At 68.6% G+C, this 55,342-nt stretch carries 52 protein-coding genes and 2 tRNA genes; 22 read left to right on the top strand and 32 right to left on the bottom strand.

Annotated features, from left to right (window positions below; translation table 11 throughout):
- Window positions 1-242: 242 nt before the first annotated feature.
- The 23 genes from murA to argS form a co-directional block, all read right to left on the bottom strand.
- On the bottom strand, window positions 243-1,523 hold the full coding sequence (murA, locus tag ACFVAV_RS33200) for a UDP-N-acetylglucosamine 1-carboxyvinyltransferase (RefSeq protein ID WP_379039568.1): 1,281 nt from the start codon (window positions 1,521-1,523) through the stop codon (window positions 243-245).
- Window positions 1,524-1,602: 79 nt separating this feature from the next.
- Complete coding sequence (locus ACFVAV_RS33195) at window positions 1,603-2,268, bottom strand: cob(I)yrinic acid a,c-diamide adenosyltransferase (RefSeq protein ID WP_379039566.1); 666 nt, start codon at window positions 2,266-2,268, stop codon at window positions 1,603-1,605.
- A gap of 41 nt (window positions 2,269-2,309) precedes the next feature.
- Window positions 2,310-2,732: a DUF2550 domain-containing protein gene (locus ACFVAV_RS33190; protein WP_379039564.1), complete on the bottom strand. Its 423-nt coding sequence runs from the start codon at window positions 2,730-2,732 to the stop codon at window positions 2,310-2,312.
- A gap of 172 nt (window positions 2,733-2,904) precedes the next feature.
- Window positions 2,905-3,282, bottom strand: a complete 378-nt coding sequence (locus ACFVAV_RS33185; protein WP_379039563.1) for a F0F1 ATP synthase subunit epsilon — start codon at window positions 3,280-3,282, stop codon at window positions 2,905-2,907.
- Between the two features lie 6 nt (window positions 3,283-3,288).
- Window positions 3,289-4,737, bottom strand: a complete 1,449-nt coding sequence (gene atpD / locus ACFVAV_RS33180; protein ID WP_379039562.1) for a F0F1 ATP synthase subunit beta — start codon at window positions 4,735-4,737, stop codon at window positions 3,289-3,291.
- 24 nt (window positions 4,738-4,761) lie between these two features.
- Window positions 4,762-5,733, bottom strand: coding sequence for a F0F1 ATP synthase subunit gamma (locus tag ACFVAV_RS33175; RefSeq protein ID WP_379039561.1), 972 nt, complete (start codon window positions 5,731-5,733; stop codon window positions 4,762-4,764).
- Between the two features lie 62 nt (window positions 5,734-5,795).
- On the bottom strand, window positions 5,796-7,436 hold the full coding sequence (atpA, locus tag ACFVAV_RS33170; protein ID WP_379039560.1) for a F0F1 ATP synthase subunit alpha: 1,641 nt from the start codon (window positions 7,434-7,436) through the stop codon (window positions 5,796-5,798).
- Between the two features lie 56 nt (window positions 7,437-7,492).
- Window positions 7,493-8,305 (bottom strand): F0F1 ATP synthase subunit delta, encoded by an 813-nt coding sequence (locus tag ACFVAV_RS33165; protein ID WP_379039559.1) that lies wholly within the window; start codon window positions 8,303-8,305, stop codon window positions 7,493-7,495.
- Between the two features lie 19 nt (window positions 8,306-8,324).
- On the bottom strand, window positions 8,325-8,882 hold the full coding sequence (locus ACFVAV_RS33160) for a F0F1 ATP synthase subunit B (protein WP_379039558.1): 558 nt from the start codon (window positions 8,880-8,882) through the stop codon (window positions 8,325-8,327).
- A 5-nt stretch (window positions 8,883-8,887) separates the two neighbouring features.
- Window positions 8,888-9,136, bottom strand: coding sequence for an ATP synthase F0 subunit C (locus tag ACFVAV_RS33155; RefSeq protein WP_379039557.1), 249 nt, complete (start codon window positions 9,134-9,136; stop codon window positions 8,888-8,890).
- Between the two features lie 79 nt (window positions 9,137-9,215).
- On the bottom strand, window positions 9,216-10,070 hold the full coding sequence (gene atpB / locus ACFVAV_RS33150) for a F0F1 ATP synthase subunit A (RefSeq protein ID WP_379039556.1): 855 nt from the start codon (window positions 10,068-10,070) through the stop codon (window positions 9,216-9,218).
- Between the two features lie 286 nt (window positions 10,071-10,356).
- Complete coding sequence (locus tag ACFVAV_RS33145) at window positions 10,357-10,824, bottom strand: hypothetical protein (RefSeq protein ID WP_379039555.1); 468 nt, start codon at window positions 10,822-10,824, stop codon at window positions 10,357-10,359.
- A 19-nt stretch (window positions 10,825-10,843) separates the two neighbouring features.
- The gene (locus ACFVAV_RS33140; protein ID WP_189031120.1) at window positions 10,844-11,974 is read right to left on the bottom strand and encodes an MraY family glycosyltransferase; all 1,131 of its coding nucleotides are present in this window, start codon (window positions 11,972-11,974) and stop codon (window positions 10,844-10,846) included.
- Between the two features lie 13 nt (window positions 11,975-11,987).
- On the bottom strand, window positions 11,988-12,653 hold the full coding sequence (locus ACFVAV_RS33135; protein WP_379039554.1) for an L-threonylcarbamoyladenylate synthase: 666 nt from the start codon (window positions 12,651-12,653) through the stop codon (window positions 11,988-11,990).
- A gap of 211 nt (window positions 12,654-12,864) precedes the next feature.
- On the bottom strand, window positions 12,865-13,761 hold the full coding sequence (prmC, locus tag ACFVAV_RS33130) for a peptide chain release factor N(5)-glutamine methyltransferase (protein WP_379039553.1): 897 nt from the start codon (window positions 13,759-13,761) through the stop codon (window positions 12,865-12,867).
- A 60-nt stretch (window positions 13,762-13,821) separates the two neighbouring features.
- Entirely contained in the window at window positions 13,822-14,892 is a 1,071-nt protein-coding gene (gene prfA / locus ACFVAV_RS33125; protein WP_379039552.1) for a peptide chain release factor 1, read from the bottom strand.
- Between the two features lie 92 nt (window positions 14,893-14,984).
- Window positions 14,985-15,215: a 50S ribosomal protein L31 gene (gene rpmE, locus ACFVAV_RS33120; RefSeq protein ID WP_022567395.1), complete on the bottom strand. Its 231-nt coding sequence runs from the start codon at window positions 15,213-15,215 to the stop codon at window positions 14,985-14,987.
- Between the two features lie 222 nt (window positions 15,216-15,437).
- Window positions 15,438-17,528 carry a transcription termination factor Rho gene (gene rho / locus ACFVAV_RS33115; RefSeq protein WP_379039551.1) on the bottom strand — a complete coding sequence of 697 codons (2,091 nt, stop codon included), beginning with the start codon at window positions 17,526-17,528 and terminating at the stop codon, window positions 15,438-15,440.
- Between the two features lie 340 nt (window positions 17,529-17,868).
- Window positions 17,869-18,795 carry a homoserine kinase gene (gene thrB / locus ACFVAV_RS33110; protein WP_379039550.1) on the bottom strand — a complete coding sequence of 309 codons (927 nt, stop codon included), beginning with the start codon at window positions 18,793-18,795 and terminating at the stop codon, window positions 17,869-17,871.
- A 25-nt stretch (window positions 18,796-18,820) separates the two neighbouring features.
- Window positions 18,821-19,915: a threonine synthase gene (thrC, locus tag ACFVAV_RS33105; protein ID WP_379039549.1), complete on the bottom strand. Its 1,095-nt coding sequence runs from the start codon at window positions 19,913-19,915 to the stop codon at window positions 18,821-18,823.
- Entirely contained in the window at window positions 19,912-21,273 is a 1,362-nt protein-coding gene (locus ACFVAV_RS33100) for a homoserine dehydrogenase (protein ID WP_379039548.1), read from the bottom strand. The genes thrC and ACFVAV_RS33100 overlap by 4 nt, the downstream gene beginning before the upstream one ends.
- Complete coding sequence (lysA, locus tag ACFVAV_RS33095) at window positions 21,270-22,691, bottom strand: diaminopimelate decarboxylase (RefSeq protein WP_379039546.1); 1,422 nt, start codon at window positions 22,689-22,691, stop codon at window positions 21,270-21,272. Before lysA ends, ACFVAV_RS33100 begins: the two co-directional genes overlap by 4 nt.
- A 33-nt stretch (window positions 22,692-22,724) precedes the next feature.
- On the bottom strand, window positions 22,725-24,386 hold the full coding sequence (argS, locus tag ACFVAV_RS33090; RefSeq protein ID WP_379039544.1) for an arginine--tRNA ligase: 1,662 nt from the start codon (window positions 24,384-24,386) through the stop codon (window positions 22,725-22,727).
- A gap of 89 nt (window positions 24,387-24,475) precedes the next feature.
- On the opposite strand from argS, the gene ACFVAV_RS33085 reads away from it, so the two are divergent.
- The 7 genes from ACFVAV_RS33085 to ACFVAV_RS33055 all read left to right on the top strand — a co-directional run bounded on the left by ACFVAV_RS33085 (window position 24,476) and on the right by ACFVAV_RS33055 (window position 30,948).
- A complete protein-coding gene (locus ACFVAV_RS33085) occupies window positions 24,476-25,384 on the top strand; it encodes a DUF3105 domain-containing protein (protein WP_379039543.1) in 909 nt (302 codons plus the stop codon).
- A complete protein-coding gene (locus tag ACFVAV_RS33080; protein WP_379039542.1) occupies window positions 25,384-26,124 on the top strand; it encodes a DUF305 domain-containing protein in 741 nt (246 codons plus the stop codon). Before ACFVAV_RS33085 ends, ACFVAV_RS33080 begins: the two co-directional genes overlap by 1 nt.
- Window positions 26,125-26,236: 112 nt before the next feature.
- Window positions 26,237-26,309, top strand: a tRNA-Arg gene (locus ACFVAV_RS33075).
- Between the two features lie 110 nt (window positions 26,310-26,419).
- Window positions 26,420-27,028 (top strand): hypothetical protein, encoded by a 609-nt coding sequence (locus ACFVAV_RS33070; protein ID WP_379039540.1) that lies wholly within the window; start codon window positions 26,420-26,422, stop codon window positions 27,026-27,028.
- A 261-nt stretch (window positions 27,029-27,289) separates the two neighbouring features.
- Complete coding sequence (locus tag ACFVAV_RS33065; RefSeq protein WP_379039538.1) at window positions 27,290-28,312, top strand: iron ABC transporter substrate-binding protein; 1,023 nt, start codon at window positions 27,290-27,292, stop codon at window positions 28,310-28,312.
- Window positions 28,313-29,884 carry an ABC transporter permease gene (locus ACFVAV_RS33060; RefSeq protein WP_379039537.1) on the top strand — a complete coding sequence of 524 codons (1,572 nt, stop codon included), beginning with the start codon at window positions 28,313-28,315 and terminating at the stop codon, window positions 29,882-29,884. It begins immediately after the preceding gene.
- Window positions 29,881-30,948 carry an ABC transporter ATP-binding protein gene (locus ACFVAV_RS33055; protein ID WP_379039536.1) on the top strand — a complete coding sequence of 356 codons (1,068 nt, stop codon included), beginning with the start codon at window positions 29,881-29,883 and terminating at the stop codon, window positions 30,946-30,948. Before ACFVAV_RS33060 ends, ACFVAV_RS33055 begins: the two co-directional genes overlap by 4 nt.
- Window positions 30,949-30,993: 45 nt before the next feature.
- Here ACFVAV_RS33055 and ACFVAV_RS33050 read toward each other — a convergent pair.
- Window positions 30,994-31,065: transfer RNA gene (locus ACFVAV_RS33050), tRNA-Cys, on the bottom strand.
- Window positions 31,066-31,205: 140 nt separating this feature from the next.
- Here ACFVAV_RS33050 and ACFVAV_RS33045 point away from each other — a divergent pair.
- Window positions 31,206-31,751: a MarR family winged helix-turn-helix transcriptional regulator gene (locus ACFVAV_RS33045; protein WP_379039534.1), complete on the top strand. Its 546-nt coding sequence runs from the start codon at window positions 31,206-31,208 to the stop codon at window positions 31,749-31,751.
- Window positions 31,752-31,818: 67 nt separating this feature from the next.
- A complete protein-coding gene (locus ACFVAV_RS33040) occupies window positions 31,819-32,877 on the top strand; it encodes a hypothetical protein (protein WP_379039533.1) in 1,059 nt (352 codons plus the stop codon).
- Here ACFVAV_RS33040 and ACFVAV_RS33035 read toward each other — a convergent pair.
- Together ACFVAV_RS33035 and ACFVAV_RS33030 are read right to left on the bottom strand one after the other, a co-directional pair.
- Entirely contained in the window at window positions 32,874-33,668 is a 795-nt protein-coding gene (locus ACFVAV_RS33035) for an enoyl-CoA hydratase (protein WP_379039532.1), read from the bottom strand. The genes ACFVAV_RS33040 and ACFVAV_RS33035 overlap by 4 nt on opposite strands.
- Window positions 33,669-33,736: 68 nt before the next feature.
- Window positions 33,737-34,810 carry an enoyl-CoA hydratase/isomerase family protein gene (locus tag ACFVAV_RS33030; RefSeq protein WP_379039530.1) on the bottom strand — a complete coding sequence of 358 codons (1,074 nt, stop codon included), beginning with the start codon at window positions 34,808-34,810 and terminating at the stop codon, window positions 33,737-33,739.
- A 95-nt stretch (window positions 34,811-34,905) separates the two neighbouring features.
- Between ACFVAV_RS33030 and ACFVAV_RS33025 the strand changes: the two genes are divergently transcribed.
- The gene (locus tag ACFVAV_RS33025; RefSeq protein WP_379039529.1) at window positions 34,906-35,457 is read left to right on the top strand and encodes a hypothetical protein; all 552 of its coding nucleotides are present in this window, start codon (window positions 34,906-34,908) and stop codon (window positions 35,455-35,457) included.
- A 1-nt stretch (window position 35,458) separates the two neighbouring features.
- Here the strand turns inward: ACFVAV_RS33025 and ACFVAV_RS33020 are convergent, their stop codons facing one another.
- The gene (locus ACFVAV_RS33020) at window positions 35,459-36,427 is read right to left on the bottom strand and encodes a DUF2157 domain-containing protein (RefSeq protein WP_379039528.1); all 969 of its coding nucleotides are present in this window, start codon (window positions 36,425-36,427) and stop codon (window positions 35,459-35,461) included.
- Window positions 36,428-36,561: 134 nt separating this feature from the next.
- Here ACFVAV_RS33020 and icmF point away from each other — a divergent pair, with 134 nt between their 5' ends.
- From icmF to ACFVAV_RS33005, 3 genes are all read left to right on the top strand, one after another.
- The gene (icmF, locus tag ACFVAV_RS33015; protein ID WP_379039527.1) at window positions 36,562-39,783 is read left to right on the top strand and encodes a fused isobutyryl-CoA mutase/GTPase IcmF; all 3,222 of its coding nucleotides are present in this window, start codon (window positions 36,562-36,564) and stop codon (window positions 39,781-39,783) included.
- A 94-nt stretch (window positions 39,784-39,877) separates the two neighbouring features.
- A complete protein-coding gene (locus ACFVAV_RS33010; RefSeq protein ID WP_379039526.1) occupies window positions 39,878-40,945 on the top strand; it encodes an amidohydrolase family protein in 1,068 nt (355 codons plus the stop codon).
- A 49-nt stretch (window positions 40,946-40,994) separates the two neighbouring features.
- On the top strand, window positions 40,995-41,402 hold the full coding sequence (locus tag ACFVAV_RS33005) for a DUF3224 domain-containing protein (RefSeq protein ID WP_379039525.1): 408 nt from the start codon (window positions 40,995-40,997) through the stop codon (window positions 41,400-41,402).
- 2 nt (window positions 41,403-41,404) lie between these two features.
- Here the strand turns inward: ACFVAV_RS33005 and ACFVAV_RS33000 are convergent, their stop codons facing one another.
- Window positions 41,405-42,154, bottom strand: coding sequence for an SWIM zinc finger family protein (locus ACFVAV_RS33000; protein ID WP_379039524.1), 750 nt, complete (start codon window positions 42,152-42,154; stop codon window positions 41,405-41,407).
- Window positions 42,154-45,039 (bottom strand): DEAD/DEAH box helicase, encoded by a 2,886-nt coding sequence (locus ACFVAV_RS32995; RefSeq protein WP_379039523.1) that lies wholly within the window; start codon window positions 45,037-45,039, stop codon window positions 42,154-42,156. The genes ACFVAV_RS33000 and ACFVAV_RS32995 overlap by 1 nt, the downstream gene beginning before the upstream one ends.
- A gap of 199 nt (window positions 45,040-45,238) precedes the next feature.
- On the opposite strand from ACFVAV_RS32995, the gene ACFVAV_RS32990 reads away from it, so the two are divergent.
- Both ACFVAV_RS32990 and ACFVAV_RS32985 read left to right on the top strand, forming a co-directional pair.
- Window positions 45,239-45,601 carry a hypothetical protein gene (locus tag ACFVAV_RS32990; protein ID WP_379039522.1) on the top strand — a complete coding sequence of 121 codons (363 nt, stop codon included), beginning with the start codon at window positions 45,239-45,241 and terminating at the stop codon, window positions 45,599-45,601.
- A gap of 44 nt (window positions 45,602-45,645) precedes the next feature.
- Window positions 45,646-46,332 carry an HNH endonuclease family protein gene (locus ACFVAV_RS32985; RefSeq protein ID WP_379039520.1) on the top strand — a complete coding sequence of 229 codons (687 nt, stop codon included), beginning with the start codon at window positions 45,646-45,648 and terminating at the stop codon, window positions 46,330-46,332.
- Between the two features lie 175 nt (window positions 46,333-46,507).
- Here ACFVAV_RS32985 and ACFVAV_RS32980 read toward each other — a convergent pair whose 3' ends face one another.
- Complete coding sequence (locus ACFVAV_RS32980) at window positions 46,508-47,326, bottom strand: sulfurtransferase (protein ID WP_379039519.1); 819 nt, start codon at window positions 47,324-47,326, stop codon at window positions 46,508-46,510.
- 336 nt (window positions 47,327-47,662) lie between these two features.
- On the opposite strand from ACFVAV_RS32980, the gene ACFVAV_RS32975 reads away from it, so the two are divergent.
- The 3 genes from ACFVAV_RS32975 (at window position 47,663) to ACFVAV_RS32965 (ending at window position 49,591) form a co-directional block, all read left to right on the top strand.
- Window positions 47,663-48,868, top strand: coding sequence for a benzoate/H(+) symporter BenE family transporter (locus tag ACFVAV_RS32975; protein WP_379039518.1), 1,206 nt, complete (start codon window positions 47,663-47,665; stop codon window positions 48,866-48,868).
- Window positions 48,869-48,938: 70 nt separating this feature from the next.
- Complete coding sequence (locus ACFVAV_RS32970) at window positions 48,939-49,280, top strand: type II toxin-antitoxin system RelE/ParE family toxin (RefSeq protein ID WP_378856634.1); 342 nt, start codon at window positions 48,939-48,941, stop codon at window positions 49,278-49,280.
- Window positions 49,280-49,591, top strand: coding sequence for a helix-turn-helix domain-containing protein (locus ACFVAV_RS32965; protein ID WP_379039516.1), 312 nt, complete (start codon window positions 49,280-49,282; stop codon window positions 49,589-49,591). Before ACFVAV_RS32970 ends, ACFVAV_RS32965 begins: the two co-directional genes overlap by 1 nt.
- Window positions 49,592-49,622: 31 nt before the next feature.
- Here the strand turns inward: ACFVAV_RS32965 and ACFVAV_RS32960 are convergent, their stop codons facing one another.
- Both ACFVAV_RS32960 and ACFVAV_RS32955 read right to left on the bottom strand, forming a co-directional pair.
- Complete coding sequence (locus ACFVAV_RS32960) at window positions 49,623-50,150, bottom strand: hypothetical protein (protein WP_379039515.1); 528 nt, start codon at window positions 50,148-50,150, stop codon at window positions 49,623-49,625.
- A gap of 127 nt (window positions 50,151-50,277) precedes the next feature.
- Window positions 50,278-50,772 carry an Lrp/AsnC family transcriptional regulator gene (locus tag ACFVAV_RS32955; protein WP_189031043.1) on the bottom strand — a complete coding sequence of 165 codons (495 nt, stop codon included), beginning with the start codon at window positions 50,770-50,772 and terminating at the stop codon, window positions 50,278-50,280.
- Window positions 50,773-50,943: 171 nt separating this feature from the next.
- On the opposite strand from ACFVAV_RS32955, the gene pdhA reads away from it, so the two are divergent.
- The 4 genes from pdhA (at window position 50,944) to ACFVAV_RS32935 (ending at window position 55,272) form a co-directional block, all read left to right on the top strand.
- Window positions 50,944-52,026 (top strand): pyruvate dehydrogenase (acetyl-transferring) E1 component subunit alpha, encoded by a 1,083-nt coding sequence (gene pdhA, locus ACFVAV_RS32950; RefSeq protein WP_379039514.1) that lies wholly within the window; start codon window positions 50,944-50,946, stop codon window positions 52,024-52,026.
- Window positions 52,023-52,997: an alpha-ketoacid dehydrogenase subunit beta gene (locus ACFVAV_RS32945; protein ID WP_379039512.1), complete on the top strand. Its 975-nt coding sequence runs from the start codon at window positions 52,023-52,025 to the stop codon at window positions 52,995-52,997. The genes pdhA and ACFVAV_RS32945 overlap by 4 nt, the downstream gene beginning before the upstream one ends.
- Before the next feature lie 14 nt (window positions 52,998-53,011).
- Window positions 53,012-54,346 (top strand): dihydrolipoamide acetyltransferase family protein, encoded by a 1,335-nt coding sequence (locus ACFVAV_RS32940; protein WP_379039511.1) that lies wholly within the window; start codon window positions 53,012-53,014, stop codon window positions 54,344-54,346.
- A 122-nt stretch (window positions 54,347-54,468) separates the two neighbouring features.
- Window positions 54,469-55,272 (top strand): SDR family oxidoreductase, encoded by an 804-nt coding sequence (locus ACFVAV_RS32935; protein WP_379039509.1) that lies wholly within the window; start codon window positions 54,469-54,471, stop codon window positions 55,270-55,272.
- The last annotated feature ends 70 nt before the right edge of the window (window positions 55,273-55,342 follow it).

Genomic DNA, 55,342 nt, shown 5'->3' with positions numbered 1-55,342 from the left:
CACACTATTGAGTTCTCAAAGAACACACGCACAAGCTTCTACCCACAACATTTCGCAGGGGCTTCAGCAGGGCAACTGTTCCAACCTAGCGCAGGTAACCCAACCGAAGCAAATTCGGAAGAAGTGAGTCTGGCTAGATGATCTGTCAGGCGCTCATCGCTACCCCGTGGGGGTCCGTGTCGCTCTGACTCGAATAAAGTTACGTGGCGACCAACACGAAGTCAAATCGCCTGGTCAGGAGCTTATTTCGGCGTACCTACGCGTTCGACCTGCCCGCCCAGCGCCTGCATCTGCTCGACGAAGTTGGGGTAGCCACGGTCGATGTGGAAGACATCGTGCACTTCGGTGACTCCATCGGCGACCAGACCGGCCAGCACCAGGCCCGCGCCGGCGCGGATGTCGGACGACCAGACCGGCGCGCTGGACAGGCGCGGGATACCGCGGACCACCGCGTGGTGACCATCGGTGCGGGCGTCGGCGCCGAGCCGGATCATCTCCTCGACGAAGCGGAAACGCGCCTCGAAGACGTTCTCGGTGATCATCGACGTGCCGTCGGCGATGGCGGCCAGGCCGATCGCCATCGGCTGCAGGTCGGTCGGGAAACCGGGGAACGGCAGCGTCGCGAAGTTCACCGCACGCGGGCGCTCCGGCTGGACGACGCGGAAACCATTGGGCTCGTAGGAGATTCGCGCACCTGCCGACCGCAGCTTGTCCAGCACCAGCGCCAGGTGCTTGGGGTTGACCCCGGTCACCCGGACATCGCCGGTGGTCATCGCGGCGGCGATGCCCCAGGTGGCGGCGACGATCCGGTCACCGATCACCCGGTGGGTGGTCGGCGAGAGGCTCTTCACGCCCTGCACGGTCAGCACCGAGGAACCGGCCCCATCGATCCGCGCACCCATCTGCACGAGCATGGTGCACAGATCGACGATGTCGGGCTCGCGGGCCGCGTTGTCGATGACCGTCTCCCCCTCGGCCAGCACCGCGGCCATCAGGATGTTCTCGGTCGCGCCGACGGACGGGAAGTCGAGGCGGATCCGCGCGCCCTGCAGCTCGTCGGCGCGGGCGACCACGCAGCCGTGCTCGATCTCGCTGGTCGCGCCGAGCAGGCGCAGGCCCGCCTGGTGCATGTCCAGCGGACGCGAACCGATCGCGTCACCACCGGGCAGCGCGACGACCGCGCGCTTACAGCGCGCCATCAGCGGACCGAGCACGCACACCGAGGCGCGGAACTGGGTCACCGCGGGGAAGTCCGCGTGGTATTTCGGCTCCGGCGGCGTCACGATCGTGACGACCGACCGGTCGCCGCTCTCGTCGTCGGAGATCGTCACGTCGCAGCCGAGACCACGCAGCACCTCGGCCATCAGCGGGACATCGAGGATGTCCGGGCAGTTGGTGATGGTGGTCGTACCCTCGGCCAGCAAAGCGGCGGCCATCAGCTTCAGCACGCTGTTCTTCGCGCCGCCGACCGCGACCTCGCCGACGAGCTGATTACCGCCGGAGACCAGAAACCGTTCGCTCACCCCGCCAGCTTATCGACCGTTGCCCGGCGACACGCCCCCCGACGCCAAACCGACCGATCCTGGCGCCACCGAGTCGCTTTCAGCGCTCGGCTCCGCCACCCGGCTGCCACAGCACATCGCCCTCGGGATTGGTCACACGGCTCAGGATGAACAGCAGGTCCGACAGGCGATTGAGGTATTTGGCCGGCAGCACGCTGGTGTCGTCGGGGTAGGCATCGACCGCCGACCACGCCGAGCGTTCGGCGCGCCGGACCACCGTGCGTGCCGTGTGCAACAGTGCGGCAATCGGCGTGCCGCCCGGCAGGATGAACGAATTCAGTGGTGCGAGACCGGCGTTGAACTCGTCGCACCACTTCTCCAGCCGATCGATGTAGGGCTGGGTGACGCGCAACGGCGGGTACTTCGGCTCCGCCACCACCGGGGTGGACAGGTCGGCGCCCGCGTCGAACAGGTCGTTCTGGATCTGGCGCAGCACGGCGAGCACGGCGGGCTCCGGCGCGCCGAGCGCCACCGCGACACCGAGCGCCGCGTTGGCCTCGTCACAGTCGGCGTAGGCGATCAGCCTCGCGTCGGTCTTGGATACCCGTGAGAAGTCGCTCAGGCCGGTGGTGCCGTCGTCACCCGTCCTGGTGTAGATCCGGGTCAAATGGACGCTGGACCGCCGCTCCGGTCGTGCGGGCTCGGCAGCTGGTTCGTCGGGCTGCCGGTATGCATCCGTCTCGGGCGTACCCGACGAGTTACCCATGTTCTTGCCTCGCTCAGCTGTCGCGTTTCCTGTGCGCTCGCTCAGAGCTGGCCCTTGCGGTGGGCACGGTCTGACGGGCGCGATTCCACCCAGGACAGAAAAGCCGCCCTCGATCCGCGGTCGAGGGCCAGCTCGAAGCTGCCCTGCGGATCGGTGACGGCTACCACCACAATGTCGTCGCTCATGATGTCGAACTCATCGCCCTGCGGGTGCCTGCGTTCGACGATCTCGAGGCCCTGCCGGTGCACGGTGCTGTCCGGACCGAACTTGAGGCTGGTCAATTTGAAGAAGACGAGACGGTCCTCCTCATAGCGGATGAGACCGTGGCGCCAGCCTTGGCCGCCGCGCGCGGGCAATACCCGCAGCAGCGCGGCCGTGCCGCCCCGGCGCAGCATCACCAGGCGGTAGGTCGATGCACCTGCTACGAACACGAGCGTCAGCACCAGAATGATCAGGAGAACCATCCCGGTTTGCAATGCCGCACGCCCTTTCGCTCAGCTGGTGTCGAAGACACCCCCGTCGCCATTCAATCACGCCCGGTCCGCGCGACTCCGCCGGGACCGGTAAACCCCCGAAAACGACACTGTCGGCGACGAACCGGAGTTCGTCGCCGACAGATGTCTGGTCTTCTCGAGATCAGTGCTTCGAGGCAGCCTCGACGGCACGCACCTGGGCCTGTGCCACGCGCAGAGCCACTTCGGAAGCGCTCGTGTCGGCCAGCACCTTGCGTGCCGCGTCGACATCGACCTCACCCGACAGGTCCGCGGACTCGGCCAGCACGCGCACGGTATCGGCGGTCACCGAGAAGAAACCGCCGTGCACCGCAGCGACGATCCGCTCGCCCTCGGTCGACACGATGGACACCGTGCCGCCCTCGACGAGCTGACCGAGCAGCGGCTCGTGGCCGGCCATGATGCCGATCTGACCTTCGGTGGTCTGCGCGCTGACGAACGAAGCCTGGCCGGACCAGAGCTTGCGTTCGACCGCTACGAGATCAACTGTCATCTCCGCCATGGTGGACTACTTCCCGGCGATCTTCTTCGCAGCGGCCTCGACGTCGTCGAGACCACCGCAGGAGTTGAACGCCTGCTCCGGGAAGTGGTCGAACTCGCCCTTGCAGACGCGATCGAAGTCGTCGATGGTCTGCTCCAGCGGCACGACCGAACCCGGCTGACCGGTGAACTTCTCGGCCACGATGAAGTTCTGGCCGAGGAACTTCTCCAGACGACGGGCGCGGCCGACGAGGACCTTGTCCTCTTCGGAGAGCTCGTCCATACCGAGGATGGCGATGATGTCCTGCAGTTCCTTGTACTTCTGCAGGATCCGCTTGACCTCGTTGGCGACCCGGAAGTGACGCTCGCCGACGATCGAAGCCTCGAGGATACGAGAGGTCGAGGTCAGCGGGTCGACGGCCGGGTAGATGCCCTTCTGCGAGATCGGGCGGGAGAGCTCGGTCGTCGCGTCCAGGTGGGCGAAGGTGGTCGCCGGCGCCGGGTCGGTGTAGTCGTCGGCGGGGACGTAGATCGCCTGCAGCGAGGTGATCGAGCGACCACGGGTCGAGGTGATGCGCTCCTGGAGCTCACCCATCTCGTCCGCCAGCGTCGGCTGGTAACCCACGGCCGAAGGCATACGACCCAGCAGGGTCGAGACCTCGGAGCCGGCCTGGGTGAAACGGAAGATGTTGTCGATGAAGAGCAGCACGTCCTGGTGCTGGACATCGCGGAAGTACTCCGCCATGGTCAGCGCGGACAGGGCCACGCGCATACGCGTGCCCGGCGGCTCGTCCATCTGGCCGAAGACGAGGGCGGTGTCCTGGAGGACGCCCATCTCTTCCATTTCCAGGTGGAGGTCGGTGCCCTCACGGGTACGCTCACCGACGCCCGCGAACACCGAGGTGCCGGAGAACTCGCGAGCGATACGGGTGATCATCTCCTGGATCAGAACGGTCTTGCCGACACCGGCACCACCGAACAGACCGATCTTGCCGCCCTTGACGTACGGGGTCAGCAGGTCGATGACCTTGACACCGGTCTCGAGCATCTCGGTCTTACCCTCGAGCTGATCGAAGCTCGGGGGCTTGCGGTGGATGCCCCACTGCTCGCCGTCGCGGCCGAGGCCGGGCGAGTCGAGGCAGTCACCGAGGGCGTTGAACACGTGGCCCTTGACGATGTCGCCGACGGGCACCGAGATCGGCTTGCCCGAGTCGGTGACGGTCGCGCCACGGACCAGGCCGTCGGTCGGCTGCATCGAGATGGTGCGCACGATGTTGTCGCCGAGGTGCTGGGCGACCTCGAGGGTCAGGGTCTTGGCCACCGACGCCAGCTTGATGTCGGCGCTGAGAGCGTTGAACAGCTCGGGGATGGCGCCACGCGGGAACTCGACGTCCACGACGGGGCCGATGACACGGACGACGCGGCCGGCAGTTGCGCCTGCCTTGGTCGCGTTGTCCTGAGTGACAGCTGCGGTCATTAGATTGGTTCTCTTCCTGCGCTTCTAGTCGCGGTCCGAGCTCGACGCCAGCGCGTTCACGCCGCCGACGATTTCGCTGATTTCCTGCGTGATCTGGGCCTGACGCACCGAGTTCGCCTCGCGCTGGAGCACACTGGCCAGCTCGTTGGCGTTGTCGGTCGCCGCCTTCATTGCGGTGCGCCGAGCCGCGGACTCGGATGCCGCTGCCTCGAGCAACGATGAGTAGATACGCGTGTTGATGTACTTGGGCAGCAGAGCACCCAGCAGCACATCGGCGTCCGGCTCGAATTCGTACTGCGCCGTGACCACCGCGTTCGGCGAGTCCGACATGATGTCGTCGCCGAGCTCGAAGTTCTCGTCGACGAAGCTGACCTGGATCGGCGCCAGGCGGCGCACCTCCGGATTCTGGGTCAGCATCGAGACGAACTTGGTGTACACGATGTGCAGCTCGTCGACGCCCGCGATGGTTCCGGTGCCGTCCAGCGAGGGAACCTCGGTGTCGGAGCCGGCCATGAAGGCCTCGACCAGGTGGCTGCACGCGGCCGACGCATCGGTGTACTTCGGCTGCTGCGAGAAGCCCGTCCACGACGCCTGGAACGGACGGTTGCGGAACTTGTAGTACGTGAGGCCCTTGTTGCCCATCACGTACAGCACCGGCTCCTTGCCCTCGCCACGCAGAGTGGTCATGAGCTCCTCGGCGCGCTTGAGCACGTTCGAGTTGTAGCCGCCGCACATACCGCTGTCGCTGGTGATCACCAGGACGGCGGCGCGCTTCGGGTTGGGGCGCTCGTTGAGCAGCGGGTGCGCCAGGTTCTTCGACGCACTCGCCAGCTCACCGAGGACCTTGGTGATCTCCTCGGCGTACGGCTTGGCCGCCGCAACCCTGGCCTGGGCCTTGGAAATTCGCGAGGTCGCGATCAGTTCCTGAGCCTTGGTGATCTTCTTGATCGAATTCACACCACGAATGCGGGAGCGCAATTCACGCAAACTTGCCACTAGCGGTTCACACTCCCTTCATTCGCCAGATCGGAATATGCCGACATCAGTCCTGACCCGGCTTACTTGTCGACGTGCTTGCGGGTGACCGACAGCGACTCGACCTCTTCGTGGTCCAGATCACCGGCAGCGGCCTCGTTCACGACACGGCTGCCGTCGGAAGCCAGGAAGCCTTCCTTGAACTTGTCGGTCTCCGACTTGATCGCGTCGGCGGCCTCGCCGTCGAGCGGCTTGCGGCCACCCTCGAGCGCGTCGAAGGACGACTGGGTCGCGCTGTGCAGGTGCTCCAGCAGCTCGGCGGTGAAGCGACGCACGTCGCCGACCGGCACCGAGTCGTAGTAGCCGGCGTCGACCAGGTAGATCGAGATGACCTGATCCTCGACGGCGACCGGGGAGTACTGGTTCTGCTTGAGCAGCTCCACCCAGCGGGCACCGCGCTCGAGCTGGGCCAGCGAGGCGGCATCCAGGTCGGAGGCGAAGGCGGAGAACGCCTCCAGCTCGCGGTACTGCGCCATTTCCAGACGCAGCGAACCGGCGACCTTCTTCATGGCCTTGGTCTGGGCGGCGCCACCGACACGGGAGACCGAGGTACCGACGTTGATCGCCGGGCGGACACCCTTGTTGAACAGGTCGGACTCGAGGAAGACCTGGCCGTCGGTGATGGAGATGACGTTGGTCGGGATGAACGCCGAGACGTCGTTGGCCTTGGTCTCGATGATCGGCAGACCGGTCATCGAGCCGCCGCCCATGGCGTCGGACAGCTTCGCGCAACGCTCCAGCAGACGGGAGTGCAGGTAGAAGACGTCACCCGGGTACGCCTCGCGGCCCGGCGGACGACGCAGCAGCAGCGAGATGGCGCGGTACGCCTCGGCCTGCTTGGTCAGGTCGTCGAACACGATCAGGACGTGCTTGCCCTGGTACATCCAGTGCTGGCCGATGGCCGAACCGGTGTAGGGGGCCAGCCACTTGAAGCCGGCGGAGTCGGAGGCCGGGGCCGCGACGATGGTGGTGTACTCCATCGCGCCGTGCTCCTCGAGCGCGGTCTTGACGCCCGCGATGGTGGAGCCCTTCTGGCCGATCGCGACGTAGATGCAGCGGACCTGCTTGGTCGGGTCGCCGGTCTCCCAGTTCGCCTTCTGGTTCAGGATCGCGTCGACGGCGACGGCGGTCTTGCCGGTCTTACGGTCGCCGATGATCAGCTGACGCTGGCCGCGGCCGATGGCGGTCAGCGCGTCGATCGCGGTGATACCGGTGGCCAGCGGCTCCTCGACCGGCTGGCGCTCCAGCACGGTCGCGGCCTGCAGCTCCAGCACGCGGCGGTCGTCGGCTTCGATCTCGCCCAGGCCGTCGATCGGCTGGCCGAGCGGGTTGACGACGCGACCGAGGAACTTGTCACCGACGGGAACCGACAGCACGTCGCCGGTGCGACGGACCTGCTGGCCCTCTTCCAGCGAGGCGTACTCGCCGAGGATGACGGCACCGATCTCGGTGTCCTCGAGGTTCAGCGCGACGCCCAGGACGCCGCCCGGGAACTCGAGCAGCTCGTTGGCCATCGCCGAAGGCAGACCGCTGACGTGCGCGATGCCGTCGCCGGTGTCGGTCACGAGGCCGACTTCTTCGATGGAGGTTTCCGGGGTGTAGCTCTGGGTGTAGCTCTCGATCGCGCTACGGATCTCGTCGGAGGAGATCGTCAGCTCCGCCATGTTGTTCCTGCTCTCGCTGTGGTCTCGAATGTCGGGGGTTGGAGTTGAGCTGCTGGTCAGGACAGTGCCCGGCGCAGCCTCTCCAGTCGGCCGGTGGCGCTGCCGTCGATCACGTCGTCTCCGACGCGCACGACGACGCCGCTCAGCAGCGTCGGGTCGACCTGCACGTGCACGGTGACCGCCTTGCCGTAGATCCGCTGCAGGGAAGCCGAGAGCTTCTCCTTCTGCTGATCGGACAGCTCGACCGCGGCGTGCGCGTGGGCGACGATCTGGTCACGACGGGCCGCCGCCAGATCGGACAGGGCGTCGAAGGCGACGCCGATGTTGTTGGTCCGCAGTCGGGTCACCGCCTGCTCGGCCAGCGTCAGGGTGATCGACTCGGCCTTGCCGGTCAGCAGCCGCTCGATCAGCTCACGCCGGGCCGGTGCGGGCTTGCCCTGGTCGGACAGTGCCTGCTCCAGCTGCGGGTTGTCGGCGATGATGCGACCGAGCCGGAACAGCTCGTCCTCCACCGCGTCCAGCCGGCCACCGACGGCGGCCGACTCCAGCAGAGCCTCCTGCCCGAGCAGCACCAGGGTGTCGACCAGATCACGGGTGCGCGACCAGTTCTGCGCCACCGCGGTGGTCAGCACTGCCTGCGTGGCAGCGCTGACCTTGCCGCCGAAGATCCGCTCACTGAGTTCAGCGCGCGCCGAACCCGGCACCGACACGTCCGCGAGCGCCACACGCAGCGAACGCTGGTCGTCCAGCACGGCGACAACGGCGAACAGTTCCGACCCCGTTGTGGCCGCAACAGTTTCGCTTCCGGTCAGAGCGGCCCGAAGCGCCTCCCGAGACCGGGAGCTGGCCTCGCGGCTCGCTGCGTACATGCTTCTCACTTTCGCGTCGTTACCTTCCGACCCCGATGGCGTCGGTGTCGTCGAGTTCGCTGAGGAACTTGTCGATCGACGCCGACTGCTTCGCCTCGTCCGAGACAGACTGGCCGATGATCTTCTCGGCCAGGTCGACGGCCGTGCGGCCGACCTCGGAACGCAGCTCGGTCAGGATCTGCTGGCGCTGGGCTTCCAGCTGGGAGTGACCGGCGGCGACGATACGGTCGCTTTCGGCCTGGGCATCCGTGCGCATCTGCGCGAGGATCTGCTGACCCTGGGTGCGCGCATCCTCACGGATACGTGCGGCCTCGAGCCGGGCGTCGGCGAGCTGCTGCTGGTACTGCTGCAGCGTCTGCTGTGCCTCTGCCTGGGCTGCTTCGGCCCTGGCGATACCGCCTTCGATCTTGTCCGTGCGCTCTTCGAGGGTCTTGGTCACACGTGGGATCACGTACTTCCAGAAAAGCAGACCGACGACGATGACACAGACGATCGACCAGACGATGTCGTACGTTTCGGGGACGAGAGGATTCACTTCCTCTCCCCCTTCAGCGGCGAGCATCATGATTTCGCGCATCGGAATCAGAAGATGAAGCCGGCGACGAGGCCGATCAGCGCCAGGGCCTCGGTGAACGCGATACCGAGGAACATGTTGGTGCGGATCTGGCCGGACAGCTCGGGCTGACGCGCGATGCCCTCGATGGCCTTACCGACGACGATACCCACGCCGATGCCGGGGCCGATCGCGGCGAGACCATAGCCGATGGCGCCGAAGCCCTTGAAGGTGCTCTCGGTGGTCGCGGCTTCCTGGGCCAGGTAAGCGAGGCTCATGAGTCTTCTTTCCCTTTCTGTTGCTCACCCGCCGGTCGGCGTGTGTAGCAGGTTTCCGGTAGTTGTGGTTTCAGTCAGGTCAGTGGTCGGCAGCGTGCTGCGACTGCGCGATGTACACGGCTGCCAGCAGCGCGAAAACGTAGGCCTGCAGGAAGATGACCAGCAGCTCGAACAGCGTGAAGCCGATGCCGGCGAGCAGCGAGAACGGCGTGAAGATCTTCATCCACGCGGCGGCGTCGAACAGGAAGAACCAGGTCGCGCTGAAGAACAGCACCAGCATGATGTGGCCGGCCAGCATGTTGGCCATGAGACGGACGGTCAGCGTGAACGGGCGCAGAACGAACGTCGAGATGAACTCGATCGGGATCAGCAGCACGTGCAGGGCGATCGGCACGTCGGGAACGACGATGCTGTGCCGGATGTAGGAGAAGAAGCCGTACTTCCGGATGCCGACGTAGTTGTAGGCGATGTAGACGATCGCGGCCAGGACCAGCGGCATGCCGATGCGCGCGTTCGACGAGATGTTCAATCCCGGAATGACACCGGAGAAGTTCAGAAAGAGAACCGTAAAGAAGATCGTCGCCAGCAGCGGAAGGAACTTCTTGCCGGTTTCCTTACCGAGTACCTCGTCGGCGATCTGCTCCTTGACGAAAACCACACCGGTCTCCATCACGTTCTGCAGGCCGCGCGGCACGATCTTCGGCGAGCGGAAAGCCAGCACGAAGACGACCACCAGAACGGCGGTCATCAGCAGCCGGACCAGCATCAGGCGATCGAGTTCGAACGGCGTACCCTCGAACAGCACTGCTGGAGGGAAGAAGTCGGACAGCGATGGCGCGTGGAACTCGCCCGCCGCCAAAGTGATGACGCTCAGCGTTCTCTCCCGTGTTCGGGCCGCGGGTACGACGGTCATTCCCGCGGTTCGATCGGACATTGACGATCAATGGGGTCGACTCTGGTCGGCTCGAAATTCGACAGTTGCCTATACGGCGTGTAACCGTATGACTTCTGTTCGGGCGTCGGCGACATCGTCGACATGCTTCAACCGGGCACATTCCACCCGGATCGGCAGTAAGCATAGCGGCACCGGGCAGGATCTAGGCGATCCCCCCTGGTAACCCGAGGCAAAGCCCTGAGTTGGTCGGGCCGCGCCCCTAGCTTGGGTGCTTGCTTACCAAGACTTTACCAAGCTATCTACGACAGTGTGTAGCTGGGTGGGATTATTCCTGCTCGGAAGCCGTTTCGTCGTCTCCCGCGCGTGTCGTGACGTACGGAACCTTCTGGCTCACAACGCCATACGTTTCCGCGCCGAGGACGATCAGCAGGGCACCCACCACGGTGAAGAACAGCGCAGGTCGGCTGTAGAAATCGAACTGGTTGAGCACGGCGATGACCAGCAGCGCGACCAGCATCTTGCCGACCCAGCTGACCAGCATGACCAGGCCCGCCGTACTCGGCGGCAGCTTCGCGCCGAGCAGCACCGCGACGACGGTGGTGAGGATGAACCCACCGCCGATGGCGGCGCCGAGCAGGGCGCCCCACAGGCCCGGCGTGCCTGCGACCGCCGTGGCGACCACGACCGCGGCGACCACGAGGACGCCGAGACCGATCAGGCCGTAGCGCAGCGCGGCACGCAACGGGGCGTCGGGGCCTGGCACGGTTTCCGGTGTAAAGCTCACGGGCCGCACTTTACCTTGCGGCCCGCGTTCACCGGTTCGCCGACTCCACCCGGCGCATCGATGGGATCGCGGTCACTACCAGCGCGAACACCAATCCACCCGCCACCAGCAACACCACAAGCCGCCGATCCATCAGCGAAGTTCCCACCGCGCCGAAGGCGAGCACGCCGACCCACAAATAGATCAACAGCACGACGCGTCGCTGTGAATGTCCGATCTGTAGCAATCGGTGATGAAGATGCATTTTGTCCGGTGTGGAGAAACTCACGCCGGCGCGCACCCGGCGCACGATCGCGAGCAACAGATCGAGCACCGGAATGAACATCACCGCGCCGACCAGCAACAGCGGTGAGAGCAAACCGACAATGTCGCGCGGGCCATAGCCCTGCAGCGGAATTCGGCCGGAGGCGCCGGTGGAAACCGCCGCCAGCATCAAACCGATCATCATCGAGCCGGTATCGCCCATGAAGATTCGGGCGGGCGAGAAATTATGCGGAAGAAATCCGAGGCAGGCGCCGGCCAGCGCGGCGGCCAGCAGCGCGGGTGGATAGGTGTCCACCGAGCCGCCCTGGTCGTAGAGCAAACCGACGGAGAACACGAAAACCGCGACGGCACAGATCAAGCCGAGCCCCGCCGCCAAACCGTCCAGACCGTCGACGAAGTTCATCGCGTTGACGAGGGTGACGGTGATACCGACGGTCACCAGCCCGCCCTGCAGGGCATCGAGCACCACGGTGGAGTCGTTGAACGGGTCGTAGATCACGTACCAGCTCAGGCCCATCACGGCCATCACGCCCGCCGCGGTGACCTGCCCGGCGAATTTGGTGAGCGCGTCCAGTCCCCATCGGTCGTCGACGATGCCGACGAGCACGATGATCGTCGCCGCCACCAGCACCGCCGGAATATCGGGCGCGTAATCGAACCCGCGCCGCAGGGCGGGCAATTGGTGCGCGAACAACACCGCGGCGACGACACCGACATACATGCCGACGCCACCCATCCGCGGAATCGGCTTCACGTGCACATCGCGCTCACGCGGGATCGCGACCGCGCCGAAGCCGATGGCCAGCACCCGGACACCGCCGGTCGCCAGGAATGTCACCGTGGCCGAGACGAGCAGCACGAGCACCAGCTCGCGCAGGGGAACGACTGAGCTCATGGGCGGCGTGCGATCACCGCTGCGCGGAGCTGGTCAGAGCGTCGGGCGCCATCCCGAGCACCTCCGCGATATCGGCCACCGGCACCGCACCCTCCCGCAACACCCGCGGCTGATCCGCGGTCAGATCGACGATCGTGGACGCCACCGCGTGCTCGGCCGGACCACCGTCGAGATACACACTCGCCAGCGAACCCAGCTGCTCGCGCGCCTGCTCGACAGTGCTGGCGGGCGGCTGCCCGGACACATTCGCACTCGACACGGCCAGCGGCCCGACTTCGCGCAGCAATTCCAGCGCCACCGGATGCAACGGCATCCGCAGCATCACCGTGCCGCGGGTATCACCCAGATCCCACGCCAGCGACGGCGCCGCCTGCACGACCAGGCTCAGCGCACCCGGCCAGAACGCGCGGATCAGCTCGCGTGCCTGCGGACGTACAGAGAACACCAGACCATCGATGGTGTGCCACGACCCGACGAGCACCGGAACCGGCATATCGCGACCGCGCCGCTTGGCGGCCAGCAGCGCGCCTACCGCGTCGGCATCGAACGCGTCGGCCGCCAGGCCGTACAGCGTGTCGGTCGGCATGACGACCAGCCGACCGGATTTGAGCGCGCTGGTCGCCGCGGTGATCCCCGCTGCCCGCGACGCCGGTTCCGCACAGTCATAGACGGTACTCACCCTGTTCCGCCTCTCCGCGAATTCTTGCCGGTCTTGGGATGCGGCAAGAGTCTAGCTGCCGGGCTGGCGGTGCGATGTGGGGGGACTTTTGGGCGTACCCGGCGAGTTACCCATGTGCTTGCGAAATCAGAAGTTTCGTTTCGTGCTGGAAGTGTGCTGACTGGACCACAGGGTGATCCGCGCGGGAGCTGTCACCCCGTTCGATGCGTTGTCAGAGTTTGCCGGGTGCCGTGGCCACGACGAAGCGGGGCTTGTCGGCGAGGTCGGTGTGTTCGACGATGCCGGTGAATTCGGCCGCGGCGAGCAGGTCCGCTACTCCTCCGCCGTTGGTGTCGTCGTGTTCGATGGCGGTGGCGCCGCCGGGGCGGAGCAGGCGGGCGATGGTGGGGACCATGGCGCGGATGATATCGAGGCCGTCGGGGCCGCCGAAGAGGGCGCGGTGGGGGTCGTGGTCGGCGACCTCGGGGTCGAGGACCGCTGCCTCGGGGATGTAGGGCGGGTTCGAGACGACCAGGTCGACGCGGCCCGACAGTTCGGTGAGCAGGGCCGGGTCGGTGACGTCGTCGGCGTACAGGGTGATGGGGGTGTCGCCGTCGGCGATGCGGTCGTCGGCGTTGCGGCGGGCCCAGGTCACGGCGTCGGGGTCGAGTTCGACGGCGTGGACCTGCGCGTCGGGGCGGGCATGCGCGATGGCAAGGGCCAAAGCGCCCGAGCCGGTGCACAGGTCGACGACGATCGGCGCGTGGTCGTGCGGCAGCGTCTCCAGCCAGGCCAGCGCCCACGCGAACAGCAGCTCGGTCTCCGGGCGCGGCACGAAGACGCCGGGGCCGACGGCCAGGTCGATCTCGCCCATGGCGGCCGTCCCGGTCAAGTGCTGCAACGGGATTCGCGCGGCCCGCTGGTCGATCAGCCGGCCGAACCGCGCGGCTTCCTCGGGCTCCACCATCGGGTGCAGCGCCAGGCGCATCCGGTCGACACCGAGCACGTGGGCGGCCAGGTTCTCGGCATCGGGCAGTGGCGAGGCCACGCCCGCCTCGGCCAGCCGCGCCGCGGCCTCGACGATCAACGGACGCAGCCGGATCCGCTCGGTCACTGAATCATTCGGCATGCCCGGCGCCCTCCGTGGTCACGCGGGCCGCCTCCGCTGGGCGCTGACCGCTCATGCCGGTTATTCGGCAGCCATCCGGGCGTCGCGGTCGGCCTTGCCGAGCGCGTCGAGCAGCGCATCCAGGTCACCGTCGAGGACCGCGTCGAGGTTGTGCGCCTTGAAACCGATGCGGTGATCGGCGATCCGGTTCTCCGGGAAGTTGTAGGTGCGGATCCGCTCGGAACGGTCCACCGTGCGGATCTGGCTGGCGCGACCGGCCGCGGCTTCCTGGTCGGCCTGCTCCTCGGCCAGCGCCTGCAGCCGGGCGGCGAGCACCTGCATCGCGCGCGCCTTGTTCTGCAGCTGGGAGCGCTCGTTCTGGCAGGTCACCACGATGCCCGAGGGCAGGTGGGTGATGCGGACCGCGGAGTCGGTGGTGTTGACGCCCTGGCCGCCCTTGCCGGAGGACCGGTAGACGTCGATGCGCAGGTCGGTCTCGTCGATCTGCACCTGCTCGACCTCGTCGGGCTCGGGGTAGATCAGCACGCCCGCCGCCGAGGTGTGGATGCGGCCCTGCGACTCGGTCACCGGCACGCGCTGCACGCGGTGCACGCCACCTTCGAACTTGAAGCGCGACCACACGCCGTCGCGCGCTGCGTCCTTGCTCTTGATCGACAGCGTCGCGTCCTTGTAACCGCCCAGGTCGGAATAGGTGACGTCGAGCGTCTCCACCTTCCAGCCGTGCCGTTCGGCGTAGCGGATGTACATGCGCGCCAGGTCGGCGGCGAACAGCGCCGATTCCTCGCCGCCCTCGCCGGACTTCACCTCGAGCACCACGTCGTCGCCGTCGTGCGGGTCGCGGGGAGCGAGCAGATCGGCCAGCGCCTGCTCGAGCTCCACCAGCTGGGTCTCCAGGCCGGGCACCTCGGCGGCGAACGCGGCGTCGTCGGCGGCCAGCTCACGGGCGGCCTCGAGATCGTCGCGGACCGACTCGAGCTTGCGGTAGGTCGACATCACCGGGGCCAGCTCGGCGAACCGCTTGCCCACCCGCCGGGCCGCACCAGCGTCGTTGTGCAACGACGGATCGGCCAGCTGCGTCTCCAGGCCTGCGTACTCGGCCAGAATGTCGTCGATGGCGGACGGCTGCGTCACGTTTGCTTCCTTATGTGCGGTGCGGGATCGGTTGGGCGAGAAACCACCGACGCCCGGCCTGCGGAAGCAGAACCGGGCGTCGGATGAGGCAACTAGCTGGCGTCGGCCTTCTTGCCCGCACGCTTGCCGTAGCGAGCCTCGAAGCGAGCGACGCGGCCGCCGGTGTCGAGGATCTTCTGCTTGCCGGTGTAGAACGGGTGGCACTGCGAGCAGACCTCGACGGTGATCTGGCCGGACTCCTTGGTGGAGCGAGTCTGGAAGGTGTTGCCGCAACCACACACAACGGTGGTGTCGACATACGTGGGGTGGATTCCTGCCTTCATGGGCGTCCTCTCGATAATGGTCGCCGGGTCGCATGCCGCTGGAGCGCGGAATACGTGAACCGGAACCGACTAGGCGGGATGTCTGCGAAGCCGCAGACACACAGCGGTCCAGTATGCCAGATCTGGCCGCACCCTCCGAAAACACCCCCCACCTCAGATTTGTTCCCCGAAAGCAGCAAGGGGCCCCGCGTCGGCGAGGCCCCTTGCTGCGGTGCTAGACGATCACTCGTCGAGAGCGCCCGGTGCGGTCTTGGAGACCTGCATCAGGAACTCGAGGTTGTTCTTGGACTTCTTCAGGCGGTCGATCAGCAGATCGATGGCCTGGTGCGAGTCCAGCCCGGTCAGCACGCGACGTAGCTTGTGCAGCACGGCGGCCTCGTCGGGCGAGAGCAGCAGCTCGTCCTTGCGGGTACCGGACGGGTTGACGTCCACCGCGGGGAACACGCGCCGCTCGGCGATCTTGCGGTCGAGCTTGAGCTCGGCGTTGCCGGTGCCCTTGAACTCCTCGAAGATCACCGTGTCACCGGTGGAGCCGGTCTCCACCATCGCCGTGGCGATGATGGTGAGCGAGCCACCGTTCTCGATGTTGCGCGCCGCGCCGAGGAACCGCTTGGGCGGGTACAGCGCGGTCGAGTCGACACCACCGGAGAGGATGCGGCCCGAGGCGGGCGAGGAGTTGTTGTACGCACGGCCCAATCGGGTGATCGAGTCGAGCAGCACCACAACGTCTTTGCCCATCTCCACCAGTCGCTTCGCGCGCTCGATGGCGAGCTCGGCGACCGAGGTGTGGTCGGCGGGCGGACGGTCGAAGGTGGAGGCGATGACCTCACCCTTCACCGAACGCTGCATGTCGGTGACCTCTTCGGGACGTTCGTCGACCAGGACAACCATGAGGTAGCACTCGGGGTTGTTGATCGCGATCGCGTTGGCGATGTCCTGCATGATCGTGGTCTTACCCGCCTTGGGCGGGGACACGATCAGCGCACGCTGGCCCTTACCGATCGGCATGATCAGGTCGATCACGCGCGTGGTCAGCTTGTTCTGCGCGGTCTCGAGGCGCAGGCGCTGGTTCGGGTACAGCGGGGTCAGCTTCTGGAACTCCGGACGACGACGTGCCGCTTCCAGCTCGCCGCCGTTGACGGTGTCCAGGCGGACCAGCGGGTCGAACTTCTGGCGCTGGTTGCTCTGCTCGCCGTCACGCGGGGCACGCACCGCGCCGGTGATCGCGTCACCGCGGCGCAGGCCGTTCTTGCGGACCAGGTTCATCGAGACGTACACGTCGTTCGGGCCGGCCAGGTAGCCGGAGGTCCGCACGAACGCGTAGTTGTCGAGGACGTCCAGGATGCCGGCGACCGGCTGCAGGACGTCGTCCTCGCGGATCTCGAAGTCGCGGGCCTCGCCGCCACCGCCACCGGCGCCACCGTCGCGGTCACGACCGCGGCGACGCTCACGGAACCGGCGACCCCGGCGACCGCGGCCGCCTTCCTCGTCGTCACCACCGCGGTCGTCGCGGGGACCGCGATTGCCGCCGTTGGTGCCGTTCTGGCTCTGGCCACCGGCGCGCTCGCCCCGATCGCCACCGGCGCGGTCGCCCCGGTCACCACCGGCGCGCTCGCCCCGGTCACCACCGGTGCGCTCGCCGCGCTCGCGACGACGCTCGCCCTGCTCGCCACCCTCGGCCTTGTCGGCCTGCTTGGTCTCCTCGGCACGGTTCTCGGCCTGGGCGTTCTCGCCCCCACCGGAACGGGCCTGGTCACGACCACGACGCTGCCGGCCACGGCCACGCTGCCCGCCCTCGCGACCGGAATCCTCGGTCGACTCGGCGGGAGCGGCGGTCTTGGACTCGGCCGTCGGCTGCTCGGCCGGGGCCTGCTCGGTCGCGACCGCGACGGCGGCCTGCTTCTCGGCGGGCGCGGCCTGCTTGTCAGCGGGCGCGGCCTTGTCGGCAGGCTCGGCCTGCTTTTCGGCCTTGGCCGGCTTGTCGGCCTTGGCGGGCGCCTCGGTCTTGACGGCGGGCGCGTCGGCCGTCACGGCGGCGGCCTCGGCGGGCTTGCCCGCCTTCGCAGGCGCTCCGGCCTGATTTTCCTTGATAGCGGCGATGAGATCGCCCTTACGCATACCGGAGGTGCCTCGGATACCGAGCTCCCCCGCCAATGCGCGCAACTGCGGCAACAGCATTCCAGTCAGCCCCGATCGTGCGACGTCGGTGTGTTCGCTCATTTTCGAAATCTGTCCGGATTCACTTTCGCGGCCGCCCGAGTTCGTAGGGTTGGATTCCACCCCGGGTGTCGCGAGCAGGTCCGTATCTGTCACGGAAATCCTTTCCTTCCCTCGAATGCCGTGTGCTGAATCGAGGGTTCGTTCCGTAGACCCGGCACCGTGTGCCGAGCTCGGATTATGCGTCCGACAGGACGCCTGTGCCGTACTACCCGCCCCGCCGGACCGGAGGCTTCGCCACCAGAAGACAGTGGTGAGGAGAGATCATTCCAGTTGAGCGGCTTCTCGGCGTCGCAGCACCTCCATGGTGTGGAGGCTCGAGCCTGGAGCCTGCTGGAGCGATTGCCCTGATGAAGCACCGGCGTCTGATGCGCACGATGTACGGACTTGCACAGAATAGCTGCCCATTGCGAACAACGGCAAGGCAGGCACGCCGTCAGTCGACCGCGACGCCGCCCGCGATGCCGGGTTCGACTACCCGCAGCCCGTCCGATTCCGCCTGTTTGCGCAGGTCATCAGGGAAATCTCCGGTCGCGAGCGCCAGAATTGTCGGGCCTGCGCCGGAAACAGTCGCGGCGATTCCCGCGGCACGCAACCGCTGGATCCACGCCGTCGTGAGTGGTAGCGCGGGGGCACGCTGGGTCTGGTGCAGCCGGTCGGCGGTGGCGGGCATCAGCAGATCGGGGCGCTCGGTGAGCGCCACGACGGCCAGCGCCGCCCTGCTGACATTGAACGCGGCGTCGCCGTGCGGCACCTGCTCGGGCAGCAGCCCCCGGGTGTGCGCCGTGGACGAGCGTTCCTGCGGGATCAGCACCACCGGGCGCAGCGCGGCGGCCGGCTGCAGGCGCACGGCCCGGTAGGCGCGGTTCGCCTCGGCATCGGATTCGGTCCACGACACCACGATTCCACCGAGCACGCTGGCCGCGGCGTTGTCGGGATGACCCTCGAACTCCGAGGCCAGCTGCACCAGGCGGTCGTCGTCCAGGCGCAGCTCCGGGTCGAACTTCGCGGCCAGCCCGGCACCCGCGGCCAGGCCGCCGACCACCGCGGAGGCGCTGGAGCCGAGTCCACGCGAGTGCGGAATCACGTTGCGGCACACCACATCGAGGCCGTCGGCCCAGACGCCGAGCGATTCCAGCCCGCGCTCGATCGCCCGCACCACCAGATGCGTTGGGCCCCATGGCACGTCGTCGGCGCCCTCACCTTCGACCCGGATGTCGAGACCCGAATCGGTCGTGCGCACCACGATCTCGTCGTAGAGGCCCAATGCCATTCCCAGGCAGTCGAATCCGGGGCCGAGGTTGGCTGTGGAGGCGGGAACGCGCACGGTCACTTCGAGACCGGCGGGCAGGGTCGCTGTCATCAGCCTGCTCTCGCGTGCGCTCAACTCAGGCCAGCTCGAGTTCGTGGGCGACGGCCACCGGGTCGACGGCGATCGGCTTGACCTCGGGCATGCCGGTCAGCGCGTTGTCGGGATCCTTGAGACCGTTGCCGGTCACCGTGCAGACCACGGTCAGGCCCGAATCCAACCAGCCTTCCTTGCGGGCGGCCAGCAGACCGGCCACGCTCGCGGCCGACGCGGGCTCGACGAAGACGCCCTCGGTCGCGGCGACCAGGCGGTACGCGGCCAGGATCTCCTCGTCGGTGGCCGCGCGGAAGGCGCCACCGGACTGCTCCTTGGCCTCCATCGCACCGTTCCACGACGCGGGCGCGCCGATCCGGATGGCGGTGGCGACGGTCTCGGGGTCCTTCACCGGAGCGCCGTTGACCAGCGGGGCCGCACCGGCGGCCTGCACGCCGAGCATGCGCGGCAGCACCGAGGTGATGCCGTCGGCGTAGTACTCGCGGTAGCCACGCCAGTAGGCGGTGATGTTGCCCGCGTTGCCCACCGGCAGCACGTGCACGTCGGGCGCCTTGCCCAGGACATCGCAGATCTCGAACGACGCGGTCTTCTGGCCTTCGATGCGGGCCGGGTTCACCGAGTTCACCAGGCCGACCTCGGGGAAGTCCGAGGTGACCTTGCGGGCCAGCTCGAGGCAGTCGTCGAAGTTGCCCTCGACCTGGATGATCTTGGCGCCGAGCATCACGGCCTGGGCCAGCTTGCCCATCGCGATCTTGCCCTGCGGGATCAGCACCGCGCACTCCATGCCCGCGCGGGTGGCGTAGGCGGCGGCCGAGGCCGAGGTGTTGCCGGTCGACGCGCAGAGCACGGCCTTCTGGCCGCGGTACTTGGCGTCGGTCATCGCCATCGTCATGCCGCGGTCCTTGAAGGAACCGGTCGGGTTGGCGCCCTCGACCTTGAGGTACACCTCGCACCCGGTCAGCTCGGACAGGTGCGGCGCGGGGACCAGCGGGGTACCGCCCTCGAACAGGGTGACCGGCTCCCAGTCGGCCGCACCTTCCAGCCGATCGCGGTACGCCGCGATCAGGCCGGGCCAGCGGGAGTGCACACCGACCTGGGGGGCGATGCCAGTGGAACTCATGATTCTTCGGTGCCTTCCAGTCTGAGAACGCTGGTCACAGCGGTGACGGAATCCATTTCCGCCAATGCCGCGACAGTATCGGCCAGCGAGGACTCCACCGCATGGTGGGTCACGACCACGAGCCTGGCACCGTCGCCATGGCCCTGCTGGCGCACGGTGGAGATGCTCACCCCGTGCTGGGCGAACTCGCCCGCGACCGCGGCGAGCACGCCGGGACGATCCGCCACCTGCAGGTTCACGTGGTAGCGGGTGGGGGTGTCCCCGATCGGCGCGATCGGCAACTCAGCATAGACCGATTCGCCCGGGGCACGACCACCGTAGAACTTGTTGCGCGCGGCCATCACGAGGTCGCCGAGCACGGCGGACGCGGTCGGCGCGCCACCGGCGCCCTGACCGTAGAACATCAGCCGACCGGCATTGTCGGCCTCGACGACGACGGCGTTGAACGCGCCGTTGACCGAGGCCAGCGGGTGCTTGCGCGGGATCAGCGCCGGGTACACGCGCACCGAGACGCGATCCTTGCCGCCCTCGGCGGAGGTGGGCTCGCCCGGACCGGCCGCGACGCGCTCGCAGATGGCGAGCAGCTTCACGGTGCAACCGACGGCCGAGGCCGTCTCCAGGTCCTCGGCGGTGATCTTGGTGATGCCTTCGCGGTACACGTCCGCCGCGGTCACGCGGGTGTGGAAGGCCAGCGAGGCCAGGATCGCGGCCTTGGCGGCGGCGTCGTAGCCCTCGACGTCGGCGGTGGGGTCGGCCTCGGCGTAGCCCAGGTCGGTCGCCTCGGCGAGCACGTCGCCGTAGGCGGCGCCGGTTTCGTCCATCGCGGAGAGGATGAAGTTGGTGGTGCCGTTGACGATGCCGACGACCCGGTTCACCCGGTCGCCCGAGAGCGACTGGATCAGCGGCCGGACCACCGGGATCGCACCGGCGACGGCGGCCTCGAAGTACAGGTCGGCGCGGCTGCGCTCGGCGGCGGCGGCCAGTTCGCCGGTGTAGTCGGCCAGCAGCGCCTTGTTGGCGGTGACGACGGACTTGCCCGCGGTCAGCGCGGCGCCGATCAGCCCGCGGGCCGGATCGATGCCGCCCATGACCTCGACGACCAGGTCCACGTCCGCGCGGGCGACGAGCGCCGCGGCGTCGGTGGTGAGCAGGTCGGCGGGCAGGCCGCGGTCCTTGCTCAGGTCGCGCACGGCGACGCCGCGCAGCACGAGCGGCGCGCCCACGCGCGAGCGCAGGTCGTCGGCGTGGTCACGCAGGACGCGGACGACCTCGGTGCCGACGGTGCCCATGCCGAGGACGGCAACACCCAGCGGACGCCCCGCGTCCCTGTTGCCGTTGTTGACGCCGGTTTCGGTCATCCTTCTACCTCCAGGCTGAGCAGGTCCGCCACCGTTTCCCGGCGCAGAATCAGTCGCGCCACACCGTCACGCACCGCGACCACGGCGGGCCGGGTGAGCTGGTTGTAGCGGCTCGACATCGAATAGCAGTACGCCCCGGTCGCCGCGACGGCGACCAGGTCACCCGGGCCCGCATCGGCGGGCATCCAGGTATCACGGATGACGATATCGCCACTCTCGCAATGCTTTCCGACCACACGCGCGACGACCGCATGCGCATCCGACGAGCGCGAGACCAGACGGCAATCGTAATCGGCCTGGTACAGCGCGGGGCGGATATTGTCGCTCATGCCGCCGTCCACGCTGACGTAGCGGCGGCGCGCACCACCGTCGAGCTCGACGTCCTTGATGGTGCCGACCTCGTACAGGGTGACGGTGCCGGGGCCGGCGATCGCGCGGCCCGGCTCGACGGCGATGGTCGGCTCGGGCAGCCCGGCGCGGGCGGCCTCGGCGGCGACCAGGCCGCGCAGGTTGGCGGCGAACTCGTCCAGCGGCGGCGGGTTGTCGCTCGGCAGGTACGAGATACCGAGGCCACCGCCGAGATCCAGGGTGGAGATCTGCGCGGTGCGCTCGATACCGAATTTGTCGATGGCCTCGCGGAGCAGGCCGAGCATGCGGCGCGCGGCGATCTCGAAGCCGTCGAGCTCGAAGATCTGCGAGCCGATGTGGCTGTGCAGGCCGACCAGGCGCAGGTTGTCGGCCTCGAAGACCCGGGCCAGCGCCTCCATGGCGTCGCCACCGGCGATCGAGAAGCCGAACTTCTGGTCCTCGTGGGCGGTGGAGATGTACTCGTGGGTGTGCGCCTCGACGCCGACGGTGACCCGGACCAGCACGTCCTGGACCACGCCCGCCGCACCGGCGACCGCTTCGAGCCGCTCGATCTCGTAGAGCGAGTCGACGACCACGTGCCCGACGCCCGCGGCGACCGCGGTCTCCAGCTCGGGCACCGACTTGTTGTTGCCGTGCAGCGCGATGCGCTCGGCCGGGAAACCGGCGTGCAGCGCGATGGCCAGCTCGCCGCCGGAGCAGACGTCGAGCGAGAGGCCCTCGTCGCGGATCCAGCGCGCGATCTCACCGCACAGGAACGCCTTGGACGCGTAGTGCACGCGGGCATTGGGCCCGAACGCCTGCACCATGTCGCGGCAGCGGGAGCGGAAGTCGTCCTCGTCGATGACGAACAGCGGGGTGCCGTACTGGTGCGCGAGCTCGGTGACGGGCACGCCGGCGATGCGGACGACGCCGTCCTCGCCGCGGGTGGCGTTGCGCGGCCACACGTTGGCGGGGAGGTCGATCATCTCGCTCGGATCGGTCGGGCGCTCGGCCAGGCTGGGGGCGTGCGGGATCTCTGCGTGCCGGGGACCGGCGGGGTGTGCACTCATCTCAGTGCGTCCTTCCTGAAAGCTTGCCGGTGTTCACATGCGCTCCGGTGCGCTGACGCCGAGCAGGGCCAGGCCGTTGGCCAGCACCTGACGGGTCGCCTTGACCAGTTCGAGCCGGGCGGCATTGAGGGGGGTGACGGCGTCGTCGCCCTTGGGCAGCACGCGCATGTCGTCGTCGGACTGGAAGGGGTGGTAGACACCGGCCAGTTCTTCGAGGTAGCGGGCGATGCGGTGCGGTTCGCGGGTCTCCGCGGCGGTCGCGACCACGCGCGGGAAATCACCGAGGGTACGGATCAGATCGCCTTCGCGCGCCGAGTCCATCAGCGCGAAATCCGGTTCCACCGAAGCGAATTCGGCGTACTTCGCGGCGTTGCCGATGATGCTGTTGGTCCGCGAGTGCGCGTACTGCACGTAGTAGACCGGGTTCTCGCTGCTCGCCTTGGTCCACAGGTCGAGATCGATGTCGATGCTCGAGTTCACCGAGGAGCGCACCAGCGAGTAGCGGGCGGCGTCGACGCCGATCTGCTCGACCAGGTCGTTCAGGGTCACCACGGTGCCGGCGCGCTTGCTCATCTTCACGGCCTGGCCGTCGCGGACCAGGTTCACCATCTGCCCGATCAGCACCTCGACGGTGTCGGGGTTGTCGCCGAACGCGGCCGCGGCGGCCTTCAGGCGGCCGATGTAGCCGTGGTGGTCGGCGCCGAGCATGTAGATGGCCAGGTCGAAGCCACGCGCGCGCTTGTTCTGGAAGTAGGCGATGTCACCGGCGATGTAGGCGGCGTTGCCGTCGCTCTTGAGGACGACGCGGTCCTTGTCGTCGCCGAACTCGGTGGACGCGATCCACCAGGCGCCGTCCTTCTCGTACAGGTTGCCCGAGTTCTTCAGCTGCTCGACGGCCTGCTCGACGGCGCCGGAGGCGAACAGTTCGCTCTCGTTGAAGTACACGTCGAAGTCGGTGCCGAAGTCGTGCAGATCCTGCTTGATCTGGGCGAACATCTGCTGCACACCCTCACGACGGAACAGCTCGTGCTGCTCGTCGGCGGGCAGGGTGAGCGCGTCGGGATGGGCGGCGACGATGCCGGAGCTGATCTCCTGGATGTACTCGCCCGCGTAGCCGTCTTCCGGGGTCGGCTCGCCGAGGGCGGCCGCGACCAGCGACTTCGCGTAGCGGTCGATCTGCGCGCCGTGGTCGTTGAAGTAGTACTCCCGGGTCACGTCGGCGCCCTGGGCGGCCAGGATGCGGCCCAGCGCGTCACCGACGGAGGCCCAGCGGGTGCCGCCGAGGTGCACGGGACCGGTCGGGTTGGCGGAGACGAACTCGAGGTTGATCTTGGTGCCGGACAGCGCCGACCCGGTGCCGAACTTCTCGCCCGCGGCCAGGATCTGCGCGACGATCACGCCCTGCGCCGAGGCGGCGAGGCGGATGTTCAGGAAGCCGGGACCTGCGACGTCGGCCACATCGATGCCGTCGGTGGCGGACAGGGCCTCGGCCAGCCAGCCGGCCAGCTCACGCGGATTGGTTCCCACCCGCTTGGCCACCTGCATGGCCACATTCGTGGCATAGTCGCCGTGTTCGGGGTTGCGCGGACGCTCCACTGTGACCTGCTCGGGCAGGACCGACGAGTCCAGTCCACGTTCGACAAGCACCTTCGCGGCGGTGGTGCGAAGGAGATCTGCAAGGTCAGCTGGAGTCACGAGTCTCTATCCTATTGGCTGGGCGCCTCGCAACCACGACCGCCCGGTACGAACGTCCCGATCCACACGTCGAAAGAGCACAGCGAGCGATGCCGAGCAGGACCAGCGCCACATCAGCCAAGGCCGTCCGGGCCGCGGGGAAGTCGTCTCCGTCCCGCAAACCCGGCAAAGGCAAGCTTCCCGGTAAGAAGAGAGAAGTCCCCTGGGCCCTGCTGGGCGCCGGTGTGGCCATCGTCGCGTTGATCGGTCTGTTGGCCTACAGCCTGGTGCCCAAGTACCTGGACCAGGCCGCCATCCGGGAAGCCCAGACCGACCTCAAGGAATGGGTGCCGTCCAAGGAGAACCAGGACCCGTCGGCGAAGATCGACGGTGTCGTCAAGCAGGACTACCCGGCCGGTCTGCACGTCACCGCGGCCCAGCGCGTCGCCTACGACAAGGCGCCCGCCTACGGCGGCCCGCACGACGGCGCGTGGGCCAACTGCACCGGCACCGTGTACGCCAAGCCGATCCGCATGGAGAACGCGGTGCACTCGCTCGAGCACGGCGCGGTCTGGATCGCCTACAACCCGGACAAGGTCGACGCCGCGGGCGTGGAGAAGCTGTCGAACTTCGTCAAGGGCCGTCAGTACTCGCTGATGTCGCCGTACCCCGGTCTCGACTCGCCGATCGCGCTGCAGTCGTGGGGTCACCAGCTCAAGCTCGATTCCGCCGACGACGCGCGGATCAAGCAGTTCATCTCCGCGATGCGCGAGAACCCGTACGCCTACCCCGAGGTCGGCGCGAGCTGCTCGAACCCGATCTTCGACGCCAACAACCCGCCGCCGTTCGACCCGGCGCCGTACGGTCCCGAGGCCGTGCCGATGGACGGTAAGGGCCTGACCCAGGACCAGTCCGAGCTCGGTGCGGGCGCGGGTCTGCCCGGTGGCACCGGTCTCCCGGGCGGCATCGGTCTCCCCGGCGGCCTTCAACTGCCGGGCACCCAACCCGCGGGCCAGTAGTGGGCACCGACACCGCGGTCGACCCCGACGACAACGCACCCGAGTCCGACGACACCGCTGCCGAGCCGGGCGCGCATCGCCCGACCGGTGCGATCCTCGTGCTCGGCGCGATCGGACTGCTCCTGCTCGGCGCGGTGGCGGGCGTGCTGCTACGGCTGCCGCTGGACAAGACCGAGACTCCTGCGCCCGGCCCTGTCGACGTGGGGTTCAGCCAGGACATGTCGGCCCACCACGCGCAGGCGGTCGACATGGCGGGCGCGGCGCTGATCGGCTCGACCGACAACGACGTGCGCAGGCTCGCCTACGACATCCTCACCACCCAGCAGAATCAGATCGGCCGGATGCAGGGCTGGTTGCAGCTGTGGGGCGAGCCGAACCAGAACGTCGACGGCTACATGGGCTGGATGACCGACCACGGCTCGGGCTCGCACGGCCACGGCGGTACGACGACCGGGCACGAGATGTCGGGGCCGATGTCGTCGATGCCGGGCATGGCGAGCCAGGAGGAGATGACCGCGCTGCGGCAGTCCACCGGCCCGGCCATGGACACGCTGTTCCTGCAGCTGATGCTGCGTCACCACCAGGGCGGTGTGCCGATGCTCGACTACGCCGCCGAGCACGCCGACACCACCGAGGTGCGCGTCCTGGCCGCGCAGATGTCCAAGACCCAGGAGGGCGAGTCCCAGCTGATGACCAGCATGCTGGCCGCCCGCGGCGCGAGCCCGCTGCCGCTGAGCTGAGCGAGCCGCCGGACCGGGTCAACCGCCCGGTCCGGCACCGTTTTTGGCGCACCGCACTCGATGCGATACGCTGTCGCTGCCCGATCGCCGCACAGCGACCGGCATCTATCCCGCCCTCGTAGCTCAGGGGATAGAGCGTCTGCCTCCGGAGCAGAAGGCCGCAGGTTCGAATCCTGCCGAGGGCACATTTCGAGGCCCCGTCCGTTCGGTCGGGGCCTCGTTTGTTTGATTCAGGTTGTTCACGCACGGTTCCACTGGTTTCGGGGCCTCGCCCCGATGACATCAGGAGCGAGGCATGACGAATCCCCCCGAAGGCCAGCAACCTCCCTTCGGCCAGCAGCCGCCCGAGGTGCCGTCCGGGCCGCCCGGATACCCGCACGCGGGATTCGGACCCGGCCAGAATCCCCCGCCCGGCAGTCCCGATGTCTTCCCGCCGCAGCAGCCGCCGAAGAAGAACCGGACCGGGTTGTTCATCGCGCTGGGCGTCGTCGCGCTGGTGGTGCTCGGCGCACTGATCACCGGCATCGTGCTCACCGTGCAGGGGCGGACTCCGCTGGCCTCGGACGAGAAGCAGATCGAGGTCGCGATTCGCGATTTCTACGACACGCTCGGCGCCGACGGGTTCGTCGCGGCCGCGCAGCTGGCGTGCGAGGCCGACCGCACCGAGATCGACAATCTCACCCCGGAGCAGCGCCAGCAGTTCGATGCCGCGACTGTCTCGGTGACCATCGACAAGGTCGAGGACATCGTCATCACCGGCGACATCGCCAAGGCGACGGTCGTCGGCAAGCTGACCCTGTCCGTGGCGGGCGAGGAGCCCAGCACCGAGGACAGCACCGAGGAGCACCTCAAGAAGGAAAACGGCACCTGGAAGATCTGCTCGGTACCGGCCACCAGACACTGACCGAACACCCGGTGACGCCTGCCGTCACTACCGCGTCCCCGCCGTTAGGCTCGCTGACTTGGGCTGCTGCGGACCGTCGCGCCGGACAGTGCTCGCCGCTTTTGCGGCGGCGGCGCTGAGCGCGACGGTCGGCAGGCCTGGTTCTGTTACCGCACAGGCGAACCCGTATTGCCCGTCGTTCACGTCCGCGCACGTCACGCGGGGTATCTTGCTTAGGCAAGCCTCATCATAGGATGGGGAGCCTTTGTGGGAAGGACGCCGATGACGTCGCGCAGTTGGAAACCTCTGGCCGGGCTGATGGCGATCGCGGTGGCCGCGCTGGGTGTCAGCGCATGCACGTCCTCCCCGGGCGACGCCGACGAGATCACCGTCTACAACGCGCAGCACGAGTCGCTCACCAAGGAGTGGGCCGCCGCGTTCACCGAGGAGACCGGCATCAAGGTCACCCTGCGTCAGGGCGGCGACACCGCACTGGGCAACCAGCTGGTCGCCGAGGGCGCGAACTCCCCCGCCGACGCCTTCCTCACCGAGAACTCCCCCGCCATGGCACTGGTGGAGAACGCCGGCCTGTTCGCCGACGTCGACAAGGCCACCCTCGACCAGGTGCCCGCCCAGTACCGGCCATCCACCGGCAAGTGGACCGGAGTCGCCGCCCGCGCAACGGTTTTCGTCTACAACAGGGACAAGCTGCCGACCGCCGGACTGCCCGCCTCGCTGCTGGATCTCGCGCAGCCGCAGTGGAAAGGCCGCTGGGGCGCAGGCACGTCCGGCGCCGATTTCCAGGCGATCGTGGCGGGCCTGCTGGCGCTGAAGGGCGAGGACGTCACCCGGACCTGGCTGCAGGGCATGAAAGCCAACGCGACCTCGCTGCAGAACAATGTGGCGACCATGAAGGCGGTCAACGCGGGCAATCCCGAGGGCGGCGTGATCTACCACTACTACTGGTACCGCGACCAGGCCAAGACCAAGGAGGGCAGCGCAAATACCGCGCTGCACTACTTCAAGAACCAGGACCCCGGCGCCTTCGTCAGCGTGTCCGGCGGCGGCGTGCTGAAGTCGAGCAAGAAGCAGGAGTCCGCGCAGAAATTCCTGGCCTACATCACCGGTAAGAAGGGGCAGGAGATCCTGCGCGACGGCACCTCGATGGAGTACCCGGTCGCCAGTGACATCGCCGCGAACCCGGCACTCCCGCCGCTGGCCGACCTGCAGGCGCCCGCGATCGACCCGAGCAAGCTCGACTCGAAGAAGGTCACCCAGCTGATGACCGAGGCGGGACTGCTGTAGGTGACCCCGCGCGCAGCGACCGAGCTCGCCCGGCAGGCGACACCACCCCGGGTCGGCCGGCCCGGGGTGTTCGTCACGCTCGCGGCGCTGACGCTGACCGCGGCGACGTTCATCCCGCTGGGCTACATCGTCTCGGTGCTGTTCGACACCGGGCTGCGCGAGGCCGCCGATCTGGTGTTCCGCCCGCGAGTCGGTGAGCTGCTGGGCAATACCGCCGCCCTGGTGGTATGCACGGTGCCGGTGTGCGTGGTGCTCGGGATCGGGCTGGCCTGGCTGGTCGAGCGCACCGATGTGCCGGGCCGGTCGTGGTGGGGTCCGGTCCTCGTCGCGCCGCTGGCGGTGCCGGCGTTCGTCAACAGTTACGGCTGGGTGAGCGCGTTCCCGTCGATGCACGGACTGTCCGCCGCGGTCGTCGTCTGCACGCTGTCGTACTTCCCGCTGGTGTATCTGCCGGTCGCCGCCACGCTGCGCAGGCTCGATCCGGCGATCGAGGAGTCGGCGCGCGCGCTCGGCTCCGGCCCGGCGGAAGTGTTCCGGCGCATCGTGGTGCCCCAGTTGCGATTGGCGATCCTCGGTGGCGGGCTGTTGATCGGCCTGCATCTGCTCGCCGAGTACGGCGCGTTCGTGATGCTGCGCTACGACACGTTCACCACCGCCATCTTCGAGCAGTATCAGAGCAGTTTCGCCGGTCCGGCCGGGAGCATGCTCGCCGGTGTCCTGGTGCTGTGCTGTCTGGCGCTGCTCGGTGGCGAGTCGCTGCTGCGCGGGAACGCCCGCTACGCCAGGCTGGGCAGTGGCGCGCCACGCGCGATACGACCGATCACCCTGGGCTGGTGGCGGATTCCGCTGTTCGGCGTGCTGGTCGCGGTGGTCGTCGCCACGCTGGGTGTGCCGCTGTGGACGATCGGGCGCTGGCTGTGGCTCGGCGGCTCGGCCGTGTGGGACATGACCACGATCGGCACGGCGCTGGGCCAGACGATCGGCTTGGCCGCGGCCGCCGCGCTGGTCACCACGCTGTGCGCCTTTCCCGTCGCCTGGATCGCCGTGCGCTCGACCAGCAGGTTCGCCCGGATGATCGAGGGCGCGAACTACATCACCAGTTCGCTGCCCGGCATCGTGATCGCCCTGGCCCTGGTGACGGTCACCATCCGCTGGACCCCGCCGCTCTATCAGACCGCGACGCTGCTCGTGCTCGCCTACGTCCTGATGTTCCTGCCCCGCGCGCTGGTGAGCGTGCGGGCCGGGCTGGCGCAGGTGCCGGCCGGGCTGGAGGAGGTGTCACGGTCGCTGGGTGAGTCGGCCTCGGCCACCTTCTTCCGGGTGACGCTGCGGATGACCGCCCCCGCCGCCGCATCGGCCGCCGCACTCGTCTTCGTCGCGGTATCCACCGAACTCACCGCGACACTGCTGTTGGCGCCCAACGGAACTCGCACCCTGGCCATGCAATTCTGGGGCCTGTCGGGCGAACTCGACTACGCCGCCGCGGCGCCGTACGCGCTGATCATGATCGTCGCCGCCGTCCCGGTGACCTATCTGCTGTTCACCCAGTCCAGAAAGGCGGCCGGGGTATGAGTCGGCTTGTCGTCAGCGAGGTGTCGAAGACGTTCGGTGCCACCCGGGTACTGGACCACATCGATCTCGATGTCCCCGACGGCACCGCCGCCGCCGTCGTCGGTGCGTCGGGCTGCGGCAAGACGACGCTGCTGCGGGTGATCGCCGGCTTCGAGGCGCCCGATACCGGTTCGGTCCAGCTGGGCACGGAAACCGTTGTGCGGCAGAATGTCTGCCTGCCGCCGCAGCGCAGGCGGATCGGCTACGTCGCCCAGGACGGCGCGCTGTTCCCGCACCTGAGCGTCGCAGGCAACATCGCCTACGGTCTGCACACCGGCCTGCGGGGAGCCGCCGCCCGGCTGCGCCGTCACCGCGACCGCGACCGCATCACCGAACTGCTGGCGATGGTGTCGCTGGACGCGAGCTTCGCCGATCGCTTACCCCACCAGCTCTCCGGCGGCCAGCAGCAGCGCGTGGCACTGGCGCGTGCGCTGGCCCGCAAACCCGCCCTGATGCTGCTCGACGAGCCCTTCAGCGCCCTCGACACCGGCTTGCGCGCCACCACCAGGCAGGCCGTCGCCGAGACCCTGCGCGCCGCCGGGATGACCAGCATCCTCGTCACCCACGACCAGGAAGAAGCACTGAGTTTCGCCGAACAGGTCGCCGTCATGCGCGACGGGCGGTTCACCCAGGTCGGCCCGCCGCAGCACGTCTACCACCACCCCGCCGACTTGTTCACCGCCCGCTTCCTGGGCGACTGCGTCCTGCTCGACGCCCTCTGCGAGGCCGACATCGCCAAGTCCGCGCTCGGCCCGGTCCCGGTGCAGCAGCACGCCCCCACCGGCCAGACCACGCTGATGCTGCGCCCCGAACAGCTGACCGCACAGGTCGTCACCACCGACCATCCGCACAGCGGCACCGTGACGGAGGTGGACTTCCGCGGCCCCGATGTCATCCTGACCATCGACCTCGCCGAGGGCGCGGGCACGGTCACGGTCCGCCGGACAGGCACGGAAGCCCCCACCCAGGGCGACAGAGTGCGCCTGACAGTCCAAGGCACCGCGATGGCCTACGAAAAATCGTGAAGCCGCGGACCGGCTGAACACCCATCATGTTCAGCCGGTCCATCGAGCGAGCGGCGGGAATTGAACCCGCGTAAACGGCTTTGCAGACCGTTGCCTCAACCACTCAGCCACGCCCGCCTCGCCCTAGAGATTGCCGTGGCCGGGCCCGGCTGACCATGGTTGTGCTCAGCGTGAGCGTAATTCGGGCAACGCACGCGGCCCGGTCCATGCGACGCACCTGAGCCGTGGCGACCTGGCACTATGCGATGATCAATGCCATGTCTCGGCCACGACCGCTTCCGCATGACCCGATCGCCGAAGCACATCGGCAGTGGACCGGGCACGGCTGGGGTGCGGTCGCCGACGGCATGGCCGCGGTGACCTCGCTGGTCCGGGCGCAGCAGATCGTGATGGCCAGGGTGGACGAGGCGCTCAAACCCTCGGGCCTGACCTTCTCCCGCTACGAACTGCTGCAACTGCTCAGTTTCAGCAAGACCGGCGCCCTGCCGATGGCCAAGGCCAGTGCGCGCTTGCAGGTGCATCCGACGAGCGTGACCAATACCGTGGATCGACTCGAGGCCGCCGGTCTGGTGGTCCGGGTGCCACATCCGACCGACCGGCGCGCGACGCTCATCGAGATCACCGACGCGGGAAGGGAATTGGTCGCCGAGGCGACCGCATCGCTGAACGCGCAGGTGTTCGCCGAGCCGGGACTGCCACCGGACCGGATCCGCGAACTGCTGACGCTGCTCGCCGAGTTCCGCCACGAGGCGGGCGACTATGAGGATTCCGGCGAGCAAAACCTCGCATTCCACGCGACATAGCAACCGACGGGCGAATCACCGGCCGACTCGCTTGGCAGGTAGCGGAAATTGGTCCACCATGTAGCCCATGGTGCTGGTCCTGGGGGTATCGGCGGGCGCGGGTGGTGCCCGCGCCGTGCTGACCCACTCCGATCAGCCGCACCTGCCGCCGGTGGACCACATCCGGCTACCGCGCAGGGCGGGCGGATCGGTCGAAGAAGCGGTGTTGTCGGCGATCCGCCGGATGCGCGTGGCGGCGCTCGCGCGCGGCGAGTGCGTCACGGCCGCCGCGGTGACCTGTCGCAGCGAGCTGCACGCCGACGCGATCAGAGCGGCGGTCGGCTCCGGTGTCGGCATCGTCGACGAACCGCTGGCGCAATTGCGCTATCTGCGTTTCACCGGCATGCTGCCCGCCTGCGCCTCGGTGATCCTCTACGACCTCGGCTGCTCGGGTTTGACTGTCACCCATGCCGATTGCCGCACCGACACGATTCTGGCGAGCAAGCGCAGCACCGTCCTCAGCGGCGACGGCTACGACGCCCTGCTGCGCTGGCAACTGGCCCGCGGCGGGGTGCTGGCCGACGCGCGCACCAGCCGCGCGCACCGCGAGTCGCTGAGCCAGGCGCGGGTGGTGACCGCGGCCGACGCCGACACCGGCGGCCGGGCGGTGGTGACCCGCAGCGATCTGGCCGAACTGTGCGAGGCCGGGCTGCATCATTCGGCCTCGTTCGTGCGTCAGCTGGTCGAGGAGACCGGCGTGCAACCGGGCGCGCTGGTGCTGCTCGGCGGCTGCACCCGCAACCCGACCCTGCGCGCCGACCTGGCCCAGCGAATCGGCCTGCCCATCGTCTACGACCCCGAGCCCGACTACGTCTCGGCGCGCGGCGCGGTTCTCCTGGCGGCGCAGCGCCCGTCTCGCCTGCGCATGCCGCGCCTGCGGGCGGGGGCGGCACTGTCTACGCGCGCCGGGCCGCAGGGGCCCGGCCGCCGAAAACTCATCGCCGCGGTGGCGGTGACGGCGACACTGGGCGGGACGATCGCCGGGTTGCTCGGCACCGACAATTCGTCGGCGCGGTTACCCGAACAGGGCACCGCGCCGACTCCTGCCCAGCTCATTGATGGTTCGCTGCGCCTGAAACAGAACTAGCTGTTGGTGAAGTTCGGCGGGCGCTTCTCGACGAAGGCGGCCATGCCTTCCTTCTGATCGTCGGTGGCGAACAGCGAGTGGAACACCCGGCGCTCGAACAGCAGGCCCTCGGCGAGCGTGGTCTCGAAGGCGCGGTTCACTGCCTCCTTGGCGATCATCGCGACCGGCAGCGACATCGAGGCGATGGTCTGGGCGGTCTCGAGCGCGGTGTCGAGCAGCTGGTCGGCGGGCACGATCCGTGACACCAGACCGGCGCGCTCGGCTTCCTCCACACCCATATTCCGGCCGGTCAGGATCAGGTCCATCGCCTTGGCCTTGCCGATCGCGCGGGTCAGCCGCTGTGAGCCGCCGATGCCGGGGATCACGCCGAGTTTGATCTCGGGCTGGCCGAACTTGGCGGTGTCGGCGGCGATCAGGATGTCGCACAGCATCGCCAGCTCACAGCCGCCGCCGAGGGCGTAGCCCGCGACCGCGGCGATGGTCGGCTTGCGGAAGTTCGCCAGCCGGTCCCAGCGGGCGAAGAAATCGGACATGTACATGTCCATGTACGACTTGGGCGCCATCTCCTTGATGTCGGCCCCGGCCGCGAAGGCCTTCTCCGATCCGGTGATGACCACGGCGCCGATCGAGTCGTCGCGCTCGAGCTCGTCGAGCGCGCCGATGACGTCGTCGAGGACCTGCGCATTGAGAGCGTTGAGCGCCTTGGGCCGGTTCAGCGTGATCCAGCCGACCCCGCCCTTACCCTTGCTGCCACCCTTGCGTTCCAGCAGAATCGTCTCGAAATCGGTCACCAGGCACCCTCTTGTTCATCAGCGGTCACGGATGGTGCAAGACGATACCGAGCCGGATCGTCCACCGGCTACGCGGGCAAACCCAGTTCGCCCGTGCCGAGCGGGGCGAAGTAGGCGTCGACCTGGGCCGCGGTGACCTCGGCGAGCGTGGCGGGCGACCAGCGCGGCGTGCGGTCCTTGTCGATCACCTGGGCGCGGATACCCTCGGCCAGATCGTGAGTGCTCAACGCGGCCACGGTGATCCGGAATTCGATATTCAGCGCGGCGGCCAACGACGGCAGCGTGCGGGCATTACGCAGCGCGCGCAGGGTGGCCTTCACCGCGACCGGCGACTTGGCCAGTAGGTCCTCGGCGGCCTTGGTCGCCTCGGGCGAGCCGGCCGAGCGCAGTGCCTCGACGATCTCCTCGACGGTGTCGGCGGCGTAGCAGGCATCAATCCAGTCGCGCTGCGCCGCCAGCTCGGATTCCGGTGCGGGCGTGGCGAATCGGGCGATGGCCTCGTCGGCGGGGGTGGTGCGCAGCGCGTCGAGCAGGGCGGGCAGGTCGGCCGACGGCACGAAGGCGTCGGCGAAGCCGGCCGTGATGGCGTCGCCCGCGCCCATCCGGGCGGTCGTGAGCGCGACGTGGGTGCCCAGCTCACCGGGCGTGTGCGAGAGCAGGTAGGTGCCGCCGACGTCGGGGACGAAACCGATGCCGGTCTCCGGCATGCCGATCTGCGAGCGCTCGGTGACGATGCGATGGCTGCCGTGCGCGGACACGCCGACACCGCCGCCCATCACGATGCCGTCCATGATCGCCACATACGGCTTCGGGTAGCTGCCGATCAGGTCGTTGAGCAGGTATTCGTCGCGCCAGAACGCCGCGGTCGCGGTCTGCAGCAGCACCGGCGCCGAGGGACCGCCGTCGTTGATCGCCTTGGCGTCGCGGTGGATGGCGACGATGTCGCCGCCCGCGCACAGGCCACGCTCGCCCGCACCGACGATCGCGACGGTCCGGATCGCCGGATCGGCGGCCCAGGTACCCAGCGCCTCGGTGATCGCGAGGCTCATCGAGTGGTTGAGCGCGTTGATCGCGCGCGGCCGGTTCAGGGTGATCAGGCCGAGCCCGTCGCGTACCTCGAACAGCACTTCCGCTTCACTCATGCTGGTCACGATAAAGTCGGCCATCCGCGCATCCGAAACTCCGGCGTACGCGATGTGACGCATGCCACCGCGGCCCGCTGGGGCACAATCGGGGCATGGGCACCGACCATTTCGTGCGGATCACCCGGCTGCGCGCGCTGATCGAGCACGAGAACACCGGCGCGGGCGAGCGAGCCACCGCGCAGCGCATGCTCGATCGGATTCTGCGGAACTCCCACAGCCACAACGCTTCTCCCGCGTCATCGGACCGCGTCTACGGCGCACGGCACGATCGCCCCGGCAGGCACGCGAGCACCGCGTCGATCGTCGAGTCGGTCCGCGACGACATCGCCTTCGCCCGGAATTTCGCCGTCGTCGGCGGACCGAGCGAGCTGACGGTGCACAGCCCGCTCGCGGCCGCGCCCGCCGAACTCACGGTGGCGGTTACCACACCGTTCGCCGATCAGATCGTCGTCACCATCGACGGCATCCCGCCCGCGTGGGGCTGGGAATCCGACGAGTTCGACCGCACCACGGCGACCGCGGACCTGCGCAGGCTGGCCGACGAGCTGGCCGAGATCATCGACAGCTACAACCACGACGGCGCCGACGTGGGACCGCGATTCTTCCGCACCATCCGCGCACAGGAAACCACCCTGATCCGCTGACTCAGTCCGGCTGTCTCGGCCCGACGACCAGCACGACCAGGCCGACGGTGAGCACGACCGCGCCGCTCGCCAGCACCACGCTCGCGACGGCGGGCCCGCCGTCGGTGTAGTCGGCGACCGCCTGGGCGACCGCGCCCGCCACCGCCGCCGCGCCACCGAGCACGAGGACCGGCTCCCGGCGGATCGCGTACAGCACCAGACACAGCGCCCCGACCAGCGCGGTCAGCACCGGCCGCCACGGCGATTCGCCGATCGTCACCGATTGCGCGCCCACCACCGCGATCAGCCCGCCGATCAGATAGCCGGCCCACTCCGCGACGAACAGCCGGGCCCAGGCGAGCACGAACCACAGCGCACCGAACAGCAGCAACAGCACACCGGGCCACGCGGACCGGTAGTCGAACAGCTCCGACGTCACGTTCACGACACTCGCGATACCGAACCCGCCCATCGCGACCATGCCGAGCACACTGGGCACCAGCAGATAGCCGAGGACCGCCATCAGCAGCCCCGCGACCGATGCCGTGATCTCCGCGGCTTCCCCACCGCCGTCGCCGAAGGCCGTGGCCACCGCACCGCACACCGCGCCGGCGGCCAGCACGAGCAGCACCGCCGCGAGCCTGCTTCGCCCCGCCGAGGCGATCGGCACCCGCCGGAACACCCCGTCACAGCCGCCGGCCAGCACCACCGCTCCCCCGGCCGCACAACCGGCGACGACCAGCAACAACACCACCCGACCGGTCTGCGCCACATCCGTCCACGCCCGCCCGAGGAACAGCGCCACACCAGCGGCCACCAAGCCCGCACCGAGGTAGGCGACGATCTCGGCGGTCACCCGGCCCGCACTAGCCCGCCCCGCGTGTTCCTCGGCATCCACGGCCCGCAACACCGCCCCGCGCTGCTCACCGCTGATCACCCCCGCCGCCACCAGCCGCTCCAGCGCCACACCCACCCGATGTTCGCGAACCATCCGTCGAGTATGTCGAGCTGCGGTGATGTTTCGACCGAATCACGCACGCCGCGTTTCGCACCATGGTGACCCAGTTCATACTAGAATTAGTTGGACGTCCTAATATTGGGCGCCCATCACCTGCGGAGGCGGTCATGAGCGAGTCCAGCGCACTGCACGTGCCGGTCCATCCCGTGCGGTTCGTGACCTCGGCGGCGTTGTTCGACGGGCACGACGCGGCGATCAACATCATGCGGCGGATCCTGCAGTCCCAGGGGGCCGAGGTGATCCACCTGGGCCACAACCGATCGGTCCGCGAGATCGTCGACGCGGTCGTCGAGGAGGACGTCCAGGGCGTCGCGGTCAGCTCGTATCAGGGCGGGCACATCGAGTTCTTCGAGTACCTGGCCCAGGCCCTGCGCGAAGCGGGCGCGGGTGACGTGCGGATCTTCGGCGGTGGCGGCGGCGTGATCGTCGCCGAGGAGATCGAGCGGCTCGCGCGCAGCGGCGTGCGGATCTTCTCCCCCGAGGACGGTCAGCGGCTCGGCCTGCCCGGCATGATCAACGAACTGATCCGGGTCTGCGATGTCGATCCCGCCGAGACACTGCCCGACCTCGACGCGCTCTACACGGGTGACCGGAATGCCCTGGCGCGCACCATCACCTGCCTGCAGCAGGGCGCACTGCCCGAAGCCGACCGGACCGCGATCCTGGCGGCGGCGGACAAGCGCCGGGTGCCGGTCCTGGGCATCACCGGCACCGGCGGGTCGGGAAAGTCCTCGCTCACCGACGAATTGGTGCGCAGGCTGCGCACCGACCAGCAGGACAAGCTACGCATCGCGGTCCTCGCGATCGACCCGACCCGGCGCCGGGCGGGCGGCGCGCTGCTCGGCGACCGCATCCGGATGAACGCGCTCGACGGCGAGCACGTGTACTTCCGTTCGCTGGCCACCCGCGGCAATCACGAACTACCCGACGACATCGACACCATGATCGCCGCCTGCCGGGCCGCGGGCCACGACCTGGTGATCCTGGAGACGCCCGGCATCGGCCAGGGCGACGCGGGCATCGTCGATCACGTCGACGTGGCGCTGTATGTGATGACGCCGGAGTTCGGCGCCGCCTCCCAGCTCGAGAAGATCGACATGCTCGACTATGCCGACGTCGTCGCGGTCAACAAGTACGAACGCCGTGGCGCGGCGGACGCGATCCGCGACGTGGCCCGCCAATTGATCCGCAACCGTGCCGAATTCGGCGCCGCCCCGGCGGACATGCCGGTCTTCGGCACCAGCGCCGCCACCTTCGACGACGACGGCGTCACCGCCCTCTACCACCATCTGATCGGCCTGCTCACCGAGCACGGACTCACCGTCGAGCCGGGCGCCCTGCCGCACGTCGACACCAAGGTCTCCACCCGGTTCGCCCAGCTGGTGCCGCCTTCGCGAGTGCGCTACCTGGCCGAGATCGCCGAGACGGTCCGCGCCTACCACGCCGACACCGCGCGGGAAGGCGCTGCGGCGCAACGCATTCAACGACTGCGCTTGGTCAACGACGAACTGCCCGACGACGCGGCGGTCGCCGAGCTGCTGGCCGCCGCCCGCACCGCGCTGTCCCCCGAGTCGACCGCGCTGCTGGCCGAGTGGCCCGCCGTCGCCGAGAGCTACCGTGGCGACGAGCAGGTGGTCCGGGTGCGCGACCGCGAGATCCGCACCCCGCTGCGGCGCGAATCGCTGTCCGGCTCCAGCATCGCGCGCGTGGCCCTGCCCCGCTACACCGACGACGGCGAGCTGCTGCGCTTCCTGCGCGCCGAGAACCTGCCGGGCCGATTCCCGTTCACCGCAGGCGTTTTCCCGTTCAAGCGGGACAACGAGGACCCGGCCAGGATGTTCGCCGGCGAGGGCGATCCGGCGCGCACCAATCGCCGGTTCAAGGTCCTCAGCGCGCACGCCGAGGCGACCCGGCTGTCCACCGCGTTCGACTCTGTCACCCTCTACGGCCACGACCCGGCCGAACGCCCCGACATCTACGGCAAGGTCGGCACCTCCGGTGTCTCGGTGGCCACCATCGAGGACATGCGCACCCTGTTCGACGGTTTCGACCTGTGCGCCCCGACCACCTCGGTGTCGATGACGATCAACGGCCCCGCGCCCACCATCCTCGCGTTCTTCCTCAATGCCGCGATAGATCAAGCGCTGCAACGCTTCACGGATGCGGAGGGCCGCGAGCCGACCCCCGCGGAGGCGGCCGAGGTGCGGGCGCGCACCCTGTCCACCGTGCGCGGCACCGTGCAGGCCGACATCCTCAAGGAGGACCAGGGCCAGAACACCTGCCTGTTCTCCACCGAATTCAGCCTGCGGATGATGGCCGATATCCAGGAATGGTTCGTGCGCAACGACGTGCGCAATTTCTATTCGGTGTCAATCTCCGGCTATCACATCGCCGAGGCGGGCGCGAACCCGATCAGTCAGCTGGCCTTCACCCTGGCCAACGGATTCACCTATGTGGAGACCTATCTCGCCCGCGGCCTGGCGATCGACGACTTCGCGCCGAATCTGTCGTTCTTCTTCTCCAACGGCATGGACCCCGAATACACGGTGATCGGCCGCGTCGCCCGACGCATCTGGGCGATCGCGATGCGCGACTGCTACGGCGGCGGCGAGCGCGCGCAGAAACTCAAGTACCACGTGCAGACCTCGGGTCGTTCGCTGCACGCGCAGGAAATGCAGTTCAACGACATCCGCACCACGCTGCAGGCGCTGATCGCCGTCTACGACAATTGCAACAGCCTGCACACCAATGCCTTCGACGAGGCGGTGACCACCCCCACCGAGGATTCGGTGCGCCGGGCGCTGGCGATCCAGCTCATCATCGCCAAGGAATGGGGACTGGCGGTCAACGAGAATCCGCTGCAGGGCAGTTTCGTCATCGACGAGCTCACCGACCTGGTCGAGGAGGCGGTACTGCTCGAATTCGAGCGGATCAGCGAACGCGGCGGCGTGCTCGGCGCCATGGAGACCGGCTATCAGCGCGGCCGCATCCAGGACGAGTCGATGCGCTACGAGCAGCGCAAACACGACGGATCGCTGCCGATCGTCGGCGTGAACACCTTCCGCGGGCACGACGACGGCGCCGCGCACGGCCCGCTCGAACTAGCCCGCGGCACCGAGCAGGAACGCCGTTCCCAACTGGACCGGTTGCGCGCCTTCCAGGACGAGAACGCCGAGGAATCCCATCATGCGCTGGCCCGGCTGGCCGAGGTCGCCCATACCGACGGCAATATTTTCGACGTGCTGATGGACGCGGCGCGGGTGTGCACGCTGCAGCAGGTCACCGACGCATTCTTCGCGGTCGGTGGACAGTATCGACGAACCGTCTGACGCGATAGCCGGGAGCGTGCATCCAGCCACACCCGGCGCCCGCGTGTGACAATTGCCGCCAGCACAGGGCAGCGGCGGCGATGGGACGTAGAGCATGGACCTGACGGACCTCGACATCATCGATGCGCACATCCACCAGTGGGATCCACGCACGACACCTCGCCAATTCAGCAAGCTCGCCACCCTGCTGCGGTATCTCCCGCTGCCGGTCGATATCGCGGCGAAACTGGCGCCACGGCGCGACCGCGAATTCGTCGGTGACCCGTCCGCCTATCTGGGTCCGTATCTGCCCGCCGATTACCGGGCCGACCTCGGGACGACCCGGGTGGACGCGATCGCGCACATCGAAGTGGAATGGACCGGCTGGAAGCCCGACGAAACCCGATGGGTGGCCAGTCTGCCGTTCGGTGTCGACACCCCGGCCCTGGCCGCGATCATCGCGTCGGCCGATCCCGCCGCCGCGGACTTCGGCGCGGTCCTGGACGCGCATCAATCGGCCTCGCCGCTGCTGCGCGGGATCAGGACCATGGTCGCCCACCATCCCGATCCGGCCGTGAAATCGTTCGCGCCGAACGACAGCGCCCTCACCGCCCCCGCCTTCCTGAACGGTTTCACCCAGCTCGCCCAGCGCGGCCTGTCCTTCGACGCCTGGGTGTACTCGGTGCAGCTCCCCGATGTGACGGCGCTGGCCGAGCGCTTCCCCGAGGTGCCGATCGTGCTCGACCATCTGGGAACGCCCGCCGGCATCTTCGGACCGGTCGGCAAGAACACCGGGCACACCGCTGCCCAGCGCGAGGCCCTGTTCGCCCGCTGGCGCGACGACCTCACCGACCTGGCCGCCCAGCCCCAGGTCGTGGCCAAGGTGAGCGGGCTGATGATGCCGGTGCTCGGTCATCCGGTGCCACCGCGCGGCGCCCCGACGCCGGTGCCGGAGCTGGTCGAGCGGGTGTGGCCGTTGCTCGCCCACGCGCTGGCGGTGTTCGGCCCCGACCGGTTGATCTGGGGTTCGAACTTCCCGGTCGACAAGCCGATCACCAGCATCACCGGCGCGGTCGACACCGTGGCCACCGCGCTCACCGAGGCGGGCGCCGACCAGGACACGCTGCGGAAGGTGTTCGGCGGCAATGCCGCCCGCGTGTACCGGGTGGACACGGCATCGTGAATCGCCGCGGTCCCGGCGGCTGTCGGTGGCCCGGTTTAGCATCGCCGGCATGAAGGCAACCGGCACGTTCGAAGTCACCGCGTTCGACCCCACCGACCTGCAGCCGCAGCCACCCATCAGCACCGGGCTGCCCGTCGGCGTGACCCGCATGACGAAGGTCTACGCCGGCGAGATCACGGGCACCTCGGCGACGCTGTTCACCGCGGCGTTCGACATGTCCTCCGGGGCGGGCACCTACATCGCCATGGAGTCGTTCGAGGGCGCACTGGACGACAAGGCCGGCGCGTTCAACTTCGTCCACTCGGCCACCACCGGTGGCACCGATCGCACCGACGAGTTCTTCCACATCGTGCCCGCGAGCGGCACCGGCGAGCTCACCGGCATCACCGGCACCGGTGCGCTCTACGTCGATGCCACCGGCGGCCACCACATCTGGTTCGAGTACGACCTGCCCTGACCTCAGCTGTCGAATTCGGGATACAGCGACCGTAATTCGCGCAGACCGGTCGCCGCTGTCTGCTCGTCCTCGGTCGCCATCCGCAGGGCTCGGCGCAGCGGGATCGGGTCGAGATCCTCGATGACGGCGTGGAATTCGATGCGGGGCAGTTCGGGGAGCGTGAGCTGATCGCCGTAGGGATCGCCGGCTTCGGTGGTGCGGGTGGACTTCTCGACGCCGCCGATGAGGGCGTCCAGGTCGAGGCCGCGCAGGGTGAGGATCTCGCTGGGCTGCTCGTCGAGTCGTTCGGCGAGCAGGTAGCAGACCGCGGCGACGTGCTTGCACGGCCAGCCCATGTCGGGGCAGCTGCAGGAGAAGTCCAGCTCGGCGGCGGTGGTCGGCAGCAGGTGCGGGCCGAGGGCGGGTGGCAGTGCGCCGGAGGCGATCTCGGCGAGCATGCCCGGCGCCTCCCTGATCTCGGCGAGCAGCAGCTCGACCTCTTCGTCGCGCAGCGGGCGCATCGCCAGCACCGAGGTGAACGGGCTGGGCTGGCTGCCCTGCACCTCCGCGGTGACGGCGCCGCGTTCGATCCGGTAGTTCACCACCTGTCCGACCCTGGCGTAGGTGCGCCCGCGCGAAAGCCTGCCCGCGTCGGCGACCTTCTCCACCGCGTCCAGCAGCGACTTGCCCCACCAGGTCCGGCCGAAGCCGCCGCGGGCCTTGGCGCCGCCGGTGACCGGCCTGCGCGGACCGAACTGACTGAAATCGGCCACTAGTCACCCACCGCCTCGGCGCCGAGGGTGAACAGTTCGCGCAGTTCGTCGGTGCTCAGTTCGGTGATCCAGTTCTCCCCCGCGCCGACCGCCAGTTCGGCCAATTGCTTCTTGCCGCTGATCATCTCGTCGATCCGCTCCTCGATGGTGTCGACGCAGACCAGCTTGCGGACCTGCACCGCGCGCTGCTGGCCGATCCGGAACGCCCGGTCGGTGGCCTGGTTCTCCACCGCCGGATTCCACCAGCGGTCCAGGTGGATCACGTGATTGGCGGCGGTCAGGTTGAGGCCGGTGCCGCCCGCCTTGAGCGAGAGCAGCATCAGCGGCGGGCCGTGCTCGCCCTGGAAACCGGTCACCATGTCGTCGCGGCGCTGCTTGGTGACGCCGCCGTGCAGGAACGGAATCGGCGTGCCGAAACGCTCGGTGAGGTACGGCAGCACCAGGTCGCCGAATTCGCGGAACTGGGTGAACAGCAGCGCTTTCTCGCCATCGGCGATGACCGCGTCGAGCACGTCCTCGACCAGGGCCAGCTTGCCGGAGCGGTGACTGCCGCGCCGCAGGATCGGCGAACCGTCGCCGAGGAAATGCGCGGGATGGTTGCAGACCTGCTTGAGCCGGGTCAGCGCGCCGAGCACGGCGCCCTTGCGCGCCATGCCTTTCGCGTCCTTCAGCTTCGCCAGCATGTCGTCGACCACGGCCTGATAGAGGGCGGCCTGTTCGACGGTGAGGTTGGCCCGCACCGTCATCTCCAGCTTCTCCGGCAGATCGCTGATGACCGCCGGATCGGTCTTGAGCCTGCGCAGCACGAACGGATCGGTGATCAACCGCAGCCGGTCGACGGCCTGCTGGTCGCGTTCCCGTTCGATCGGCACCGCGAACTTGGCCCGGAAGGATTGCGGACTGCCCAGCAGTTTCGGCATGGCGAAGTCGAACAGCGCGCGCAGTTCCTCCAGGCGGTTCTCCACCGGGGTACCGGTGAGCGCCAGCCGATGTCGTGCGTGCAGTGCGCGCGCGGCCCGCGACTGCCTGGTGGCGGCGTTCTTGATGTGCTGGGCCTCGTCGAGCACGATCCGCTCCCACTGCTGTTCGCTCAGCAGGGTCGCGTCACGGGCCAGGAGCGAGTAGGTAGTGACGACGAGATCCGCATCTGTCACCGCCGCAGCGAATTCCGCACCCGTCAGCCGTCCCGGCCCGTGGTGGACCAGCACCCGCAGATCCGGAGTGAACCTCTGCGCTTCGCGCTGCCAGTTGCCGACCACCGACATCGGGCACACCAGCAGCGTCGGCCCGACCTGAGCCCCCTCCAGCGGAGCCGTACGTCCGCCCTGGTCGACCTCTACTTCGAGATCACCGGCGGCCGTCAGAGCCCGCCCGCCACGGTCGACTGCCGCGTACTCACGCTCGTGCGCAAGCAATGCCAGCACCTGCACCGTCTTACCCAGGCCCATGTCGTCGGCCAGGATCGCGCCGCAGTTGAGTCGGCTCATCGTGGCCAACCAGCTCAGCCCACGCTCCTGATAGGGGCGGAGCTCAGCCTTCAGGCCGATCGGCACCGGCACCGGCTCGGGCTCGCCTTCCCTGGCGAACAATTCGGCCGCCCAGCCGTCGGCGGTGACCTCGGTGACCGGGACGTCGTCGACGCGTTCGGCGGCGAGTTGACCGATCATGTCGGCCAGGGTGATCGGCGTGTCGTCGGCGTGCATCGCGACATAGCGGGCGGCCGCGGCCAGTACCCGGTGGTCGGCCTGCACCCATTCCCCGCGCAGCTGCACCAGATCCGACTTGCTGCGGATCAGCCGTTCCATCTCGGGCTTGGTGAGCACGAGGTCACCGAGCGCCAATTCCCAGCGGTAGGACAGCAATCCACTCAGTCCGACGGTGGATTCGGCGGCGGCCGGGCTGCTCACCCGCAGCCGCATGCTCGGTTCGGCGATATTCCAGGCGCGCGGCAGCAGCAGCCGGATTCCCGCCTCCTGCAGGGCATGCGCACCATGGGCGACCAGGTCGGCGACGACCTCGGTGGGCAGCAGCAGGTCCAGGCCGCGCGGGTCGGTGGGCAGGTCACGCAAGCGCGGGTAGGCCTTGCGCGCATGGCCGAGCTTCTCGGCGGCGGTCCGGACGAGGACCGGATCATCGTCGAGCACAACGGGTTTCGGCGCATCGTCGACCGGGCGCAGGCAAACCTGCAGCCGCCACAGCGCCACCGAATCGTCGGCGGTGCCGAACTCACCGTCGGGTTCGCACAGGCGCAGCACGAGTTCGGGTTCGTCGGCGGCGTAGCCGGCCCGCCACTGCCCCAGGGTCTCGGCCAGCCGGTAGGAGCCGACGTCGAGCGGGGTGTCACCGACCAGGGCCTGCAGGATCGGGTGTGTCATCGTGCGGTGCGCGAGGTATTCGCGGGCGATCGGGTCGGTGAGCTCGGTGACCAGGTCGTCGAGCACGGCGGCGGGCGACCCCGCGACCCGCAGCGCCGCGGGCATCGCGGCGGCCAGCTCGGCCAGCCACGCCCGCTGCCGCTGTCCGCCGACCAGCCGCCAGCGCACCCACCACTGGCCGTCGGCCCGCTCGACCTGCGGCACCACCCGGCCCGCCCGCACCCACCGTTCGACGCCGCGGGCGACGTGCCCGAGGAAGCGCAGATCGCCGGAGATGTTCTCGTGGGGCAGCCTGCTGCGCAGCACAACGGCCGCCGTCGGCGGCGCGAGCGCGTGCGCGCGTACCTCGGCGGTGTCGGTCTGCCCTGCGGCATCGACGACCAGCACCTGGGCGCGGTGCCGGAACCTGGCCCGCTCCAGGATGTCGCCGAGCACCGAACCGACGGCGACCGGTTCCCCGTCGTGCCACAGCAGCAGGCCGGCCCCGGGGGACCACAGACCGTGCAGCATGGAGACCATCCAAGCAGGCGGCACCGACACCCGGCGCGGCCCCTCCTCCGCTGGATTTCTCGCCGATCCCGGAACATACTGGGGTATCCCCTGGTCACGGGCCGGACCACCCACCGGCGACAACTACATACCGACCCAGGCGAACCGGGCTCGCTCCGGCTCGGCCGATGAACCCCTTGTATGCGTGCGGAGGGCAGTGATGACGATTCTGCTCCAGGTTCTCGAGCAGAGCTATACCCCGACAACCCCGTGGGAACGGCGCAAATTCACGTTCATCGATACCGGAAAGATCGTCGGCATGCGTCTGGACGGCCAGTCCGGCGTGTGGCTCGACCTGTCCAGGCCCGGTGAATCCCAGCGCCTGGCACACACCGCCGATCCGCGCGATTCGATCATTTTCCTGCTCACCGTGTTCGCCAAGATCGCCGAGTGCGAGGACCGTGGCGGGTCGTGGCTGGTCGGCCACGACGGCACGCACATCTCCTCGATCGCGGCGACGCGGTTCCCACCCCATGCCAGCGAAGTGGCCGCCGACGACATCCTGGCCCGCGCCTGGTTGTAGCCGTTCGGCATATCTGTCGGTAGCACCAGCTACAACCTGCAGATATGCGGAAATGGGCTGGGCTGCTCGGCACGGTGCTCGCGGTCGCGGGTTGTGCTGTGCTCACACCGGACGATCCGGCGATGCCCGCGCCCGGTAGTCCGACGCGCGCCGAGGTGACCGCGCTGCTCGACCGGGTGCGGGTGATCGCCGCCCGGCCACGCCCCGGCGGCTACGAACGCGGCTGCAAGGCGGGCCAGGCGTGCGTGTTCGGCACCGCCTGGTCCGACGACACCGACGCGCCGGGCGGCCACGACGGCTGCGACACCCGCAACAACGTGCTCGCCGCCCAGTTGCGGGAGATGGTGCGGCGGGGCCGGTGCGTGGTCGTCGAGGGCGTGCTCACCGACCCGTATACGGGCACCGACCTCACTTTCCGCAAGTCCGACGGCGGACGCATCCAGATCGACCACGTCTACCCGCTGGCCGCCGCGTGGGACATGGGCGCCGCCCACTGGTCACCCGACCGCAGACTGCGCTTCGCCAACGACCTGTCGGTGAACCTGCTCGCCACCGGCGCGTCCACCAACCAGGCCAAAGGCGACGACACCCCCGCCGACTGGCTGCCACCGGCCCGCCCGAACCACTGCTTCTACGCGGCCAAGTACCTCACCGTCGCCCTCGACTACGACCTCCCGATCACCGCCGCCGACAACGCCGCGCTGCACGAGGTCGCCCGCGGCTGCCCGTGATACTCGTGCTCCCGACCGATGCTCGGCGAGCGCTCAGCGCGGCCGACGCGAGCGACCCCGTTCCGCACGTGGCCGTGCCGGATCACCGCGCAGACGACCGGTTGCGCACAGGTGGCGGCCGACCGCAGCGACACCATTCCGTGCGCGGCCCTGCCGGTTCCTGGGCGACGTCTCGTCAAGCGCCGGTGGCGACCGACCGCTTCGGATCGTTCGACCACTGGGACCACGAGCCGGGGTACAGCGCGGCCGGAATCCCGGCGATGGCGAGTGCCGCGATCTGGTGGGCGGCCGTCACGCCGGAGCCGCAGTAGACCGCGACCGGGCCTTCACCGAATCCGGCGAACCGCGTGGCAAGCTCCTCGGCGCTGCGGAAGTATCCGGTGTCGTCCAGGTTCTCGGTGGTCGGGGCGCTGATCGCGCCGGGAATGTGCCCGGCCTGCGGATCGACGGGTTCCACCTCGCCGCGGTACCGCTCGCCTGCTCTGGCATCGAGGAGCAGGCCCGACCAGCTCGCCGCGGCGTCGGCGTCGATCACCGGCAGCGAGCCGGGGCGGATCACCAGGTCGCCGGATACCGGGTCGGCTTCGGCGCCGGTGGCGAGTTCGCCGCCCGCCGCGATCCACGCGGGCAGGCCGCCGTCGAGGATCCGGACGTCATCGACGCCTGCCCAGCGCAACAGCCACCAGGCTCGCGCCGCGGCCATACCGCTGGTCGCGTCGTAGACGACGACCGGCTCGCCTGCGCCGAGGCCCCAGCTGCGCGCGCACTTCTCGAAGGTGCCGGCATCGGGCAGCGGATGCCGGCCCCGCGCGGGCGCGGGCGCGGCGGCCAGTTCGGTCTCCAGGTCGACGAACACCGCGCCGGGAATGTGCCCGTCCAGATAGTGCTGCGGGCCGTCCGGATCACCCAGCGCCCACCGCACATCGAGCAGATGGATCTTCTTGTCCGCCAGTTCTTCCCGGAGTTCCTCCGGGGAGATCAATACCGCAACCACTCCCGCTCCTCACCACCGTCGTACCTGCCGAGACCCCCGCTGTCGCCACCCTACGCAGTGCGACCGGCCCACCGGTACCGAACGCACGCGAGCACCATCGACCACGGCGTACGCTCGCTCGGCCCACGCGTGGGCGCACCGGCGGACTGCGGGCATGCGCTGAGAATCACTCGACGCTGCGATGGTCCCGATTTCGACCGATCAGCGCGATAGTGAACGGTCAGCGCGGCCGTCGACGCATGCGGCGAACTGGACCGATCGGGGCGAACACAGATCAGTCCACTTTCGCGGTACTGGCAGGCGACACCGGCCCGGCCGCCGGGCAGTATCTGCACAATGTCGCAGGTCACCACCACCCCGCCCGACGATGTCACCGAGCAACGGGCGGGTATCGCTCAGCCGCTCGGTGCGGGCGCGATCACCGCGCTGGTCGGGTTCACCAGTTCGTTCGCGGTGGTGCTGAGCGGCTTGCGGGCGGTGGGCGCGAGCCCGGCCCAGGCGGCATCCGGGTTGATGATCCTGTGTTTCACGCAGGGCATCGGCATCCTGCTGCTCAGCGTCCGGTACCGGATTCCGATCACGCTGGCCTGGTCGACACCGGGTGCGGCGCTGCTGGCGAGCACCGGACTGGTCGCGGGTGGCTGGCCGGGCGCGGTCGCGGCGTTCGCGGTCACGGGCGTGCTGATCGTCATCACCGGACTGTGGCAACGGCTCGGCTCGCTGGTCGCGGCGATCCCGGTGCCGATCGCGCAGGCCATGCTGGCCGGTGTGCTCGTCCCGCTGTGCCTGGCGCCGGTGCGGGCACTGGCCACCTCGCCCGCCGTGGTGGTGCCGGTCATCGTGGTGTGGCTGGTGCTGCAGCGGTACGCGCCGAAATGGGCGGTGCTGGTCGCCTTCGCCACGGCGGCGATCGGCACCGGGATCGACATCGCGGTCCGCGACCGGCACCTGGATCTGTCCGCCATGGCCCCGACCGTGGAATGGACTGCGCCGCACTGGCATTGGCAGGCGATCGTCGGCATCGCGGTGCCGCTCTACATCGTCACCATGGCCTCACAGAACATCCCCGGTGTCGCGGTGATGCGCTCGTTCGACTTCCAGGTGCCGTGGCGGGCGTCCATGCTGGTCACCGGAATCGGCACCATCGCGGGCGCCACCGCGGGCGGCCACGCGATCAACCTCGCCGCGATCAGCGCGGCCCTTTCCGCCGCCCCCGGCGCGAGCCCCGACCCCAAGCGCCGCTGGATCGCCGCCGCCACCGCGGGCGCCGCCTACCTGATCCTCGGCCTCGCCTCCGCCGCGCTGGTCACCCTGATCGCGGCAGCCCCGGCGGGCACCCTCGAAACCGTCGCGGGCCTGGCCCTCCTTGCCACCCTCGCCGCAGCCCTCACCGGCGCCCTCAGCGACCCCGGCCACCGCATGGCAGGCCTGGTCACCTTCCTCGTCGCCGCCTCCGGCACCACCCTGTTCGGCATCGGCGGCGCCTTCTGGGCCCTGATCGCAGGCCTGACAGTGCGGCGGTTCCTGCCGCGGAGCACCTAACTTCCCATCCAACGATTCGAACCTTTACCACCCCTAGGTTCTAGACCCTGCAGGGAGTATGGTTGACCCAGTGGGTTGGCGAATCTACCTCACCAAGCAGGTCCTGAACTGGGTCGACAGCTTGGACGATGTCATGTTCGACCACTACGAAGCAGCGCGTCAGGAATTGGAGGAAAGAGGCCCTGCACTCGGTCGCCCATGGGTCGACTCCCTGCGTACATCGAGGCATTCGAATATGAAGGAGCTACGAATCCCAGGCTCGAACGCCAGGATCATTTTCGCGTTCGACCCGAAACGATCGGCAATTCTCTTGATCGCCGGCGACAAGACGAACCAATGGCAGCAGTGGTATCGGGACAACATCCCGATTGCCGATCGCATATTCGACGAGCACATAGGAAGACTGGACTGATGGAGCTATACGACACCAGCCGCTCGCGGCATCCACAGGGCGGATACGACCAGGCGCGGGTCGCCGCCACGAGGAAGAAGATGCGCTCCGTCGAGCGCGCCTACCGACTCGCCGAACTTCGAGAAGCACAGCAGCTCAATCAAACCGAACTGGGTAACAAGATCGGTATCGGGCAGCGCACCGTATCGAAGATCGAGCACGGAGAGATCGAACGTTCGCGGATCGAAACAATTCGCAAGTACGTCGAGGCGCTCGGTGGCGAGATCCAGGTTGTCGCACGATTCGGTGACGAGGCGTACACGATCGCGTGAGGCCACCCGCCCGTATCCGAGGACCTCTGGGTCAGAACGCGGGAACGTCGCTCGTGCTGGCGTTTCCGCCGATCGAGGGCTGCAGGGTGATCTCCCAGTCGGAGCCGGCGTCGAAGGAGTCGTCGAACTTCTGGAACTGGCGGTCGCGGGTGAAGCTGAGCGTGGCCTGGTCCCAGTCGGCGCCGGTCTTCAGATAGACGTAATAGGTTCCGGCGATGCCGCTGAGGGTGGCCTTCGAGTTACCCCGCACGTAGATGGTCGCCTGTGGCGATGCGGGATTGCCGTTCGCCACCACCACGGCGACGTCGTCGCTGTTGCCGTTGTCGATGCGCAAGGTCCCGGCGCCGTTCAATCCGGCCTGCTGGACGATCTCACCATTGCCCGCACGCCGATCCAGCAGCGGCAGAGCAGGCATCGACGGCACCACCGGCGCGGCCAAGGCCGAACTCTTCGACGTGCCCGCCGAACCGCTCGACAGATCCGAACTCGCGCAACCGGCAACCGTCACCGCCATCGCTGCCACGGCCACGGCCACGACGAAAACACTGCGCTTCGACATACTTCCCACCCCATCTTCAGGCCCGGATCTACCGAACCGACTCGCGGACAACAGTATCGCGGTCCGGCGACAAGAACGCCAACCGATCTGCCGATGACCGCCCGACGGCCGACACCCCGGTCGCGACTCAGCTCGGGCCCGCGAGCCGGTCCAGCAGCGGGCCGGTGCGCGGGCCGACGAGTTCGCGCATGACCAGGGCCATGTTGGTGCGTTCGACGCCGGGGATCTTGAGGATCTGGCCGGCGATGCGGTAGAGGTCGTCGGCGTCGCGGGCGACGATGCGGACCGTCAGGTCGGTGGAGCCGGTCATGCCGCAGACCTCGGTGACCTCGGGGACGTCGGCCAATTCGTCGACGACGGCATCGAGTTGGTGCTGATCGACGACCACCGCGACGAAGGCTGCCAGGGGATAGCCGAGGGCGCGCGGTTCCACCCGGCGCTCGAAGCTGCCGAGTACCCCGCCGCTGTCCCAGCGGGCCAGCCGGGCCTGCACGGTGTTGCGTGACAAGCCGAGCCGGGCGGCCAGTTCCACACCCGTGGCCCGCGGGTTGGCGATCAACTCGCGCAGGAGCCGCGCGTCGGTGGCGTCGAGAGTCACGGCGTCGGGTTCGCGACTTGTCATACAACGCAGTATGACAGTGTTCGAACCCTCCAGACCATGCACTCTGCTCATTCCCATGTCGATCGCTTGCGCAGTCGGCGTTATTGTGGATGCTGAGTGATACACATCGCACTCAGCGATTGTCGTACCTGCATCGGGCCCACAAGGCGCGGTGCCGAGGAGGCGATCTCGATGTCGGAGAAACAGACCTATCCGGTCCAGTTGGTGCAGCCGGACGGCAAGCGCGTGTTCGATCGCGAGCACGCCGCGCTGGTGGCCGACATCGATGCCGAGCGGTTGCGGCAGCTCTATCAGGACCTCGTCGTGACCCGCCGGATCGATGTCGAAGCGACCGCCTTACAGCGCCAGGGCCAGCTCGGCCTGTGGCCGCCGCTACTCGGCCAGGAAGCCGCCCAGGTCGGCTCGGCACACGCCCTGCACCCCGACGACTACGTCTTCTGCTCCTACCGCGAGACCGCGGTGGCCTACTGCCGTGGCGTGCCGCCCGAGCAGCTGACCGCCCTGTGGCGCGGCGTCGCCCACCACTGCTGGGACCCGCACGCGGTGAACATGACCAACGCCAACATCGTGGTCGGTTCCCAGGGCCTGCACGCCACCGGCTACGCCTACGCCGCCCACCTCGACGGCGCCGACATCGCCACCATCACCTACTTCGGCGACGGCGCGACCAGCGAGGGCGACATGGCCGAGGCGCTCGGCTTCGCGGCCGCGTGGAGCGCGCCGGTGGTGTTCTTCTGCCAGAACAACCAGTGGGCGATCAGCGAACCCGTCGCCGTGCAGAGTCACGTGCCGCTGGTGCGCAGGGCCGACGGCTACGGCATCCCGGGTGTGCAGGTCGACGGCAACGATGTGCTGGCCGTCCTCGCCGTCACCCGCCAGGCCGTGGAACGGGCCCGCACCGGCGGCGGCCCGACGTTCATCGAGGCGATGACCTACCGGATGGGCCCGCACACCACCGCCGACGACCCCAGCAGGTACCGCACCGCCGCCGACACCGAGTACTGGGAACACCGCGACCCGATCGAGCGCATCCGCCTGCTGCTCGACCGCGAGGGCCACCTCGACCCCGAGTTCGCCCGCCGGGTCGCCGACACCGCCGACGACGTCGCCCGCCGCGTGCGCACCGCGACGCTGGAGATGCCCGACCCGGACCCGGTGCGCATGTTCGACCATGTCTACGCGACCGAGCACCCGCTGATCACAGAAGAGGCGCACCAGTTCTCGGCCTACCTCGCCGAAGGAGCGCAATCATGATCACCACCTTCGCCGCCGCCCTCAACACCGGCCTGCGCCGGGCGATGGAGGACAACGCCAAAGTCGTGCTGCTCGGTGAGGACATCGGCAGGCTCGGCGGCGTGTTCCGGGTGACCGACACACTCCAGAAGGACTTCGGCGACAACCGCGTCATCGACACCCCGCTCGCCGAATCCGGCATCGTCGGCACGGCTTTCGGCATGGCGCTGCGCGGCTACCGGCCGGTGGTGGAGATCCAGTTCGACGGCTTCGTCTATCCCGCCTTCGACCAGATCGTCTCCCAGGTCGCCAAGATCCACTACCGGACCGGCGGCAAGGTGAAGGCGCCGTTGACGATTCGCATTCCGTTCGGCGGCGGCATCGGCGCCGTCGAGCACCACTCGGAATCGCCCGAGGTGTACTTCGCGCACACCGCCGGACTGCGTGTCGTCTGCCCGAGCACCCCCGCCGACGCGTATTCGATGATCCGCCAGGCGATCTCCCTCGACGATCCGGTGGTGTTCTTCGAGCCGAAACGTCGCTATTGGGACAAAGCCGACGTAGATTTCGAAGGCGAACCGGATCTGCCGCTGCACCGGGCCAGGGTGTGCACCCGCGGCGCCGACGCCACCGTGGTCGCCTACGGCGGCACCGTCGCCACCGCGCTGACGGCGGCGAAGATCGCGGCAGAGGAAGGGCATTCGCTGGAGGTGATCGATCTGCGCAGTCTCTCGCCGATCGATGTCGACACGATCGCGGAATCGGTCGACAAGACCGGCAGGCTGATCATCGTGCACGAGGCGCCGGTCTTCGCCGGGCTCGGCGCCGAGATCGCCGCCCGCGTCACCGAACGCTGCTTCTATCACCTCGAGGCGCCGGTGCTGCGCGTCGGCGGCTACGACATCCCCTACCCCCCGGCTAAGCTCGAAAAGCACCACCTGCCCGACGCCGACCGCATTCTGGCGGCGGTCGACCGCTGTCTTGCCGCGTGACGAAAGGTGCCACTGTGCCGGAACAAGCCGCCGACGACGACGGTCATGTTCTCGAATTCCGCCTCCCCGACCTGGGTGAGGGCCTCGCCGACGGCGACCTGGTGTCCTGGGCCGTCGCGGTCGGCGACACGGTGGAACTGAACCAGACCATCGCGGAGGTGGAGACCGCGAAGGCGGTCGTCGCGCTGCCGTCGCCGTTCTCCGGTGTGGTCGTGGAATTGCTGGCCCAGCCGGGCGACACGGTGCCGGTCGGTGCGCCGCTGATCCGGGTGCGCAACGATCTCGAGGTCACCGCACCGCCGACCGCGGAGTCCGTCGCCCGCAACGACGTGCTGGTCGGCTACGGCCCGGAAGCCGAATCCACGTCGCGCAGAAGTAAGTCCGTCCCGGCGGCCGCGATGGCGGCCAACACGCCGAGCACCCACCGGGCGGCGGCGACGCCCGCGGCGCGCAAGCTGGCCAAGGAACTCGGCATCGATCTGTGGTTCGTCGCCGGCTCGGGCCCCGAGGGCGCGGTCACCGTCGAGGACGTGCGCTCGGCCGTCCCGGTGACGGCCCCGCGCACACCGGCCCGGCTCGCCGACGTGACGCCCACACCGGCGAACGGGCATGCCGGCGATGCCGACGGCGGCCTGATCGAGCCGATGGCCCGCGAGGAACGCACGCCGATCACCGGCATCCGCAAGCGCACCGCCGCCGCGATGCTGGCGAGCGCCCGCACGATCCCGCAGGCCAGCACGTTCGTCACGGTCGACTGCACGGCCTCGATGGAACTGCTCGACCACCTGCGCACGACGAAGTCGTTCGAGGGACTCACCCTCACCCCGCTGGCCCTGGTCGCCAAGGCCACGCTGGCGGCGCTCGCGGAATATCCGGGGATCAACACCGCCTGGGACGAACAGAACCAGGAGATCGTCACCAGGCATTACGTGAATCTGGGGATCGCGGTCGCCTCGGATCGCGGGCTGCTGGTGCCCAACCTCAAGGACGCGCAGTCGCTGAACCTGCGCGAGCTGTGCCGGGAAATCGCGTATTCGGCCACGACGGCCCGCTCGGGCAATGCCGCCCCCGCCGATCTGCGCGGCGGCACGTTCACGATCACCAATGTCGGGGTGTTCGGCGTCGACTCCGGGGTGCCGCTGGTGAATCCGGGCGAGGCCGCGATCCTGTGCCTCGGCTCGATCCGCAAGCGGCCGTGGGTGTTCCGCGACGAACTGGCCGTGCGCTGGGTGACCACGCTCGGGCTCAGCTTCGACCACCGGATGATCGACGGCGAGCTCGGCGCGCGCTTCCTCGCGACCACCGCGGGCTTCCTGGAGGACCCGTTGACGCTGCTCAGCCGCGTCTGAGCGATATCGCCGATCCGTCACTCGGCGGAGACAGCGGCGCAGCGTCTCGGCGTCGGCACACCGGGCGGGTGCGCGCCTGGCGATCGGGTGCGACGCGACGTGGTCGCCGTTAGGGTGCGGGCATGGAGATAGCAGGAAAAGTCGCCATCGTCACCGGCGCGGGGGCGGGTATCGGCGCCGCGCTCGCCCACCGTCTCGTCGCTGGTGGAGCGCGGGTGGTGGTCGCCGATCTCGACGCGGACACCGCCGCGAAAGTCGCCGGTGAGCTGGGCGACAGCGCGGTCGCGGTCGGGGGTGATGTCGGTGACGAGCAGGTGGTCGCCGCGTTGATCGAGGCCGCCGAGAGTGCGTTCGGGCCGGTCGATCTGTACTTCGCGAACGCGGGGATCGGTGGCGGGCCCGGGCTGGACAGCACCGAGGACCAGTGGGCAGCCGCCATCGATGTGAACGTGATGGCGCACGTCCGCGCCGCGAAACTGCTCGTCCCAGGCTGGGTGGAGCGCGGCGGCGGCTACTTCGTGTCCACCGCGTCGGCGGCCGGGCTGCTCACTCAGATCGGTTCGGCGCCCTACTCGGTGACCAAGCACGCGGCCGTCGGGTTCGCCGAATGGCTCTCGGTCACCTACGGCGACAAGGGCGTTCGGGTCAGCTGCCTGTGCCCGATGGGTGTGGATACCAGATTGCTCAGCGGCGATCTGATTCCCGGCTCGCCGGAGGCGGCGGCGCTCGCGATCAAGGCGGTCACGACCGCGGGCGCGGTGCTCTCGCCCGAGGAGGTCGCCGACACCGTGGTCGAGGCGATGGCCGCCGAACATTTCCTGATCCTGCCGCACCCGGAGGTGTTGCAGATGTACCGGAACAAGGGCTCCGACTACGACCGATGGATTGCCGGCATGCGCCGGTTCCAGGCGATGCTGCGCGGGTGAGAACCGCTCGCTAGTTGTACTGACCTGAGAGGTTGGGAACGCGGCTGGCCGGTGAGTGTCCGCCGAGTGC

The organism is Nocardia sp. NPDC057663 (genome assembly GCF_042799895.1).
Lineage (GTDB): Bacteria > Actinomycetota > Actinomycetes > Mycobacteriales > Mycobacteriaceae > Nocardia.
The sequence above is the reverse complement of the archived record's forward strand: the minus strand, read 5'-3'. Positions and strand labels throughout refer to the sequence as shown.

Bases quoted from the DNA above. Each gene is read 5' to 3' on its own strand.
- ACFVAV_RS32990 (WP_379039522.1), top strand. From the start codon at position 45,239: ATGACGATTCTGCTCCAGGTTCTCGAGCAGAGCTATACCCCGACAACC.
- ACFVAV_RS33065 (WP_379039538.1), top strand. From the start codon at position 27,290: ATGACGTCGCGCAGTTGGAAACCTCTGGCCGGGCTGATGGCGATCGCG.
- ACFVAV_RS32965 (WP_379039516.1), top strand. From the start codon at position 49,280: ATGGAGCTATACGACACCAGCCGCTCGCGGCATCCACAGGGCGGATAC.
- atpB (WP_379039556.1), bottom strand. From the start codon at position 10,070: ATGTCCGATCGAACCGCGGGAATGACCGTCGTACCCGCGGCCCGAACA.
- lysA (WP_379039546.1), bottom strand. From the start codon at position 22,691: ATGAGTGCACACCCCGCCGGTCCCCGGCACGCAGAGATCCCGCACGCC.
- atpD (WP_379039562.1), bottom strand. From the start codon at position 4,737: ATGACCGCAGCTGTCACTCAGGACAACGCGACCAAGGCAGGCGCAACT.
- atpA (WP_379039560.1), bottom strand. From the start codon at position 7,436: ATGGCGGAGCTGACGATCTCCTCCGACGAGATCCGTAGCGCGATCGAG.
- ACFVAV_RS33190 (WP_379039564.1), bottom strand. From the start codon at position 2,732: ATGGTTCTCCTGATCATTCTGGTGCTGACGCTCGTGTTCGTAGCAGGT.
- ACFVAV_RS33160 (WP_379039558.1), bottom strand. From the start codon at position 8,882: ATGCGCGAAATCATGATGCTCGCCGCTGAAGGGGGAGAGGAAGTGAAT.
- ACFVAV_RS33085 (WP_379039543.1), top strand. From the start codon at position 24,476: ATGCCGAGCAGGACCAGCGCCACATCAGCCAAGGCCGTCCGGGCCGCG.
- icmF (WP_379039527.1), top strand. From the start codon at position 36,562: ATGAGCGAGTCCAGCGCACTGCACGTGCCGGTCCATCCCGTGCGGTTC.
- ACFVAV_RS32960 (WP_379039515.1), bottom strand. From the start codon at position 50,150: ATGTCGAAGCGCAGTGTTTTCGTCGTGGCCGTGGCCGTGGCAGCGATG.
- ACFVAV_RS33165 (WP_379039559.1), bottom strand. From the start codon at position 8,305: ATGTACGCAGCGAGCCGCGAGGCCAGCTCCCGGTCTCGGGAGGCGCTT.
- ACFVAV_RS33070 (WP_379039540.1), top strand. From the start codon at position 26,420: ATGACGAATCCCCCCGAAGGCCAGCAACCTCCCTTCGGCCAGCAGCCG.
- pdhA (WP_379039514.1), top strand. From the start codon at position 50,944: ATGTCGGAGAAACAGACCTATCCGGTCCAGTTGGTGCAGCCGGACGGC.
- ACFVAV_RS32995 (WP_379039523.1), bottom strand. From the start codon at position 45,039: ATGCTGCACGGTCTGTGGTCCCCCGGGGCCGGCCTGCTGCTGTGGCAC.
- ACFVAV_RS33100 (WP_379039548.1), bottom strand. From the start codon at position 21,273: ATGACCGAAACCGGCGTCAACAACGGCAACAGGGACGCGGGGCGTCCG.
- ACFVAV_RS33045 (WP_379039534.1), top strand. From the start codon at position 31,206: ATGTCTCGGCCACGACCGCTTCCGCATGACCCGATCGCCGAAGCACAT.
- ACFVAV_RS33055 (WP_379039536.1), top strand. From the start codon at position 29,881: ATGAGTCGGCTTGTCGTCAGCGAGGTGTCGAAGACGTTCGGTGCCACC.
- thrC (WP_379039549.1), bottom strand. From the start codon at position 19,915: ATGAGTTCCACTGGCATCGCCCCCCAGGTCGGTGTGCACTCCCGCTGG.
- thrB (WP_379039550.1), bottom strand. From the start codon at position 18,795: ATGACAGCGACCCTGCCCGCCGGTCTCGAAGTGACCGTGCGCGTTCCC.
- ACFVAV_RS33140 (WP_189031120.1), bottom strand. From the start codon at position 11,974: ATGAGCTCAGTCGTTCCCCTGCGCGAGCTGGTGCTCGTGCTGCTCGTC.
- ACFVAV_RS32985 (WP_379039520.1), top strand. From the start codon at position 45,646: ATGCGGAAATGGGCTGGGCTGCTCGGCACGGTGCTCGCGGTCGCGGGT.
- ACFVAV_RS32975 (WP_379039518.1), top strand. From the start codon at position 47,663: ATGTCGCAGGTCACCACCACCCCGCCCGACGATGTCACCGAGCAACGG.
- ACFVAV_RS33010 (WP_379039526.1), top strand. From the start codon at position 39,878: ATGGACCTGACGGACCTCGACATCATCGATGCGCACATCCACCAGTGG.
- ACFVAV_RS32945 (WP_379039512.1), top strand. From the start codon at position 52,023: ATGATCACCACCTTCGCCGCCGCCCTCAACACCGGCCTGCGCCGGGCG.
- ACFVAV_RS33005 (WP_379039525.1), top strand. From the start codon at position 40,995: ATGAAGGCAACCGGCACGTTCGAAGTCACCGCGTTCGACCCCACCGAC.
- ACFVAV_RS33155 (WP_379039557.1), bottom strand. From the start codon at position 9,136: ATGAGCCTCGCTTACCTGGCCCAGGAAGCCGCGACCACCGAGAGCACC.
- ACFVAV_RS33040 (WP_379039533.1), top strand. From the start codon at position 31,819: ATGGTGCTGGTCCTGGGGGTATCGGCGGGCGCGGGTGGTGCCCGCGCC.
- ACFVAV_RS32955 (WP_189031043.1), bottom strand. From the start codon at position 50,772: ATGACAAGTCGCGAACCCGACGCCGTGACTCTCGACGCCACCGACGCG.
- ACFVAV_RS33020 (WP_379039528.1), bottom strand. From the start codon at position 36,427: ATGGTTCGCGAACATCGGGTGGGTGTGGCGCTGGAGCGGCTGGTGGCG.
- ACFVAV_RS33025 (WP_379039529.1), top strand. From the start codon at position 34,906: ATGGGCACCGACCATTTCGTGCGGATCACCCGGCTGCGCGCGCTGATC.
- prmC (WP_379039553.1), bottom strand. From the start codon at position 13,761: ATGCCGAATGATTCAGTGACCGAGCGGATCCGGCTGCGTCCGTTGATC.
- rpmE (WP_022567395.1), bottom strand. From the start codon at position 15,215: ATGAAGGCAGGAATCCACCCCACGTATGTCGACACCACCGTTGTGTGT.
- ACFVAV_RS32935 (WP_379039509.1), top strand. From the start codon at position 54,469: ATGGAGATAGCAGGAAAAGTCGCCATCGTCACCGGCGCGGGGGCGGGT.
- ACFVAV_RS33185 (WP_379039563.1), bottom strand. From the start codon at position 3,282: ATGGCGGAGATGACAGTTGATCTCGTAGCGGTCGAACGCAAGCTCTGG.
- ACFVAV_RS33195 (WP_379039566.1), bottom strand. From the start codon at position 2,268: ATGGGTAACTCGTCGGGTACGCCCGAGACGGATGCATACCGGCAGCCC.
- ACFVAV_RS33030 (WP_379039530.1), bottom strand. From the start codon at position 34,810: ATGAGTGAAGCGGAAGTGCTGTTCGAGGTACGCGACGGGCTCGGCCTG.